Source organism: Pseudomonas sp. TWR2-1-1 (genome assembly GCF_049897045.1).
GTDB lineage: Bacteria > Pseudomonadota > Gammaproteobacteria > Pseudomonadales > Pseudomonadaceae > Aquipseudomonas > Aquipseudomonas versuta.
In genome coordinates, this window is the sequence record NZ_JAFCVM010000002.1 from 172,631 (window position 1) to 230,301 (window position 57,671).

Genomic DNA, 57,671 nt, shown 5'->3' on the forward strand with positions numbered 1-57,671 from the left:
TCACTCGATCAGCGCGCTGGACGATGTGCCGCTGTTTGTCAGCGAGAGCAACAGCGACGACAAGCGCAAATCCATTCGTCACTCGGATTACCTGTCGTTTTGCCATGAACAGCTGATGACCCACAAAGACACGTTATGCATCTTTGGCCACAGCCTGGCAGAGCAGGACCAGCACCTGATTGATGCTTTGCGTCAGGCACCGCTGAAAACGCTGTGCATCTCGATTTACCCGCGCAACGAAGCGTTTATCCGCTTCCAGAAACACCACTACTCGGCACTATTTGCAGACAAGAAGCTGACATTACGCTTCTATAATTCGAAAACTCACCCGCTGGGCTACACCAGGCATTCGGTACCGGTAGAGGTTTAAATCCGCTCTCCTCCCGCAACGGGAAAAGGGCCCGCAATACTTAGTCATCCCGGCTATTGACCACCACCAGCAACTGCGCCTGAACCTGCCCCACCGAACGCAAACGGTGGGGCTTTTGGGCGTTGAAATGCAAGGCATCGCCCTTCTGCAAAATGACCCGCTCAGTCATAAAATCGACCTCTACTGCCCCCTCATGCACGAACAAAAATTCTTCGCCCGTATGCTCCTTGAAGCTGGGATCGGCGAATTCGAAAGGGGGGAACATCATGAACGGCAACAAATTGCGCTCGCTGACCTGATGCGCCAACACTGCATAACCCGGTGACTGTCCGGTGCCCGACAGCAACTGGCGCTGATCACTTCTCACCAGGCTGTAGTTGTCCAGCCGTGCGCTGTCCTCCGAGAACAGCTCCTCGACGTTCACATTCAGCGCCCTGGCCAATTTAAGCGCCGCGGCGATCGACGGCGTATTAAGCCCGCGCTCAACTTTGGACAGGTAACTCTTGGTCATGCCGGATTTTTCGGCCAGCACCTCAAGGGTAACGCCCAATTTTTTTCTGAGTAATTTCAAGCGGATAGACATGTATAGCAATTAATCCATCAAAGGAGCTGCGGGTTTCTCTTGTCAATGACACTTTGTGTCATATAACCTCTTAAGTGTCATATGCGCTGCCCCGCCACTTTCCAGGCTGCGGGGCAGGCAATCCGGCAATCACTGCAAAGGACACCGACATGGCCAAGACATTAGCACTCCCGAAAGAGCAACTGGTCAAACAAGCGCTTGTACAGATGCAAAATACGCTGGCAGATAATACGTGGACTGACAGGCAAAAGCTGGCCCTGACCTGCCGCATCCTCTTTGAAAACGGCCACGACTCAGGTCTGGCCGGGCAAATCACGGCTCGTGGGCCACAACCCGGCACCTATTACACCCAGCAACTGGGCCTGGGATTTGACGAAATAACTGCCGGTAATCTATTGCTGGTCAATGAAGACCTGGAAGTACTCGAAGGCCACGGCATGCCGAACCCGGCCAACCGCTTTCACAGCTGGGTCTACCGCGCCCGCCCGGATGTGAACTGCATCATCCACACTCACCCGACCCACGTAGCCGCACTGTCGATGCTGGAAGTGCCGCTTGAGGTGTCGCACATGGATCTCTGCCCGCTGTACGAAGACTGCGCTTTTCTGGAAGGTTGGCCGGGGGTGCCGGTGGGTAATGAAGAAGGTGAAATCATCACCCGGGCGCTGGGCGCCAAACGCGCGATCCTGCTCTCGCACCACGGCCAGTTGTCGAGCGGGGCCAGCATCGAAGAAGCCTGCGTGATCGCGCAACTGATCGAGCGCGCCGCCAAACTGCAACTGCTGGCGATGGCGGCCGGCACTATCAAACCCGTCGAGCCGGCGCTGGGTCGCGAAGCCCATGACTGGATCAGCCGTCCTAAACGTCACGCTGCCGCATTCAATTACTACGCCCGGCAAAACCTGCGTCGTCATGCCGATTGCCTGAACTGAGCCCACCTACCTGTTCAAACGGAGATACTTTATGTCGACCTCAAACATTCACGGCATCATCGGCTACACCATCACCCCGTTTACCGCCGACGGCGAGCAGATTGACCTGAGCGCACTGGGACGCTCCATCGACCAACTGATCGACAGCGGTGTTCACGCCATTGCCCCGCTGGGCAGCACCGGCGAAGGCGCTTACTTGAGCGACGCCGAATGGGATCAAGTCAGCCAGTTCACCCTGGCCCATGTCGCCAAAAGGGTACCGACCATAGTCAGTGTGTCCGACCTGACCACCGCCAAGGCTGTGCGGCGCGCGCGCCTTGCCGAGCAATATGGCGCCGATGTGGTGATGGTCTTGCCGGCCGCATACTGGAAACTCAGCGAAGCTGAAATCCTCGCTCACTACCGCGCCATTGGCCACAGCATCAGCACTCCGATCATGCTCTACAACAACCCAGCCACCAGCGGTACGGACATGTCGGTCGATCTGATCCTGCGCATTTTCAATGCGGTTGAAAACGTCACCATGGTCAAGGAAAGCACCGGCGACATTCAGCGCATGCATCGCCTGCAACAGCTGGGCGAGGGGCAAATCCCGTTTTATAACGGTTGCAACCCGCTGGCACTGGAAGCGTTCGCGGCCGGGGCCAAAGGTTGGTGTACGGCTGCACCTAACCTGATTCCGGCACTCAATCTGGGGTTGTATGAAGCGGTCCTGGCCAACGACCTGAAAACAGCCCGCGAGCTGTTCTATCGCCAATTGCCACTTCTGCAGTTCATTCTAAAAGGTGGCTTGCCCGCAACTATCAAGGCAGGCCTGCGCCTTACCGGCATTGAGGCTGGGGACCCACGCCTGCCGGTATTTCCACTGTCTGAAAGCGGCGTTTCACAATTGCAGCAAATCTTGAAAACGCTGCGCTGACTCTCCCGGAACGCCCATGCCTGCTGCCGAAAATGACGCTGATGTTTTACCCTCAAAAACCCAGTGACACCTTCGCCAGCAGGCTCAGGCCAATGGGGTCATCAAAACTTTTCTTTGACCAGGGTTGTCGGACCGTTGGTTTTGACGCTGGCGATGCCTTTGTCCCGAGCCGCTTCGGAGCTGTACTGCTCGCTGGTGCCAATGATCTGGTGATTCGCGGCCTTGAGGTTGAAGTACGGTTTGCCGTCTTTGGCGACCTTTTTGTCATAGCGCTCATCATGCGGGCTGTTGACCTGCACCGAGGCTATCCCGCCTTTGGCCGCAGCCAGAGTGGTGTAGTGCTCACTCACCAGAATCGTTTCGGCATTTGCCGCCTTCAAGACAAAACGGAACTGTCCGTTACTGGTTTTGCTCAACTCGTACCAACCTGACATAACCACTCTCCTGATGCAGTAGGTGTTTTTCCCTTCCTCAGTAAAGCGGCCACAGCCTATTTATCCATTTATCCGTCGAAATAAGCCCAGGCATGAATTTCCCGCAAGACAAATAGCAATAATTCTCGATAACATTCGTGAATTATTTGCATCGCTACATCCTTAAGGATCTCCATGTCCCGCTCCAAACCTGATCCGCTGGCCGAATCCTTGCGCGAGTTCTACACGCAGATTCTGCACTTCCTGCGCAAACGTACCGACAACGCCAGCGATGCAGCCGACATGACTCAGGATGTATTCACTCAATGGCTGGGTTATCAGGACCGCGCCAAGGTTGAACAACCAAGGGCATTTTTGTTCCAGATGGCACGCAACCTGTTACGTGATCACTGGCGACGTCAGCAAGTGCGACACGGGCTGCACAGTGAACATATCGAGCGTCAACCCGAGCCCCTGAGCGACGAGAGGGATGATCCAATGGCCGCTGCACAACGCCAGCAACGAATGGAGCAACTCAAGGTCGTGCTCGCAGAACTCTCGCCCAGACGCCGCGAAGCCCTTATGCTGCATCGTTTTGAAGGCTTGAGTCAGGCGCAGATTGCCGAACGCATGGGCATCTCCGTCAGCATGGTGGAAAAGCACATCGCCTTTGCCTTGTTGCACTGCAAGCAACATTTACAACGGGACAGCGGCAAGGAGCAGCCACAATGACCCCCTTTCAAACGATCACCAACGACAGCATCGACGCGCAGGCAGCCACCTGGTTTGCGCGCAACCGCAATCAACCTGACAGACATTGCCGCGAGCAATTCAACGCCTGGAAAGCCATCCCGGCGCATGCCCGCGCGTATGCCGAATTTGAGTCACTCTGGGCCGAACTCGGTGAACTCCAGCCACGGAGCAAACCCGCCCCCCTGCCGGTGCGCCGGCGCTCGGCTTTTGCCCTGGCAACGGCAGCAGCAGTGTTATGCGCCGTGTTTGCACTGAATATCGGGACCCCGGTGGCATTGCACCAGCAACAGGTGGCCACCCAAAGCCAGAACCCGAAAACCCTGACACTGCCCGACGGCAGCAGCCTGACCGTGAATGCCAACACCCGCCTGCGCATCGACTTCAGCCCCCACCAGCGCAATATTTATCTGGATCAGGGCCAGCTCTATATCGAAGTGGCCGCCAATAAAGAACAGCCTTTGGTGGTACATGCCGGCGATGCTCTGATCCGGGTCGTGGGAACCGGTTTTGATGTACGCCGCAGCCAGCGCCAATTAGTGGTGAGCGTCGCCCACGGGCAAGTCGCCTTTATCCCCGACGGCAAGTCGTCTGCCTTGCTGGGCGCCCGGCAGCGCGCCTCTTACGATTACGCCAAAGGCACGCTTGCAGAACAAACCCTCAACCCGGGGGAAGTGGCTGACTGGCGCAGCGGCCATCTGTCCTTTCGCAACCGGGAGCTGGCCAGCCTGGTGGATGAACTGGATTTGTACCGCCCCGGGGTGATTGAACTGGCAGACGGACCGCTTGGCCGCTACAAGGTCTCGGGCAATCTGGATGTCAGCGACCCGCTGGCACTGGTCAAGGCGCTGCCCGCACTGATCCCGGTGAAAAACCACCTGCTGGAAAACGGAAAAATCCGCATCGAACCCCGCTAAAACCACATATGCGAATATTTTTCATTCGCATATGTGGTTTTCTCTTTGTGCTGCGTCTTCCTTCGGTCTGCTAACGCATGTCTTTTTTGGCCTTTGGCCACACCGGGGGATTTCATGTTTCGCGCACCACATCACTTCTCGCACCTGTGCACACGTCCGGGCCTGCTGGCGGCATGCATGGCGATCAGCCTGCACGCCCATGCCGAATCGATCCAGCTACACCTGCCGGCGCAATCGCTGGCCAGTTCCCTGAGTGATGTGGCACAGCAGGCAAAAATCCAGCTGCTGTTTGACGAAGCCCTGCTGCGCAATGTGCAAGCCCCGGCGCTCAGTGGCACCTTCAGCCCGCAGGAGGCCATCAACCAGCTGCTCAACGGCACGGATTTCAGTCTGATCCAGGTGGATCGCACCTATGTTGTGCGCCCCCGTGAACAAGGCACCACCACCAGCAACAGCCTGGAACTGGGCGCGGTCAGCGTGGTGGGCAACGGCAACGAGGTCGACTCCAGCAACGTTGGCAAGTCGACCATGACCCAAACCGAAATCAATCGTTACCAGGCCAATAACATTCCCAGCCTGCTGGCCACCTTGCCGGGCATCAACCTCGGCGGCTCCCTGAAACCTGGCGGCCAGACCATCAACATCTGGGGCATGGGCGAAGCCGAAGACGTGCAGATGACCGTTGATGGCGCGACCAAAAGCGGCTTTGAGCGGTACAAACAAGGCACCATTTTTATCGAACCCGAGCTGATCAAACGCCTGGAAGTCGAGAAAGGCCCCCACGATTTTCGCACCGGCAATGGCGGCTTTGGTGGCGTCGTGCACATGGAAACCAAAGATGCGCCGGACCTGCTGGAAGAAGGCAAAGACGTGGGCGCCATGCTCAAGTACGGCTACAGCAGCAATGACCATCAACAGGTCTACAGCGGTGCCGCGTACGGCCGTACCGAGGATGGCCGCGCCGATGCGCTGGTGTACTACACCAAACGCGACGGGGACGACATGAAGCTGGCCGATAACATGCCCAACCCCGGCAATGTTTACCCGGTAAACCCCTTGCGCCTGCCCAACACGGCCCAGGACCTGGACGCACAACTGCTCAAACTCAACCTGCACCTCACCGACGAGCACAGCGTGGGGATGTCTTACTCGCGCTCGAACAACTATCTGTGGGTGCCTTTCTCGGCGGTCAGTTACCCGGCACCGCCAAGCCAGGCCAACATCGACAAGTACGGTTTTGACATCGCCTCGCGCCGGTACCTGGCCAACCGCTCAACCATCGATACCACCTGGTCGGCCAAATATAACTACGAGCCGGTCGATAACCCGCTGGTGGACCTGGAAGTGAAGTACTCACACTCCAATACCGAGCAGACCGACAAACGCGGCGAACAGGCCTTCGTCCAGCCCACCACCGGCGGGCGCAAGATGGAAACCGGCTATACCGACGACATGCTCCAGATCGAGAACGTCAGCCTGTTTGCCAGCGGTCTGCTGGACCATGTGCTGACCACCGGCGTGCAATTTCGCAAACATCAGCGTGATGTGAACATGTGGATGCCGGGCGCGACCTACGAGGTAGAAAAATACAACTACGGCCACTACCAGCCCAACTTCATGCCTGCAGGCAAGGTCGATACCAACAGCTTCTATATCCAGGACGCCATCACCCTCGCCAACTTCACCCTGACTCCTTCGATACGTTACGACCATGTACGCAATCGCGGTCAGGAAAACGACGCGCCCTACTACAACCATCCGGAACTGGGTCACGACTACAGCGATAAAACCTACACCGGTTGGTCGCCTCGTCTATCGGCTTTCTGGAAAATCACTCCGCAGACCGCCCTGTTTGCCGACTTCAGCAAAACCTGGCGCGCCCCGGTAATTGACGAGCAGTACGAAGTCCAGGGACTGGGCAACCGCACATCCAGCAGCCTGAACCTCAACCCGGAGCGCATCACCGGCTGGCGCGCGGGCAACATCACCACTTTCGACCAGATCTTTGGTGACAACGACCACGCACTGATCCGCACCACCCTGTTCAGCAACAAGATCGACGATGAGATTTTCAAAGCCACTGGCGTCGGCTGTGCCGCCCAAACCGCCGCGGGCAGCATGTCCAAAGATTGCGGATCCGCTCCCATGCCCAATTACCGCAACATTGGCAGCGTGACCATCAAAGGCTTTGAGATTGAAAGCTTCTATGACGCCACCTACCTCTTCGGTTCGCTGTCATACGCATGGATGACAGGCAAGCACCAAGGCGCCTACACCAATCCCTGGGGGCCCGACGTATGGGCGCGGGACGTTCCTGCGCCGAAGTGGGTTGCGGTGCTGGGAACCAAAATTCCGGCCTGGGATGCCCGCGTCGGCTGGAAGGGAGAGTTCGTGCGCAAAACCGACCGTTTACCGAGTGACAAGTATGGCGCCGGCCCACTGACAGCCCTGGGTGACCGCTACTGGGACCAGTACCCCAACGACGGCTACAACGTGCAGGGCCTGTTTGCCAACTGGAAACCGACACAGCCGTACCTCAAAGGCACTGAAGTCAACCTCACAGTGGATAACCTGTTCAACAAGAGCTATCGCCCGATGCTCAGCGGAGAGAACGCCTACAGCCAGGGCCGTAACGCCAAAGTCAGCGTAACGCGGTTCTTCTAAAGCTGGGGATACTCCGACCCGTAGCAGCTGCCGCAGGCTGCGTCCGGTTGCGCAGCAAGCCTGAGTCCGAGGTGTATCAGGTGCGCACCGACCTGACGACGGCTGCGCCGCCGGACGCAGCCTGTCGGCAGCTGCTACAAGAGAGTGGGTCAGCCTTGCTTGCGCCCCACCAGATTCAATTCCGGCGCCTGCACCCGCCGCTGGCTCAGGTAGCGGGTGCAACTCACACGCAGGAACGAGGCGAAGTTGACCACTTCGCCCCGATAATCCATCACTTCTTCGTACAGCTTGGCCACCAACTGGTTGGTGGTCATGCCATCGGCTTGCGCAATTTCGCTGAGGATGTCCCAGAACTGGTTTTCCAGGCGCAAGGTGGTGACCACGCCGCAAATACGCAAGGAACGCGAGCGCGACTCGTACAGAATCGGATCGGCTTTGACATATAGCTCACACATGGTCGCGCCCTCTTCTTACAACGTAATGGTCGTACCCAACAGCCCAAGAAACGCCGCCAGCCAGGCAGGATGTGCCGGCCAGGCAGGAGCCGTCGCCAGGTTGCCTTGCACGTGGGCCTTGGTCACGTCGATATCAATGTAAGTTCCGCCTGCCAATCGCACTTCCGGAGCACAGGCCGGGTAAGCACTGCACTCACGGCCTTCCAGGGTTCCGGCTGCAGCCAGCAATTGCGCGCCATGGCACACAGCCGCAATCGGTTTGCCGGCCTTATCGAATTCACGTACCAGCTCCAGCACCTTTTCGTTCAACCGCAGGTATTCCGGAGCACGGCCACCTGGTACCACCAGTGCGTCATAGTCACCGGCCCTGACCTTGTCGAAATCGAAATTCAGGGCAAACAGATGGCCCGGCTTTTCGCTGTAGGTCTGATCGCCCTCGAAGTCATGAATCGCCGTGCGAACGGTCTGCCCCGAGGTTTTGCCGGGGCACACTGCGTGAACCTGATGACCGACCATCAACAGCGCCTGAAACGGCACCATTGCTTCGTAGTCTTCAACGTAATCGCCAACCAGCATCAGAATTTTTTTCGCCGCCATGGTGGGTGCTCCTCTGGGGTAAACCGTGGGCTGATGAGAGTAGCCAAGGTAACCCCTGAGCGCCCACGCGGGTAATAGCCTGATACTACGTACCCGCTGGATGCTCCTTACACGCTTACTTCAACAAACCGTCCGCCTGCAGCAAGGTTTCCAGGCAGTGTTCCTGAATGTTGTAAAACGCCTTGAGCTCCTGGATTTTCACCAGCAACTGCGCCGGGTCCAGCGGTTCGGCGCGTTTGACCGCAAGGATCATTTTGTTTTTGTTGGTGTGCTCCAGGGAGATGAACTCGAACACTTTGGTTTCATAACCGCAGGCTTCAAGGAACAAGGCACGCAAGCTGTCGGTGACCATTTCGGCCTGCTGGCCAAGATGCAATCCATATTGCAGCATCGGCTTGAGCAGCGCCGGGCTCTGGATCTGCAGGCGGATCTGTTTGTGGCAACACGGTGAGCACATGATGATGGCTGCCCCCGAGCGAATGCCCATATGGATCGCGTAGTCGGTGGCAATGTCACACGCATGCAGCGCGATCATCACGTCGATCGGGTTCGGTGCGAAGCTGCGTACGTCACCATGCTGAAAGGACAGGCCCGGGTGCTCCAGCCGCTGGGCGGCGTTGTTGCACAGCGTGACCATGTCTTCACGCAGCTCAACCCCGGTGACCACGCCTTCAGCCTTGAGGCTGTGACGCAGGTAATCGTGAATGGCAAAGGTCAGGTAGCCCTTGCCCGATCCGAAATCCACCACCTTGACCGGCTGATCGAGCTTGAGCGGCGAGCTGCTCAAGGCATGGGAAAACACCTCGATAAACTTGTTGATCTGCTTCCACTTGCGCGACATCGCCGGAATCAGTTCCTGCTGCTTGTTGGTGACCCCCAGGTCCGCCAAAAACGGGCGCGACAGGTCCACAAAGCGATTTTTTTCACGGTTATGCTCAGCCGACGGCAGTTCACGTTCCTGCTGGCTTTTACCCTTGAACAGCGAGCTTTTGCCTTTTTTGCTGTATTCCAGTTGCACTTCATCGGTGAGGGTCAGCAAGTGCGCATTTTTGAACGCTTGCGGCAACAGCCCGGCGATGTTGGCCACAGCCTCTTCCAGGGGGAAGTTCTTGGTGATATCGCGGGTTTTGTAGCGGTATACAAACGACAGGCAAGGCTGATCCTTGACCGTGACTTGCTTGATGATGATCCGCTGCAACTCGGCCTCGGGCCCGACGTACTTGGCCAGCACCAGCTTGATAAAGGAATTCTGGGCCAGGCCGGTTTCCAGCAAGTTCAAAAATTGCGCACGATGATCCGGCACAGACGGGGCGGTGGTAGCAGTCACTGACATTGAAAAAGGTGCCTCGGGGGATGCAGGAGGGAGAATCAGAAAAGCAATGGCGGCTATTTTAGGCGTGTTCGCCGCCAGGGGCACGGGGTTATTTCAGCCATCGCCGATTACAGCATCACCAGCCGATTGGGCAGTTGATTGCGCGGATGGGTTTTGGGGACATGCCGTTCCAGCAGTTCGGCACAGGCATCAATGCAGGCAATAAAGCCTTCAGCCGTATGACCCAGCGCCACCCGGCGCGTGAAATCACTGACGATGGTGCCCCAGTCACTGTTATCCAGATGTCGCGATATGCCTTCATCCACCAGAATTTCGACATAGCGCTCGGCTTCGCTGACAAAAATCAGCACACCGGTACGGTCTTGGGTGTGGTGCAGCTTTTGTTCGAGAAACTGGCGCCGGGCAAGATTGCTCGCCCGCCAGTGCCGAATGCGCGGCGGGATCAAACGGGTGGTAATGGCCGGCAGGCGAAAGATCAGGCTGAGAAAGACAAAGCAGGCCCATTGCAACATCAGCAAGCCGTAAATCTGCAGGCCGCCGATCAAAAAATGCACCAGCGCGGGCACCACCAGGGCGATCAGGCTGGCCCAGAGCAAGGGGATGTAGCTGTAATCGTCCGCGCGGGGGGCCAGTACAGTGACAATTTCGGCGTCGGTACGTTGTTCGGCGCGGGTCACCGCGTCGGCGACCTGCTGCTGTTGCTGCGGGGTAAGTAAAGCCATGAGTGTCGATGCCCGTTAAATTAAGAGTGAGTTACCAGCCGCCGGAAGCTCCGCCGCCACCAAAACTGCCGCCGCCACCGCGAAAGCCGCCACCGCCGCCACCAAAGCCCCCGCCGCCACTGCCAAACCCGCCGGAGCGCGTGCCACCGCCGCCGCCCGAGTTGCAAATGCCGTAGAACTGGCAGGCAGCCACGACCACCACGAACAACAGAAATAGCAGCAGTACCACGCCGGGGTGCTCGCTCATCAAGTCGTTGCCATCGCCCTGCCCGCTGGCGTAGGCCGGCTCAGGCACGGGATCGCCACCCAGCACTTGCAGGATCGCGGCAACACCGTCGCTGATGCCCTGACTGAAATTTCCGGCTTTAAAGGCCGGGGTAATGATCTGATTAATGATGACTGAGGATTGCGCGTCGGTAAGACGGCCCTCCAGGCCATAGCCGACCTCGATCCGCAGTTTGCGGTCATCACGCGCGACAATCAGCAGGGCGCCGTTGTTTTTATCCTTTTGCCCAATCCCCCAGGCCCGCCCCAACTGGTAGCCGAAATCCTCAATGGGAGTCCCTTGCAAATCCGCCACCGTGACCACCACCACTTGCTCGCCGGTGGCTTTTTCGTGGGCTTCGAGTTTTTGCGCCAGTTGCTGGCGAGTGGCGGGGTCGAGCATGTGAGCATCATCCACCACCCGCCCGCTCAGCGTCGGAAAGGTGAGCGCCTGTGCAGTGGCTATAAATAGCCAGAGCAGCAGGCCCAATCCCAGTTTTGATACGCGCATCAGCACCTCGGCGGTTGCATTCCCCCCACTTTGCAGGTGTAGGAGCGAGCTTGCTCGCGAGCTGTTCGTGAACCAAAAAGCTCGCGAGCAAGCTCGCTCCTACAGAGTGGGGTCAGGCGGTTGTTAGAACTTCACTTCCGGGGCTTTGTCGGCCTCCGGTGCGGTGGCCTCGAAAGTCGGGCGAATCGGCAAGTCGCTGTACATCACGGCATGCCACAAACGACCCGGGAAGGTGCGGATTTCGGTGTTGTAACGTTCAACCGCCTGGATGAAGTCGCGACGGGCCACGCTGATGCGGTTTTCCGTGCCTTCAAGTTGCGACTGCAAGGAGAGGAAGTTTTGATTGGATTTCAAGTCCGGATAGCGCTCGGACACCACCATCAGACGGCTCAAGGCTCCGGTCAGCTGGTTCTGTGCATCCTGGAACTGTTTGAGTTTTTCCGGATTGTTCAGGGTGCTGGCATCCACCTGGATCGACGTTGCCTTGGCCCGCGCCTCAATCACCGCTGTCAGGGTGGCCTGCTCTTGCTTGGCCGCGCCCTTGACCGTTTCCACCAGGTTGGGGATCAAGTCGGAGCGCCGCTGGTATTGATTCTGCACTTGCGACCAGGCCGCCTTGACCTGCTCGTCCAGGGTCGGAATGGTATTGATCCCGCATCCCGCCAGCAGACTGCTCAACGCCAGCAGCGCGATGACTTTCCAGCCCGAGGACCTAACGCTTTGTAATTCCATGCTTGTGACGCTCCGAAATAACCCGATTGAGTTTATTGACCGCATACCTTGTGGAAAAACTCCCTCACCGTGACTGAATATCTCCCGGCAACACTGGATTGCTGGTAGCTAATCAGCTAAAAGACTGCCTGCCATGTGGGAATACTTCCTCTTAAAGATAGGGTAATTTTTAAGTTAAGTAGTCCTTACATCCCCCACAGAACAATATCGCTTCAAAAGCGCGGGCCATCCCTCGCTTTAAGAGAGCGGCCGCGTAGAAGAATGTCATGAGAAATATGTATTTGCTGGGCTTGGCCCTTAGTCTGGCCAGTCACTCGGTTTTAGCCCAGAACCCGCCGGCACCGCTCCCGCCCAAAGATGTATTTGTGGCTGATCTGCTCAAACAAATGACGGTGGATGAAAAGATCGGCCAACTGCGCCTGATCAGTATCGGCCCGGAAATGCCCCGCGAACTGATCCGCAAGGAAATCGCCGCAGGCCGTATCGGCGGCACGTTCAACTCGATCACCCGCGCCGAAAACCGTCCGATGCAAGAGGCTGCTCAACGCAGCCGCCTTAAAATCCCGATGTTTTTTGCCTACGACGTGATTCACGGCCATCGCACCATTTTCCCCATCAGCCTGGCCCTTGCGTCCAGCTGGGACATGGACGCCATCGCCCTGAGCGGCCGGGTTGCCGCCAAGGAAGCCAGTGCCGACGGTATTGACCTGACATTCGCGCCGATGGTCGACATCGCCCGTGACCCGCGCTGGGGGCGTACCTCGGAAGGCTTTGGCGAAGACACCTACCTGGTATCGCGCATTGCCAAAGTCATGGTCCACGCGTATCAGGGCGTTTCACCTGCCCTGCCCGGCAATATCATGGCCAGCGTCAAGCACTTCGCCCTGTATGGCGCAGTGGAAGGCGGCCGGGACTACAACATTGTCGACATGAGCCCGGTGCGCATGTTCCAGGATTACTTGCCACCCTACCGCGCCGCCATTGATGCCGGTGCGGGCGGGGTGATGGTGGCGTTGAATTCAATCAATGGCATCCCGGCCACCGCCAACATGTGGTTGATGCAGGATCTGCTGCGCAAGGACTGGGGCTTCAAAGGGGTCGCCGTCAGCGACCATGGCGCGATTATCGAGCTGATCAGGCACGGCGTTGCCAAGGACGGGCGCGAAGCCGCGAAGCTGGCAATCAAGGCCGGCATCGACATGAGCATGAACGACAAGGTCTATGGCGAAGAATTGCCGGGTTTGCTGAAATCCGGCGAAGTGCCGCAAAGCGATCTGGACAACGCGGTGCGTGAAGTACTCGGGGCCAAATACGACATGGGCCTGTTTGCCGACCCGTACCTGCGTATCGGCAAAACCCAGGATGACCCGGCCGACACCAATGCCGAAAGTCGCCTGCACCGAAATGAAGCGCGCGAAGTGGCACGCAAGAGCCTGGTCCTGCTGAAGAATCAGAGCGAAACCCTGCCGCTGAAAAAACAGGCCCGCATCGCGTTGGTCGGTCCGCTGGCCAAGGCACCGATCGACATCATGGGAAGCTGGGCAGCCAATGGTCAGCCGGCGCAATCTGTCACCGTGTTCGACGGCATGCGCAACGCGCTCGGTCAGCAGGGCACGCTGATTTACGCCCGCGGCGCCAACATCACCGACGACCAGAAAATCGTCGATTACCTGAACTTCCTGAACTTCGACAACCCTGAAGTAACCAACGACCCACGCCCGGCCCGGGAGATGATCGACGAAGCGGTCAAGGCTGCGCAGCAGGCCGATGTCGTGGTGGCGGTGGTGGGTGAATCGCGCGGCATGTCCCACGAATCGTCAAGCCGCACCAGTCTGGACATTCCAGCCAGCCAGCGCGCCCTGATCACTGCCCTCAAGGCCACTGGCAAGCCGTTGGTGCTGGTGCTGATGAATGGCCGTCCGCTGTCGATCGACCTGCAACAGCAACAAGCGGATGCGGTACTGGAAACCTGGTTCAGTGGCACTGAAGGCGGCAATGCCATTGCTGATGTCCTGTTCGGCGACTACAACCCGTCCGGCAAGCTGCCCATCACCTTCCCGCGCTCTGTGGGGCAGATTCCGACCTACTACAGTCACCTGACCATTGGCCGCCCCTTCACCCCGGGCAAGCCGGGTAACTACACCTCGCAGTACTTCGACGAGGCCAACACCCCGCTCTACCCGTTTGGCTATGGCCTGAGCTACACCGACTTCAGCCTGTCGGATGTCAGCCTGTCCGCCAAAACCCTGAAACCGGGCGCATCACTGACTGCCAGCGTGACGCTGAAAAACACCGGCAAGCGCGATGGAGAAACCGTGGTCCAGTTGTACCTGCATGATGTCGCCGCCTCTATGAGCCGTCCGCTCAAGGAGCTGAAGAACTTCCAGAAAATCATGCTCAAGGCCGGAGAACAGAAAATCGTTCAGTTCACCCTCGACGAGAACGACTTGAAGTTCTACAACGCACAATTGAAGTACGCCGCCGAGCCGGGAGAGTTTGAGGTGCTGATCGGCCTTGATTCGCAGAACGTGCAGCAAAACAGCTTCCAATTGTTGTAATTTCCCGCATCTGCCGCAAAGGCCGCCCAAGGCCTTTGCGGTGTCGCAAAACCCCAATATCCGCTTGACCTTTCCTATCTTTGCACTCGCCTGAAAATGCGTTCGGACAGCGCTGTTTTTTATGGTAGGGTTCGCGCCCTTAAAATTCAGTACGGGTCGTTTAATCCGGCAAAAATTGGTGACAAACGGTCTGAAGCCGAGCCCATGGGGCCTACACGGTTTTTTACGCTTTCATACACAAAACCAGCATTGATTCAAGCCAAGATCCTACGTTGCAGAGACTCAGCAAAACGCATATCTTGTATCTATTCCGCCAAACAACCCTACATATAGGGTTTATGGCCAAAAACCCAACACAACTCAAACGAGAATTTCAAGTCCTTTTCTCGCGCCTGTCGGGTTTGAGCAAACACGTTATTAAAGTCCAAACCGCGCATGCGGATGGCAGCCGGTTTCCAGCGTAAAAGCCGGAAAGCGGCCCGGGTGTTGCAGTAAAAATACTGTCACCCATCAGGACCAGGGTTTGAGGCGGCACGCGCAAACCCATGACTTCGGCACGGAAGCGGCTTAACCCCCCCTTTCTGTACGTCCCGAGGTTGTTATGCCCGGTTTGATCGCCGGTTGTAGTGCTTCAGGACGGAACGGTGGGCACCCAAAAGGTGCCCAAACAAACATAGAGAATGTGGAGACACCCCCCATGCAAACCGACACAACTCGCGAGAACTCGCAGGGTTCCGATTCAAATCTGGATCTGTCTGCGACCGCGCCAGGCCAATTGCGCGTGATCAAACGTAACGGGACTGTAGTTCCTTACACTGATGACAAGATCACCGTCGCCATCACCAAAGCGTTTCTCGCAGTTGAGGGTGGCAAAGCTGCCGCCTCGTCCCGCATTCACGACACTGTTGCGCGCCTGACTGAACAAGTCACCGCAACCTTCAAGCGTCGCATGCCATCGGGTGGCACCATCCACATCGAAGAAATCCAGGACCAGGTTGAACTGGCCCTGATGCGCGCCGGCGAGCAAAAAGTGGCTCGCGACTACGTGATCTACCGCGATGCCCGCTCCAAGGAGCGTGCTACCCGCGCCCCGGCCGAAGACGCTGTCCAGGCTCACCCGTCGATTCGTATCACCCGCGCTGACGGCACTTTCGCGCCGCTGGACATGGGCCGCCTGAACACCATCGTCACCGAAGCCTGCGAAGGTCTGGCCGAAGTTGACGGCGACCTGATCCAGCGCGAAACCCTGAAAAACCTCTACGACGGCGTAGCACTGAGCGACGTCAACACCGCCCTGGTGATGACCGCCCGCACCCTGGTAGAGCGTGAGCCGAACTACTCCTTCGTAACCGCTCGCCTGCTGATGGACACCCTGCGTGCCGAAGGCTTGAGCTTCCTCGAAGTGGCAGAAAGCGCGACTCACCACGAGATGGTCGACCTGTACGCCAAAGCCCTGCCGGCCTACATCGCCAAAGGTATCGAGTTCGATTTGCTGAACCCGGTTCTGGCGACCTTTGACCTGGAAAAACTGGGCAAGGCGATCAACCACGAGCGCGATCAGCAGTTCACCTACCTGGGCCTGCAAACCCTGTACGACCGTTACTTCATCCACAAGGATGGCGTGCGTTTCGAACTGCCGCAGATCTTCTTCATGCGCGTGGCCATGGGCCTGGCGATCGAAGAGAAGCAAAAAGAAGACCGTGCCATCGAGTTCTACAACCTGTTGTCGTCCTTCGACTACATGGCTTCGACTCCAACCCTGTTCAACGCCGGTACCCAGCGTCCGCAGCTGTCCAGCTGCTACCTGACCACCGTGCCGGACGACCTGTCGGGCATCTACCACGCGATCCACGACAACGCCATGTTGTCCAAATTCGCCGGTGGCCTGGGCAACGACTGGACCCCGGTACGTGCACTGGGTTCATGGATCAAGGGCACCAACGGCAAATCCCAGGGCGTGGTTCCGTTCCTCAAAGTAGTGAACGACACCGCCGTAGCCGTTAACCAGGGTGGCAAGCGCAAAGGCGCTGTGTGTGCCTACCTGGAAACCTGGCACATGGACATCGAAGAGTTCATCGAGCTGCGCAAGAACACCGGTGATGACCGTCGTCGTACCCACGACATGAACACCGCCAACTGGATCCCTGACCTGTTCATGAAGCGCGTCTTCGATGACGGCCCGTGGACCCTGTTCTCGCCATCCGAAGTCCCGGACCTGCACGACCTGACCGGCAAGGCCTTCGAAGAGCGTTACGAGTACTACGAAGCACTGTCCCAGTACCCGGGCAAGATCAAGCTGTTCAAGACCATCCAGGCCAAAGACCTGTGGCGCAAAATGCTGTCCATGCTGTTTGAAACCGGCCACCCGTGGCTGACCTTCAAAGACCCGTGCAACCTGCGCAGCCCGCAGCAGCACGTAGGCGTGGTCCACAGCTCGAACCTGTGCACCGAGATCACCCTGAACACCAACAAGGACGAGATCGCGGTCTGCAACCTGGGCTCGATCAACCTGCCGAACCACATCAAGGACGGCAAGCTCGATACCGAGAAGCTCAAGCGCACCATCGACGTAGCCGTACGCATGCTCGATAACGTCATCGACATCAACTACTACTCGGTGCCGCAAGCCCGCAACTCGAACTTCAAGCACCGTCCGGTCGGCCTGGGGATCATGGGCTTCCAGGACGCGCTGTACCTGCAGCACATTCCTTACGCCTCGCAAGCGGCCGTGGAATTTGCCGACAAGTCGATGGAAGCGGTCAGCTACTTCGCAATCCAGGCGTCCTGCGACCTGGCTGACGAGCGTGGCGCTTACGAGACCTTCCAGGGTTCGCTGTGGTCCAAAGGCGTACTGCCGCTGGACTCGCAACAGATCCTGATCGAACAGCGCGGCCAGAAGTACATCGACGTTGACCTGAACGAATCCCTGGATTGGGCACCGGTTCGCGCCCGTGTTCAGAAAGGCATCCGTAACTCCAACATCATGGCCATCGCACCGACCGCGACCATCGCCAACATCACCGGCGTATCGCAGTCGATCGAACCGACTTACCAGAACCTGTACGTGAAATCGAACCTCTCGGGCGAATTCACCGTGATCAACCCGTACCTGGTTCGCGACCTCAAGGCCCGCGACCTGTGGGACTCGGTCATGATCAACGACCTGAAGTACTACGACGGTTCCGTGCAGCAGATCGAGCGCATCCCGCAAGAGCTCAAAGAGCTGTATGCCACTGCGTTCGAAGTTGACACCAAGTGGATCGTTGACGCCGCCAGCCGCCGTCAGAAGTGGATCGACCAGGCTCAGTCGCTGAACCTGTACATCGCTGGCGCTTCGGGCAAGAAGCTGGACGTGACCTACCGCATGGCCTGGTACCGTGGTCTGAAAACCACTTACTACCTCCGTGCCCTGGCCGCGACCAGCACCGAGAAGTCCACCGTCAACACCGGCAAGCTCAACGCCGTGTCCAACGGCAACAAGAGCGAAGACGTCGTTGCAGCGCCTGCCGGTCCTGCACCGGTACCAAAGGCTTGCGCCATTGACGAGCCGGATTGCGAAGCTTGCCAATAAGCTGAGCCGTCAGACGGCCTGACCGCCTGACCAAAACCCCCGTTAAACCCTGGCAACAATTGGGTTTAGCGGGGGTTTTGTTTTGTGGGCCCGTATCCCGTGTAGGACCGAGCTTGCTCGCGAGCTTCTCAAAAAGGTCGCACTCACTCGCAAATCAATACGGGCTCGATAAAAAGCTCGCGAGCAAGCTCGCTCCTACAACGCTGGTTGAGGTCCCCCTCAACTATGGAATCTTCCACATGGCTGTAAGCACCCACAATGGTGCGCCAGCGCTACAAAATGAATCACTCTGCACACCACCCCTCGTAAAACCCCTTCAAATATGTTCAACCTGAACATAAACCTCTATGCCCTCTGCCCGCTTTTTTCTGTTTCAGACCCCGGGCCAAAACAGGCCCGCTTATTGCTCTAGCCCCAGGGTGCCACTGACCACGGCCCTACCCATTCGAGGCGGAGAAATACAACATGAGTGCACCCGGCGAATTTCCTTTAAGCGAAGCCCCGCGTTCTGCGCGCAAGGGGCTGCTATCGATTTCCATGGTGTTGTTCAGCTTCACGTTCTTTACCGGCACCATGTTCGCCGGCGGCAAACTGGGCATGGCGTTCAACTTCGTCGACATGCTGTGGATTGCCGCCATCGGTAACAGCCTGCTGGCCCTGTATGCCGCCGCATTGGCGCTGATTGCCGCCCGCAGCGGCCTGAATACGGTATTGATGGGGCGTTTTTGCTTTGGCGAGGTCGGCAGCCGTCTCTCGGACTTTCTGCTCGGTTTTGCCGAACTGGGCTGGTTCGCCTGGGGCACGGCCACCGTGGCCATCGTGCTGGTGAAAATGCTCGGCCTGGCAGAAGGCTTCACATGGCCGCTGATGGTGTTTTTCGGGCTGGGTTTCAGTATCACCGCAATCATCGGCTACAGAGGCCTGGACGTATTGTCACGCGTCTCGGTGCCGCTGATGTTTATCCTGCTGATCGTTTCCATGTACATCGCCACCCGCCATGTCGGCGGCTTCAAGGGCCTGGCTGCAGTAATCCCCCATGAAGCAATGACCTTCTCGGCCGCCATCACCATGGTCTTCGGCACGTTCGCCAGCGGCGCGACTCAAGCCACCAACTGGACCCGGCTGTCGCGCACCGGGCGGATTGCCGTCATCGCCAGCGTCGTCAGTTTCCTGCTGGGTAATGGCCTGATGATCGTGGCGGGCGCATGGTGCGCCATGGTCTATCAGCAGGCCGACATCGTGAGCGTGATGATGCTCCAGGGCTTGTCGTTCGCGGCAGTGATCATGCTGTGCCTGAACCTGTGGACGATTCAGGGCCCGACCATCTACAACGTATCGGCGGCAGCCTGCCACCTGGTGCGCAGCGAACGGCGCCGCACCATGACCCTGATCGCCGCTGCCGTCGGTGTGGTGCTGGCCATTGGCGGCATGTATGAAATGCTGATCCCGTTTCTGGTACTGCTGGGGTCCATCATCCCGCCCATCGGTGGCGTGATCATGGCCGACTTCTGGTACCGCCACCACGGCAAATATCCGGCGCTGGCCAGTGTGAAGCTGGCGCGCTACAACGTGCCGGGCCTGAGCGCATATGCCTTCGGCGCACTGCTGGCCTATTGCTCACCCTGGATTGCACCACTGGTGGGAATTGCCGCCTCTGCCGTGTGCTACATCCTGCTGCTGGAAATCAGCCGCCGCCGCGCCGTGCTGCCGGTCGTGCAGGAGGACATTTGAGCCTCACGGTTGAAGAGATTCTGGGGCTGGCCGGCCTGGAAGAAATGACCCTGCGCGCCGGTGCCTGCAACCTGCAGCGCAATGTGCGCTGGCCCTACGTGGCCGAGAACGAAGGCCTGGCGCAATGGGTCATGGGCGGCGAACTGGTATTCGTCACCGGCATCAACCATCCCCGGGACGAGGCCAACTTGCTGCGCCTGGTGCACGAAGGCGACGCCAGTGGCATTGCCGGGCTGGTGATCCTGACCGGGGATGCCTTTATTCAGCGCATTCCGGATTCGGTCATAGCGCTGTGCGAGGAATATGGCCTGGCGCTGATCGAACAGCCGTACATGCTGAAGATGGTGATTGTCACGCACCTGATCGGCACTGCGCTGGTTCAAATGGCGCAGACCCGGCGCTCGCGCCACGACATTCTGGCGCAGTTGCTCAGCGGCGATTATCCGAGCCTGGCCACCGCCCGCCAGCGCGCGGCGCATTTGAAACTGCCTCTGGACGGCCCGCGACGCCTGGTAGCACTGCGGCTGTCTGCCGTCAGCGAGCTGTTCGACAACCATGCACCGGATGCGGCAGAACGGTTATTGCAACAAACGCGGCAGGCGGTACAGGATCATCTGGATAGCTGGAGCCGGGCCCTGCCCCGCGCGCTGCCGGTTATCGTTCAGGGCGATCTGTTCATCCTGCTCCTGAACGAGCGCGATACCATTCGCGCGGAGCTGGGCTGCCTGTATCGCGACTTGCATGCCATGATCGGTGACATGGCGCTGTTCATGGGGGTGGCGGGCAAGGGAGAAGATTGCGGGCACTACCATCAGGCACTGAACGAGGCACGTCAGGCGCTGGATGTTGCAGAAAATCTGCGCCCGGCCAGCGGTCTCTGTGATTTCAGTGAGCTGGGGGTATTGCGCCTGTTACAGGCCATTGGCGAACGCTCGGTGATCGAGGCATTCGTGCAACAGACCCTGGGCCCCATGATCGAGCCCCGTCGCAAACACCCCCACAGCCTGCTTGAAACCCTGGACGCCCTGCTCCACGAAAACGGCAATGCCCTGCAGGCGGCCCGGCGCTTGAATATTCACCGCAACACCATCAACCAACGGATACAACGCATCGAGCAACACAGCGGACAATCGCTCGATGACCCACTTTTCAGAATGAATGCTTCGGTTGCCCTCCTCGTGTGGCGCATGACCGAAGCCCAACGACAGGACCGACCATGAACATCATCAATGCCACGCTACGTAAAACTCCAGGCCTGTATACGGTCAGCTGCGAAGGCGAGCGCATTAGCGCTATCACCTTGCAGTCCGCCCGTGTGATGGCGCAGGCGGGCGATATCGACGCTCAAGGCCAATTGCTGATCGCGCCCCTGGTTGAACCGCATATCCACCTGGATGCAGCCCTGACTGCGGGCCAGCCCGAGTGGAACCTCAGCGGCACGCTGTTCGAAGGCATCGAGCGCTGGGCGCAACGCAAGGAAACCATCACCCACGAAGACACCAAACAGCGCGCCCACACCACCATCCGCATGCTGGCCGAGCATGGCATTCAGCACGTGCGCACCCATGTCGACGTAACGGACCCGACGCTGGCCGCGCTCAAAGCGATGCTTGAAGTCCGCGAAGAAGCACGCGGGCTGATCGACCTGCAAATTGTGGCGTTCCCCCAGGAAGGTATCGAGTCTTACGCTGGCGGCCGCGAGCTGATGACTCGCGCGGTAGAGATGGGCGCCGATGTGGTCGGTGGCATTCCGCACTTTGAAAACACCCGCGAGCAAGGCGTCAGCTCGATCAAGTTCCTGATGGACCTGGCTGAGCGCACCGGTTGCCTGGTGGATGTGCATTGCGACGAAACCGACGACCCGCACTCGCGCTTTCTTGAAGTGCTGGCCGAAGAGGCCCGGGTCCGCGGCATGGGCAGCCGGGTAACCGCCAGCCATACCACGGCCATGGGTTCCTACGACAATGCCTACTGCTCAAAACTGTTCCGCCTGCTCAAGGCTTCGGGGATCAATTTCGTTTCGTGCCCCACCGAAAGCATCCACCTGCAAGGGCGCTTTGACAGCTTTCCAAAACGCCGCGGAGTGACTCGCGTAGCCGAACTGGATCGCGCCGGGATGAACGTGTGTCTGGGCCAGGATTCAATCAAGGACCCTTGGTATCCACTGGGTAACGGCAACATTTTGCGGGTGCTGGACGCGGGCTTGCACATCTGCCACATGATGGGATTCGAGGACCTGGCACGTTGCCTGGATCTGGTCACCGACAACAGCGCCCGCACCCTCAACCTTGGCGAGGGTTATGGCATTGCCGTCGGCCGGCCGGCGAACCTGGTGGTACTGGACGCCGACAGTGATTACGAAGCCGTACGCCGCCAGGCCAAGGCCCGGGTGTCGATCCGGGCCGGCAAGGTACTGATGACCCGGGTGCCGGAGCGGGTTGAATTCAACAGACCCTGAAGCCATTGTGGGAGCTGGCTTGCCAGCGATACAAACGACGCGGTACAGCTGCAATACCGCACCGCTGCCATCGCCAGCAAGCTGGCTCCCACAATTATCAGGAAGCCGCCTGCTTCAACAACAAAAAAGCCCCGGCATTGGCGTGCCGGAGCGGGTTGAATTCAACAAACCCTGAAGCCATTGTGGGAGCTGGCTTGCCAGCGATACAAACGACGCGGTACACCTGCAATACCGCACCGCTGCCATCGCCAGCAAGCTGGCTCCCACAATTATCAGGAAGCCGCCTGCTTCAACAACAAAAAAGCCCCGGCATTGGCGTGCCGGGGCTTTTTTTATTGTGCGGCCCGCTATCAGGTCATCTGGATAATGGTCTGCATGATGGTGCTTTGGGTCGAGATGGTTTTGGCGTTCGCCTGGTAGTTGCTCTGCGCCTTGATCAGGTCCACCAGTTCACTGGTCAGGTTAACGTTGGAATCTTCCAGCGAGTTGGACTGGATGGAACCCAGGGTACCCACCTTCGGCGCATCGTAACCGGCCAGGCCGGAAGCGAAAGTCTCTTTCCAGGCTGTACCGCCCGCAGGCTGCAGGCCTTGCTCGTTGGTGAAGCTGGCCAGCGAGATCTGGCCAATGGCACGGCTCTGGTTGTTGCTGAAGTTGGCGAACATCACGCCCGAACCATCGATGGTCAGGTTGTTGATCTGGCCGGTCGCGTAGCCGTCCTGGGTTGGCGGGTTGCGCGAGGTGTCGGTGTTGTACTGGGTGGTACTGGCCATGTTGATGCCAAAACCGAGGTCTTTGGCCTTCGCGCCGTTGGACACCCATGCACCATTGACGGTGGCGCCCGGCATCCAGTCCGCGACAGTCAAAGTGCTGCCGATAATGTCAGGTTCGCCGGCAACCGGGTTCGGGGTCGTGACGCTGACCAGGGCACCGGTCGAATCAAAACTCATGGTCGAGGCCACCGGGTCTTTAGCCCCGGTGCCACTGACCGGGCTGCCATCAGGGTTGCGGCCGTCGATCAGGGTGTAGGTCTTCCAGGTGTTGGAACCGGTCTTCACCATGTACTGATCCATCGGGTGCGGGTTGCCCTGGGTATCGTAAACAGTGGTGTTGAATTTTTTGCTGTAGCTGGCGGTCTCGCCAGGGTCGAACTTGTTCGCGACCTGATCAATCGTGTCGGCGTTGGAGTTCAGGTTGATCGTGGACTGCACCGAGCCGGTCGGCTTGGGCGCCAGGTTGGAGGTATCGATGCGCAGGTCGGTCAAGGTGCCGTTGACGATATTGCCGTTTGCATCCACGCCATAGCCCTGCAGGCGCGCCGTGCCGTCAGTGCTGGTCACGTAACCGTCCTTGTCGGACTTGAAAGTACCGGCACGGGTGTAGCTCAAGGCGCCATTGTCACTGAGCACGAAGAAGCCGCTGCCCGAAATGCCCATGTCCAGCAGGTTGCCGGTGTTATTGATCGCCCCCTGACCGAAATTTTGCGAGACCGCCGCCAGGTTGACGCCGCTGCCGACCGTCTTGCTGCCGGTCCCCAGCTTGCTGGCCGAGTAGATGTCCGCGAACTCTGCGCGCGATGCTTTAAAGCCGGTGGTCGCGACGTTGGCAATGTTGTTGCCGGTCACGTCGAGTTGCTTGTTGGCCGCATACAGGCCGCTAAGGCCGATATTGAATGACATGTTTATCTCCTTGAGTCGGCTTAGAGGCCAATGGTCTGGACTTTGGATATTCCAATGCTGCCCAGGCCTGCGAGGTTGAGCATGATTTCGCCCCCGGTCTTGCTCAGGGTCACGCTATTGACCGTGGCTGGCAGGTAAGTGGTAAGCGCGGTGGTGGCAGTGTCGGTTTTGCTGGAGGCGGTAAAGGTGTAGTTGCCCTTGTCCAGCAACAGGCCGTCGCTATCCTTGCCATCCCAGGTGAAGTCCACATTGCCGGCTTTCTGGGTGCCCAGGTCGAGGGTCCTGACCACCTCGCCGTCCGCATCGGTAATGGTGATGGTGGGTTTGGAATCGGCGTCCTGTACCACCACGGAACCGTTAAACGGTTTGCCGCTGGAAGGGTCGACATAGGCTTCGCCGGTTTGCACGATCACCGAACGGCCCACCAGCGACGACGCCTGCAAGGCTTGCGAAGACTGCAGGCCACCGGTGATGGAGTTCACCGAATCGTTGAGCGTGGTGATGCCTTCCAGGCTGCTGAACTGCGCCAGTTGCGCCACGAACGCAGTGTTGTCCTGGGGGTCCAGCGGGTTCTGGTTTTTCAGCTGGGTCACCAGCAATTGCAGGAATGAATCCTTGCCCAGAGAACTGCTGCCGGCAACGGCCTTGGACGCCCCGGCCAGACTGGTGTCGGTGGTCTTGGCCTGAGCAGAGTTGGCGAGTACCTGATTAAGGGTCAGGCCGCTGGTGGAATCGGTCACACTCATTTGCGTCGTCCCTTATCACTGACCGAGGGTCAGGACCTTCTGCATCATGGTTTTGGCGGTGTTCATCATTTCCGCGTTGGTCTGGAACGAACGACTGGCAGAAATCATGTCAGCCATTTCTTCAACCACATTGACGTTGGGGTAGTACACGTAGCCCTTGGCGTCGGCAGAAGGATGGTTAGGTTCATAACGGGCCTGGAGTTCGCTCTGGTCCTCGACCACGCCCAGTACTTGCACACCGTTGCCGGCGCCGTCCTGGTTCTGAAACAGCGAACCGTCGGCGCCGTTTTGCGCGCCCTGAAACATGGTGGCAAACACCGGGTGCCGTGCGCGGTAAGTCTGGTCGATGCTCGACGACACGGTCTCGGCGTTGGCGATGTTACTGGCGACGGTGTTCAGGCGCGTGGTCTGTGCACTCATGCCGCTACCGGCGATATTGAAAACACTGGCTAGAGACATGAATTACTCCCCGCGCAGGGCTGACATCAGCCCTTTGAATTTGCTGTTGAGCAAGGTGAAGCTGGCCTGGAAGTTGACCGCATTTTCTGCGTAGTTCGACTGCTCCAGTTGCGCGTCCACCGTGTTCTGGTCGATCGACGGCTGCATCGGCACACGGTACTGCAGGGACTCGTCGCCGCTGCTCAGGCCTTGGGCTTCGATGTGCCGGCTGTTGGTCTTGTTCAACGCAAACGTGCCGTTCTGGTTTTTGTCACTCTGTGCGGCGAGCACAGAGGCAAAATCCAGATCCCGGGCCTTGTAGTTCGGGGTGTCGGCATTGGCAATGTTGTTCGCCAGCACTTCGGCACGCTGTGCGCGAAAGCCCAGGGCCTGTTCGTGGATACCGAGCGCTTTATCGAAGCTGATGCTCATGTCGGGAAACCTTTGTGGGCTGACCTGAATGTGATTCAGGCTTTTCATGACATGAACTGAGCAAACCCCGTGCCAATTACCCGAGGGCCGTATTTGCGGGGTTTGCAGGGATACGGGGAGCGGCAATGCCATAAAAGCGGCAATGCCTGACCGCCGACTGCCGCTTTTCTGCCGCTGCCTGCCCTGCCTGCCCCTGTAGGAGCGAGCTTGCTCGCGAGCTGTTGCGGCCACTGAAAAGCTCGCGAGCAAGCTCGCTCCTACAGGGAGTTGGCTTGCCAGCAATAGCGGTGAGCCAGAGTGTGCATCTGGTTCTGACACTGCGCCATCGCGAGCAAGCTCGCTCTTACAGGGAAAGATTGGCGGACATAAAAAAGGAGCCGTATGAGGGCTCCTGTTTTGCTTACTTGGCCTGGTAAATAATCCCCGGGCTGCATTGCACCATCCGGTAATGATCCGGCAAGCCATTGAGCGCTTCGGAGGCGCCCAAAAACAGATAACCACCCGGTTTCAAGGTGCTGTGAATGCGCAGCAAGATGTCTTTCTTCACTTCAGCCGAAAAGTAGATCAACACGTTCCGACAGAACACGATGTCGAATTTGCCAAACCCGGCATAGCTGTCCAGCAGGTTGAAGGAGCGGAACTCGACCCGATTTCTGATCGCCGTCTTGAGTACCCAGCGCCCCGGCCCCTTGGGCTCGAAATAGCGTTGCAAACGCTCTTGCGACAGACCGCGGCCAATCGCCAGGTTGTCGTATTCGCCCGTTCTGCAAGTGTTGAGCATCAAACTGGACAGGTCGGTGGCAACAATCTGCACGCCCAGCTTCAACTGGCCAAGGTTGCTGCGCTCGAACTCGTCAATCGCCATCGACAGCGAGTACGGTTCCTGCCCCGAAGAACAGGCCGCCGACCAGATACGCAGGCGCTGGCCGGGGTTGGCCTTGATCTGCTCGGGCAGGACTTTGTTCTTCAGCACCTCAAAGGGATAGGTGTCGCGAAACCACAGGGTTTCATTGGTGGTCATGGCATCGACCACCTGCTCGCGCAGCCCGCTGCGGGGCTGGCTCTGAATACGCTGAATCAGCTCGCCCAAGGATTTGATCCCTTGCTGCTCCATCAGCTTGTTGAGGCGACTGGAGACCAGGTACTGCTTGTTCTCACCCAGCAAAATGCCACAGGCTTTTTCCAGGAAAACCCGGAACTGTTGAAAATCCAAATTAGCCGTCGACAAATGATCAAGCCTCTTAAATCGTTTTGACCGCCAGGGGTGAACCCTGGCTATGGTCTGCTGCGTTGATCCGGTCAACGACCCGGGATGCCAGGTCATCAGGGCGAAACTTGGCCAGAAAGTCATCGGCACCGACTTTCTTGACCATTGCCTGATTGAATACGCCGGACAATGAAGTATGCAGAATGATGTGCAGATTTTTCATGCGTGGATCGTTACGAATTTCGGCGGTCAGGGTATAGCCGTCCATTTCCGGCATCTCGATGTCCGAGATCATCATCAGAAACTCTTCAGACGGGTCTTTACCCTCATCTACCATTTTGCGCAGGTAATCCAGCGCCTGACGGCCGTCGTTCAGTGATACCACCTCGACCCCGACCGTTTGCAGGCAACGGGCAACCTGTTTACGTGCCACCGACGAATCATCAACCGTCAGCACCCGTAAAGACAGCGCTTTGGCTTGAGTCTCGACATCCACGACACCCTGCGAAATGGCTTCCGGTGTAGGCGAAACTTCAGCCAGGACCTTTTCCACATCGATGATCTCGACCAGTTGCTCATCCAACCGCGTCACGGCCGTCAAGTAATGGTCGCGACCGGCACCTTTGGGCGGCGGATGAATGTCTTCCCAATTCATGTTGACGATACGCTCGACCGAGCGCACCAAAAAGCCCTGAGTCTTGGTGTTGTACTCGGTAATGATGACAAACGGGCTGCTTTGGTCCTGCAGCGCCCCCGAACCGGTAGCCATCGCCAGATCGAGAATCGGAATAGTCGCCCCGCGAATGCTCGCCACACCGCATACCACCGGATGGGATTTGGGCATCATTGTCAGTTTTGGGCATTGCAGCACCTCCCTGACTTTGAACACGTTGATCCCGTATAGCTGTGGCCCGTCCAGACGAAACAACAACAGTTCAAGGCGGTTTTGCCCTACCAGTTGAGTGCGCTGGTTAACCGCATCCATCACTCCGGCCATACACAGCTCCTGTTAAAACTTTAAGTTACGACACACATTGCCCGGCAAACGGCACGGGCTTTGCTATTTATCTGCCATGAACGCAAAAACGACAAAATCCTGCCACGTGTCACACAGCTATTTCAGACTGCTTGCGGCCTTGTGCCTGACGATTATCGGCATGCCGTCCTACGCGGAGGAATTCACATCTCCTGATCAGCTTATCGGCGTGACCCAGGGCTTTCTTGAATTCACCGTCGAAGACTACCTTGCCACTGGTCAGATTGAAGGCCGCTATCAAATTCAGGTCAACAATCTTGATCCCCGCCTGCGCCTGGCCAATTGCGACAAGGAATTGACAGCCAGCCTCGAGAGCCCTGCCCAGCCCATGGGGCGCGTGATTGTGCGCGTGCGTTGCGAGGGGCTCTCGCCCTGGACCATCTTTGTTCCGGCCCAGGTCAAACTGTTCCGCGATGTCGTCACCGTGACCCATCCCCTGCAGCGCGGCATGGTTATCGACTACGCCGATGTCGCCCTGCGCGAGCGCGATATCAGCCTGATCAATCAGGGTTACCTGACCGCGACCGAGCTGGCAGTGGGTCAAAAGCTGCTGCGGCCCATGGTCGCTGACCAGGTGCTGACCCTGACCCATCTGGAACAGGCTGCTGCCGTACGCAAAGGCGATCACGTAGTCATCAGCGCCCGTAGCGGCACATTAAGTGTCAAGATGCCCGGCGAAGCCCTGTCAGACGGTGGCCTCAGCGAGCAGATCCGAGTGAAGAACCTCAACTCCAAACGCGTTATCCGGGCCCGGGTTACCGCGCCGGGGCAGGTTGAGGTTGCACTGTAGGAAAATTGGCATCAGTTGGGTGACTTTCCTACACTGTGCCTTGACGCAGGTCAGTACAGACAAGCATCAAGCCGTGATTAATCGCGCCTAAAGTTTTCCCGGGTATGGCCGAAAACATGGCAAGCGTCCAAATATCCAGAGGTTTTCGTCATGGTCATCGACTTCAGTCGACTCAACAGTGCCCCGCCCCTAACCGGCAGCACCCGCAGCAATGCCAACCAGCAAGCAGGCAGCGCCACGCAAGCGGCCCCTGCAGCCAGCCCGGAACAAACCAGTGTCAGCGCCCCAAGCGGTGAATCTGTGCACCTCAGCCAAGAAGCTCAACAGTTGCAGAAAATCGGTGACTCGTTGCGTGACCAACCGGTGGTGGATAAAAACCGGGTCGCCGAACTGAAGCAAGCCATTGCCGATGGCAGTTATAAAGTCGACAGCAATCGTGTCGCCGGCAAACTGCTGAATATAGAAGCTGAGCGCTAGGCCCACGGCCAGTGCCAGGCTTTTGGACGCTTAAAACCCTTGAGCCCGACATGCACGACGAAAATTTGCTGCAACTGATCAACGATGACCTGGCACCGGCCACGCAGCTACTCGGCCTGTTGCAGGACGAGTCCATCGCCCTTAAAGGACGCGACATGCCGGTGCTGGAAAAAATTCTGGCGCGCAAACAGTCGTTGATCATCCTGCTTGAGCAACATGGCCGCCGACGCAGCGAGATACTGGCAAGCCTGGGCTTGCCCACCAACCGCAGCGGCCTTGAAAGTCTTGCCAGCCATTCCAGCGTAGGCGAGCAATTACTGGCGCAAAGCGATGTTCTGAACCAATTGCTGGCGCAGTGTCAGGCCGCCAACCTGGTGAATGGCCAATCAATCCAGACTCAACAGGCGATCACCGCCAATCAATTGCGCATCCTGCATGGCGGCGAAGCACCTTCGCTGTATGACGCGCGCGGCTCAACCTCAATGCTCAACAAGCCCCGCGCTTACAGCCAGGCCTGAGCCGGCACGGTCACGCTATCTAGAGTCGCCACATAATGGCAAAATGCTACCAATTGCGTGTTGCTGTTCTTTTGTCCGGAGACTGCTGAACCGTGTTCGATTCCCAAGATGCTCCGCAGCTACCCAAGGTGCTCACCACACCTCTGGAAGTGGCCTCCAGCCTGCGCCTGCTGCAAGAGAGCCATGACCCGCTGATCATTACCTTCCAAGACCGCAGCCAGCGCTTTCAGAGCTATGTGGTCGAAGTGGATCGCGCAGGCAATTGCATGGCCCTGGACGAAATGATCCCCCGCGACGGCGAACGTTTTCTTCAGGAGGGCGTACCGTTTCGGGTTGAAGGCTTCCATGAGGGCGTAAGAATTGCCTGGGAATGCAGCACCCGTCTGACCATCGACGACACCCATGGCCACCGTTGCTACCGCACGGCCCTGCCGGGCGAAGTGCTGTACCACCAGCGGCGCAACGCCTTTCGCGCGGCGCTCAAACTGGTCAATCTGGTCAATGTGCAAGTGGCCGGCGAAAAGCTCAAGGCACCGCTCCAGGGCAAGTTGCTGGACGTGTCGGCCACTGGTTGCAAGTTGCGCTTTGAAGGTGACATCGGCGAATGCATTCAACTGGGCCAGGTGTATGAGCGCTTCACTGCAGGCCTGCCCTTCGGTTCCATGACCACGCCCGTGGAGTTGCGCTACCTGCACTTTGAGGAACACCTCAATATCACCTTTGCCGGCATGCGCTTTCACAACATCAGCGGTGGTGTGCAGCGCCAGGTCGAACGCTTTGTGTATCAATTGCAGCGTGAAGCGCGCCAGTTTGATAAAGACGACTATTAAAAACCTGTAGGAGCGAGCTTGCTCGCGAGCTTTTTGCTCTCTCGTTGAAGAGCTCGCGAGCAAGCTCGCTCCTACAGTCAAGCTTGCTCCTGCAGTCAGGCTCGCGCCTGCAGGTCAGGGCTCTGGCTTGATTTCAGGCTCTGAATGCTCAGCTTCAGGCTCCGGTGCGATGTTATCCACCATCTGGTCCTGCACCACCTGTTCATCCACCCGCGGGTCAAGCGCTGCCACCAGCGGAGAGCTGGACATGCTGTCAGGCATGGCCACGTGATGCAGAGGTGCATCGTCAACCTGGTGCAGGTTGGTGACCGCATTCGGCCGTATACGCCAAACCAGCAATAACCCCGCCACGCTGAAAAACGCGTAGAGCATATGGCTGCCAAACAGCTTCATCAGCACGCCAGTCACCAGAGGGCCGATACTCGCGCCAATGCCATAGGTCACCAGCAACATGGCGGTCAGCGAAACGCGGCGCTCACCTTCAATGTGGTCGTTGGCAAACGCCACCGCCAGCGGATAGATACAGAACTGCACCAAAGCACTCAAGCAACCTGCTGCGAACAATACTTGCAGCGGCACGGAGGGCAGGATTGCCAGGGGCAATGAAACCACCGCCAGGATGAAAGCAAAGATACGGATCAGTAACGGCCGGTCATAACGGTCCGACAACCAGCCCAACGGCCACTGCACCAGCAGACCGGCGAAAATGCAGCAGCCCATGTACAAGCCGACCAGTTCGGTGGACAGCCCTTGCTGCGAGGCATACAACGGCGCCAGGCCATAGAAGGAACCGACCAGCGAACCGGCGCCAAGCACCGCAATCAATGACTGCGGAACCCGCTTGATAAAAAATTTCGGGTCCATCGGTGCCGGGTGCAACGGCGCCGGGTGAATGCGCCGGGTCATGGCCACAGGCACCAGGCACAAGGCAAAACACAAGGCTACCAGCATCAGCAATTCAGGGCCCAGGGCCGGATGAATCACCAGTATCAACTGGCCGAGCACCAGGCCCAGGTAGGAGGCGATCATGTACAGGCTGAACACCACGCCACGCTGCTTGTCCTCTGCCTGCTCGTTGAGCCAGCTTTCGATGACCATGTACTGGCACATCATGCCCAGGCCGACGATCACCCGCAGCAGCAGCCACATCGGCAGCCAGTCCGTCAGACCGTGGCACAGCACCGCCGCCCCGACGATACCGGCGCACGTGGCATACGCCCGGATATGTCCAACCCGGGCAATCAGCCGGTGGCCGATCTTGCCGCCCAGCACCAGGCCAAAATAGTTGGCGGCCATCAACGCGCCGATCCACAAACCATCGACATCGTCGGCAGCCAGGCGCAGGGCCAGGTAAGTACTCAATAGCCCGGAGCCGATCAACATCATCAGCGAGGCAAAATACAAGGCTCGAAAAGACTTCCAGATTTGATGCATGGCGTTCCGTGCGACTCCTTGTACGGGCCGCCGGCGATCCTTCGATAGCCGGCGTCCACAGTGTCAAACGCTCATGCCAGCGGGCAGTGAAGCGTTTAACGATTAAGCCTGAGCCGCCAATACACGACGTTCCCAGGGGGTGATTTCATCATAGAAGCTGGTCAATTCCAGGGTCTTGGACGCGATGTAACCTTCGATGAACTCCTTACCGAACAGTTCCATCGCCAAGTGACTGCGTTTGAGACGCTCAAGGGCCGCATGCAAGGTACATGGCAGGGACAAAGAATCCGGCACGTCGAATTCACCCTGGATCGCAGCCGTCGGTTCCAGCTCGTTTTCAATCCCGTACAGGCCTGCCGCAAGGCTCGCGGCAATCGCCAGGTACGGGTTGGCGTCAGCCCCCGGCAAGCGGTTTTCGACCCGTCGTGCGACGGGTGAACTGGCCGGAATCCGCAACCCTGCCGCCCGATTGTCGTGGGACCAGCAGGCATTGTTCGGCGATGCATACGGGTGGCACAGGCGCTGGTAGGAATTGACGTTCGGTGCAAACAGCGCCGTAAAGTCAGCCATGCCCGCCTGTTGCCCGCCGATAAAGTGACGGAAGGTGGCTGTCGGCTCCCCCGCCTGATCGCTGAACACGTTGCGGCCGCTGTGCGCCTCCACCACGCTTTGGTGAATGTGCATCGAGCTGCCGGCAGTGTGTGCAAGAGGCTTGGCCATGCACACCACGGTCAGCCCGTGCTTGAGCGCGACTTCTTTAAGCAGGTGCTTGAACAAAAAGGTCTGGTCGGCCAGCAGCAGCGGATCACCATGCAGCAGGTTGATCTCGAACTGGCTGACGCCCATCTCGTGCATGAAGGTGTCACGTGGCAGGCCCAGGGCTGCCATGCATTCATAAACTTCACTGAAGAACGGACGCAGACCGTTATTGGAGCTGATGCTGAACGCCGAAAAGCCGTCCTCGCGACGACCGTCCAGGCCCACAGGCGGACGGAACGGCTGGGTCGGATCCGGGTTGGGAGCAAACACAAAAAACTCGAGCTCGGTGGCCACCACCGGTGCCAGGCCACGAGCGGCGTAACGGGCGATCACCGCCTTCAACTGGCCCCGGGTCGACAGGCGCGAACTTTCACCGCTGAACTCATCGGCATCGCAAATGGCCAGCGCACGAGGCTGCTGGCTCCAGGGCAAGGGGTAGATGTGTGCCGGGTCCGGCACCAGCGCCAGGTCACCGTCATCGCTGCCGTAAAAGCGCGATTCGGGGTAACCGCCCATGATGCATTGCAGCAGCACGCCCCGGGCCATTTGCAGGCGCCGGCCTTCGAGGAACCCCGCGCCAGTCATCACCTTGCCGCGCGGCACGCCGTTCAAATCGGGGGTTACACATTCAATTTCGTCAATGCCGGTCAATCGCTGTGCGAGAGAACGCTGGTCATCGGTCGTCATGACACTTTCCTTGTTGTTTTACGGGCCGCGAACGGCAACCTGTACAAAATACGCACCACCCGTTCGGGATTTCAAGCAGTACGCGTAACAACCACTGCGATCTTGTAGCAGCGCTCGAGTGCAACGAGGCCGCGTCCGGTTGCGCAGCAGCCGCAACTCCTGCCACCCGATTACTTCTGCAGTACAGCAGCAGTCTGGATTACGAGGACTTCGTCCTCGAACGCGGCCTCGTTCCACTCGTCCGCTGCTACGACTTGTTCATTTGGCTCTGTGCAACCGCAACACAAGCCATTAGGGTGACGATTCTATTTTTTCCTCGCAGTGCCCGGCATGCCTAAAGACGACACTCACTTGATCACCGCCCACGATGTTGCTCGCCATGCCGGGGTCTCGCGCTCGGCGGTTTCACGCACGTTCACTCCGGGCGCCAGCGTGTCGCCGCATACCCGCGACAAGGTCATGGCTGCCGCCCAGGCACTGGGTTATCAGGTCAATCTGATCGCCCGCACCATGAACAAGGGTTACAGCAATTTCGTCGGCGTGGTCACCGCAGGCTTTGAAAGCCCGTTCCGGGCCAGCCTGTTGAGCCCGATCACCGTGGCGCTGAACAGACAAGGGCTGATGCCGCTGTTGATGAACGCCGATGACCCGCTGCAACTCGAACAGTCACTGCATGAACTGCTCAGCTATCAGATTGCCGGGGTGATTCTGACTTCGGCATCGCCGCCGCTGTCGGTGGTCCAGCATTACCTGAAACACCAGATCCCGGTGGCCATGATCAACCGCGGACACGAACTGGAGGGCGCCGAAGTCATCGGCAGCGACAACCGCGGCGGCGGTCGCCTGGCAGCCGACACCCTGCTCGCCGGCGGCGCGAAGCGCCTGGCTTTTATCGGTCAGGGCACACACAACTTCAGTAGCCGGGAACGCTGGGAAGGCTTTCGCGACCGGCTCGCCGAAGTCGGCCTCAGCCCAGTGGCGGTGCTGGATGCCGCACCCGGCTATGACGGCGGGCTCAGCGCAGTCCAACAATTGTTCAGCGCCACTGAATGGCCCGATGCACTGTTTTGTGCAACCGACATGCTGGCCATGGGCGCGCTGGACGGGCTGCGCTTCAAGTTGCAGTTGTCCGTTCCCAACGATGTACAAGTCATAGGTTTCGACGATATTCCCCAGGCGGCACACCTGGCCTACAACCTCACCACCCTGCGCCAGAACAGCAATGCACTGGCAGCAAGCGCGGTAGCTGCCATTGTCGCCCGTCGCAAAAATTTTCAGCAACGAAGCGTGCACGGCTCTATTGCGGTGTCCTTGGTCAGTCGCGGCAGCACGATAGAATAATTTGTGTATTTTTCTGTTGAATTGAATTTTTATTTCGTGTTGTATGAGCCATAACAGTGAATCGCCCCCTGCCCGCGTGAAGGCAAAAAGGTCCATTCACTTTTTTTAAACAGTAGATTGCACACGTGTGCAATCCAAGGGAATAAAGCATGTCGGCCAACCTCACTGCTCACCTGGACCTCGCCCAACACCAGCCGTTAGCCCTCGAGCATCGCTACATGCAAGCCCAGCGCATCGCGGTTCAGGCCGCGCAGCTGGGGCTTGAATACTATCGCCAGCGCGAAACCCTGGAAGTCCTTCACAAAGACGGTGTTGGCCAGGACGTCGTCAGCATGGCCGACCGTGAACTGGAAGATTTCATCAAGGGGCAACTGGCCGAACAGTTCCCCGAAGATGGCTTTCTCGGTGAAGAAACCGGGGCCAGTGACTTGCAGGCGCGCTGCATCTGGGTGGTCGACCCGATTGACGGCACCAGCTGTTTCGTCAACGGCTTGCACACCTGGTGCGTGTCCATTGGCTTGCTGGTGGATGGCGTGCCGTACCTGGGCGCTGTGGCCGATGCCAACCACGATGAACTGTTTCATGCCTGCAAAGGCCTGGGCGCCTACGTCAACCAGACGCCGATCACGGTCAACCCGGCTGCCGATCTGACCCTGGGCGTGACCGGGGTCGGCACCTCCCATCGGCGAGGCAAGGAGCACTTTGTGCCGTTCCTCAAACAGCTGCTGGATGAGGGCGGAATGTTCATTCGTAATGGTTCGGGTGCGTTAATGATCGCCTACGTCGCCGCCGGACGCCTGCTCGGCTACTACGAAACCCATATCAACAGCTGGGACTGCCTGGCGGGCCTGGTGCTGGTCAGCGAAGCCGGTGGCCAGTGCAGTGATTTTTTAAAGGACCAGGGCCTGACTGAAGGCAACCCGCTGCTGGTGGCTGCCCCTCAGCTTTACCCGGCTCTGGCCCGCATGATCGGGCCGTCCTTGAACGGGTAAATGCTGTGGCCGCTGGCAGGCCGGCGCCCACACAAGTTTTGAAAGCAGGCCCCAAGAAAAACAAAAACAGGAAATCTTGCGCCATGACATCTCTACTCAATGCCTTCAAGGCAGCACCTGCCCGCGAGGGTGCCCCCAGCCATGACATACAACGGTTCAAGGTATTGCGCTGGCAAACCTTTCTGTCCATGTCACTGAGCTACGCCTTGTTCTACGTATGTCGCCTCTCGTTCAACGTGGTCAAGCCGGCGCTGGTATCGAACAACATCCTGACCCCCACCCAACTGGGCATCATCGGCTCGGCGCTGTTCTTCGCCTATGCGGTCGGCAAACTGGTCAACGGCTTTCTGGCCGACCACTCCAATGTCCGGCGCTTCATGATGCTGGGCCTGCTGCTCAGCGCCATCGTCAACGCCTGCATGGGCATGACCACCAACACGATCATCCTGACCCTGATCTGGGGCCTCAACGGCTGGGCCCAGTCCATGGGCGTCGGGCCGTGCGTGGTCTCGCTGTCGCGCTGGTACACCGACAAGGAACGCGGCACGTTCTATGGCTTCTGGTCGATTGCCCACAGCCTGGGCGAAGCCTTGACCTACGTGGCCGTGGCCGCCGTGGTGGTGACCTGGGGCTGGCAGTTCGGTTACTGGCTCGCCACCCTTATGGGCCTGGTGGGGCTGGCCCTGATTTACTTCTTTATGGCCGACTCGCCACAAAGTTGCGGCTTTGCTCCCGTGCAAGCCCCCGAGCCCCATGACAAGGCCGGGCCAAGCATCCTCGGCAAACAGCTGGAACTGCTGAAAAACCCGGCCCTGTGGCTGCTCGCACTGGCCTCCTGCCTGATGTACATCGGGCGCTATGCGGTGATTTCCTGGGGCGTGTTCTTCCTTGAAAACGCTAAGGCCTACAACACCCTGAGCGCCTCGACACTGATCTCCATTACCGGAGTTTTCGGGATTATCGGTACCGGCCTGAGCGGGTTGATTTCGGACCGTTTCTTCAATGGCAAGCGCAACGCCCTGGCGATGATTTTCGGCTTGATGAACACCGCGTCGCTGGCCGCGTTCCTGTTCGTTCCGGCCGGCCACTATTGGCTGGATGCCACAGCCATGATGTTCTTCGGCCTTTCGATGGGCGCGCTGCTGTGTTTCCTCGGCGGGCTGATGGCCACGGACATTGCCTCCAAAAGCGCTTCGGGCGCCGCGCTGGGCATGATCGGTATCGCCAGCTATGGCGGCGCAGCAGCAGGTGAAATTCTCACCGGCGTGCTGATCGAGCACGGCACCACGGTATTGAGCAATGGCAGCAAGTTGTATCAATTCCAGACCCTGTCGATCTTCTGGGTCAGCGCTTCACTGATTTCGGTACTCATGACCGCCCTGTTTGCCCTGTACATCCAGAAGCGCACGCCACCGCCAATGGGTAAAACAGCAGCGTTCCCTGAGCCGACAAAGATATAAACCAACGGTTGGCTTTGAAATAAACAGTGACATATACCTGCAATATTCATCCCGCATAGTTGGCGACTGGCCAGCAAGGAGTTGTGTGTTTCCCAAGAGCAATACCGCCGTGTCTTGGAACTAACAACAACAATAAATGAGCAAACAAGATGACCTACCCATTGAATGAAGCCCTGAACACCGGTTTTTTTTCACCACAGGTTGCACACGTGTGCAAACCCGGTCGCTACAACGGCCTGATCGCCGCCCTGTGCTTCACCGCGCTGGAAGGCGCGCTCATGCTGATGCCCACTGCGTCCCACGCGCTGGATCTGGACTACCAGCATCAGTACAACGAAAAGGATCGTGACCACACTGACAAGGTGATGATCACCCAGGCCCTGGACAATGGCCTGGCGTTCTCCTTCCAGATGGTCGCCAGCCCCGCGGTCAAGGAAAACGGCCAGCCGGGCCAGCCGTTTGAACACATGACCAAGGACGCCCTGAAAGGCAAGGTCAAGTACTCACACAAACTCACCAAGCGCTTGAAGTTCAAACCCAAGTTCACCTACTCCCAGGGCAAGGATAAAAAGTCCTATAAACCGGCGTTCAAATTCCCCTACGAGTTGAACAAAAGTTTTTCCGTGATCCCCGGTTACTACTACAAAGTCACCACTTTTAAAGATGACGGCAAGGACACCAAAAGAGACAACGTCTGGTCACTGGGCGGCAAGTACCGAACCGACCGGATGTCCATCGGCATCGCGCGCAAAGAGATTTACAGCAACCAGATAGCGTTTGACGGCAAGAAACGTAACTACAGCAACAAGTTCGTCATCGACTACAAAGTGACCCACCGGTTCATTCCGTACTTTGAAGTGGCCGACGTGTACGTCGACAAAGACACCGACGAGCGTCAGGCCCGCTATCGCGTGGGCTTTAAATACAAATTCTGATCGCGCCCTTCCCTTCAAGACCCCTCAGGAGACTGTGAATGAACGTTTCTCTTTCGGCCCTTTTTCGTGTCACGGGCCCGTTGCTGACTGCCGCACTAAGCATCAGCGCCCCCCTGATTGCCCACGCCCAGGACAACGGCCACTACGTACTGGAAAAAGCCGTACAGGTCAGCCGCCACGGCGTGCGCCCGCAGACCGACACACAAAAACTGGTGGACGCCACCCAGCGCCAATGGCCCACCTGGCTGGTGCGTGACGGTGAACTTACCGGCCATGGTTATCTGGCAGCCAGCCTGATGGGCGCCTGGCAAGCCGGGCATTATCGTCAGGCCGGGTTGCTCCCGGCGGGTTGCCCGGACAACACCACGGTGTACACCCTGTCCAGCCCCAAACAACGCACTCGCGCCACGGCCGCCGCGTTGCTCGACGGCATGTTCCCTGGCTGCGGGCAAAAGGCCCTGGCCAGCGCGGAAAAACTCGACCCGCTGTTCCAGACCGACAAGATGGACTTTGCCCGCATCGACCCGGTGATCGCCAAAGGCGAAATCCTCAAGGCCGTGGGCGGCGACCTGCAAGCGGCGAAGGCCCGGCTGCAACCGGACCTGGACCTGCTCAAGGCCGCAGCCTGTGTCGAAGGCAAGCCCTGCCCGTTCTACGAGGCCGAATGGGTGCTGAAACAGAATGATGAGGGACGCCTGAAGATCAAGGGCCTGGACAAGGCGTCATCCCTGGGCGAAACCTTTCGCCTGCAATACAGCGAAGGCAAGCCGTTGTCCGAAGTCGCCTTCGGCCACGCGGCCGATGCCAGACAAGTGATGGCCCTGACCCGCCTGCACCGCGCCAAGTACGACTTCGTCAACGACACCCCGCACATTGCCAGACGCGGTGGCTCGCAGCTGATGAACCAACTGCTGCTGGCACTGGAACAAGGCACCGCGCTGGAAAAATCCGACCCGCTGGGCAATCCGCCCAAAGCCCCGTTGCTGGTAATGGTTGCGCACGACACCAACCTCTCGCACTTGCGCACCCTGCTCGGTTTTCACTGGGCCCTGGGCGAGTACCAGCCCGGCAACATCCCGCCAACCGGCACCCTGGCCTTTGAACGCTATCGCGACGCAAACAGTGGTGAACGCTTCATCCGCACCACCTTCCTGACCCAGTCACCGGATCAGATCCGCAACCTGACTCCGCTGACCGGCAACAACGTGCCGCTGCAGGTGGACTTCGAACAGCCCGGCTGCAAAAAAACCGCGGTTGGCACCCTGTGCCCGCTGGAGAGTTTTGCCAGCACGCTGAGCAAAGCCATTGACCGCACCGCGATGACCACGGCGCGCTATCCATAACGCTGTACACACCCCTGTAGGAGCGAGCTTGCTCGCGAGCTTCTACAGGGCATTTACAGTGCTCAGCCTGTTTGCCGACTAGACTCTGCGCCCATTGTGTCCAGCAAGACCAAAAGGAACCCCCATGAAGACCTCGCTCTACGCCAGCCTGCTACTGGCCGGCATGCTCAGCCCGCCAGCCTTTGCCCAAACCGCGTCCAGTGACGGCTACGTACTGGATAAAGTGGTACAGGTCAGCCGCCACGGGGTACGACCGCCGACCGAGTCCAATGAAAAACTGCTCACCCGCGTGACCCAGCGTCAATGGCCAACGTGGCTGGTGCCGCTGGGCAATCTGACCGGCCACGGCTACGCCGGCGCCGTCGAAATGGGCCGTTATCGCGGCCAGGTCCTGCGCACTGCCGGGCTGATCCCAAAAGGCTGCCCGGACGCCCGCCAACTACTGGTCCATGCCAGCCCCCTGCAACGCACCAAAGCCACGGCCCAGGCCTTGCTCGACGGCATGTTCCCCGGTTGCGGGTTCCAGCCGACCTATGTTGCAGGCGAACAGGACGCCCTGTTCCAGGCCAATGAAATGCCATTTGCCGCCCTTGACCCGGCAAAAGCCAAGGCCCAAATCCTCAAGGCTCTGGGCGGCAGTGTTGAAGCCGCACAAGAGCGCTACAAACCCTTTGAAGAAAAACTCCGGGAAGTCGCCTGCCTGCCTGCCGCCGATTGCCCGTACGGCAAACAGCCCTGGGTACTCGAAGAAAACGCCAAGGGCCGCTTCTCGATCAAGGGCCTGAGCGCCGGTGCCAACATGGGTGAAGTGTTCCGCCTGGAGTACAGCCAGGGCCTGCCACTGGACAAGGTCGCCTTCGGCAATGCCCGCACCCCGGCCGAGGTGTCGAGCCTGATGGTACTGACCAAAGCCAAATACGACTTCCTCAATGACATCCCCTACATCGCCAGCCGTGGCGCGTCCGAGCTGATGAACCAGATTTCCCTGGAGCTCAAGCAAGGCACCACCTTCGCCAGTAAGGATCCACAGGGCACCCCGCCCGATGTACCGCTGATGCTGCTGGTGGCCCACGACACCAACATCTCGTACCTGCGCACCATGCTCGGCTTCGGCTGGAAGCTGGGTGACTATCTGGAAAACAACATCCCGCCGGTAGGCACATTGCAGTTCGAGCGTTACAAGGAAGTCAAAACCGGCGACTACTTTTTGCGCATCGCCTTTGAAGCCCAGTCGATGGATCAGATCCGCAACCTGACCCGGCTAGACGGCACCGAAACACCGCTCAAGGGTGATTTCGCAAGCGCCAAAGACTGCCGCAAAACCAGCGTCGGCCTGTTGTGCCCGCTCAAAGAGGCGCTGGTCAAAGTCGATCAGAACATTGATCCGACCGCGCTCACGCCTTACAGCTTCCAATAACCGGCGGCCTGGCGTAAAAGTCGCTTTCTGCGTTGAACCCGGGATGGGCACAATAGCGGCTCGACTCGCCAGGCATTTCCCGGCGTCTGAATCAGCATTTGAGGGAGCGGTATCGTTTGGAGTTGAGGCAACTGCGCTATTTCGTAAAGATTGTTGAACTGGGCAGTCTTGGACGTGCCGCCCTTGAACTGGACGTCGGGGTTTCGGCCCTGAGCCAGCAAATCTCCAAGCTCGAAAACGAGCTGTCGACCCGCCTGCTGAATCGCACCTCCACCGGCGTCACCCCCACCAGCGCCGGTGTCGCCTTTTTACATCACGCCCAACTGACCCTGCGTCAGGCCGAAAACGCCGTGATGGCTGCCCATCGCGGCCGTATGAGCGGGTACGTCAGCGTCGGCCTGGCCCCCACCACGGCTACCGTGCTCGCGTTGCCCTTGATCAATGCGATGCGTGAGCGCTATCCGGACATTCAGTTGCATCTGGTGGAGATGCTGTCGGGCCATTTGGCCACGCAGCTCAATGCACGACAGATTGACCTGGCCATCCTGTTTCAGCTCGAAGGCGGGAAGCGCTGGAGCATCACCCCCCTGCTCGATGAAAAACTGTTTGTCATCGCCTCACCCGAACTGCCCAATGCTCCTCGCGGTGATGGCGTGCAGATAGCCGACCTGGGCGGCTTGCCGCTGGTGATGCCGAGTTCGCAACACGGGCTGCGTTCAACCTTGATGACGGCATTCGAGCGTTCGGGGATCACCCCCAATATCGTGATGGAAGTCGACGGTCTGGCAATCTTGATGAACGCCGTGCGGGCCGGGCATGCCGCCACGATTCAACCCGGCGCGGCTGCGGCGCTTAAAGGCGAGTCAGGGCTTTCACTGGTGCAAATCACTGACCCCCATGTGGGCCGGCGTAATCTTCTGGCGACCCTGGCCGATGACGAACTGTCCCCGGCGGCGCTGGCCACGCGGCTGGTGATGGTGGAGGTGGCAAAAAAACTGGTGCTGGATCACCAGTGGCCCGGTGCAACCCTGATTGAAACCGCCGACGACTAGCAACCCGAACCGGCCAACCCTTTAGTAGAACTAAACACCCCGCGTCGAATCCTGTCTTTCGGCGCTTTGGGCGCTCACCTACCTTCTCCCTCCTTTGCAAGGCGCAATTGTTCCGGCTGCCTTGCGAACCGAGGAGAAATAATGATCGATGTACTCATCATAGGTGGCGGCAATGCAGCCCTGTGTGCCGCACTGATGGCTCGGGAAGCCGGCGCCAGCGTCATGCTGCTTGAAGCCTCGCCCAAGGTATGGCGAGGCGGCAATTCTCAACACACGCGTAACCTGCGCTGCATGCACGATGCCCCTCAGGACGTGCTGATCGATGCCTATCCCGAAGAGGAATACTGGCAAGACCTGCTGAAGGTCACCGGCGGTATCACCGATGAGAAACTGGCCCGCATCGCCATTCGCGCGTCTTCGACCTGCCGCGACTGGATGCGCTCCCACGGCGTGCATTTTCAACCGCCGCTATCAGGCGCGCTGCATGTGGCGCGGACCAACGCCTTTTTCATGGGCGGCGGTAAAGCCCTGGTCAATGCTTATTTCCGCAGTGCCGAACGCCTGGGCGTCGAGATCCGCTACAACACACAAGTGACCGACATTGAGCTCAAGGACGGCAAATTCATCGCCGCCCACATTGGCGCACATGAGGTCGATGGCCAGGCCGTGGCCGCGCAACGCATTGAAGCCCGGGCCTGCGTACTGGCGGCAGGCGGCTTTGAGTCCAACCGTGAATGGCTGCGCGAAGCCTGGGGGCAGAATGAACGGGGCGAATGGCCTTCGGACAACTTCCTGATCCGTGGCACACGGTTCAACACCGGTATCTTGCTGCGCCGCATGCTGGATCACGGTGCTGACGGGATCGGCGATCCGACCCAGGCGCACATGGTCGCCATTGATGCCCGCGCGCCTCTGTATGACGGCGGTATTTGCACGCGCATCGATTGCGTATCACTGGGTGTGGTCGTCAACCGTGACGGCGAGCGGTTCTACGATGAGGGCGAAGATTTCTGGCCCAAGCGCTATGCCATCTGGGGACGGCTGGTGGCGGGCCAACCGGGTCAGCAGGCGTACTCGATCATCGACCAGCAAGCCATCGGCCGCTTCATGCCGCCGGTGTTCCCCGGTACCCGGGCCAACACCCTGGAGGATCTGGCCCGCCAGCTGCAGCTGCCCCAGGCGGCGTTCGTGAAAACCGTGGAGGACTACAACAAGGCCTGTCACGTCGGCACCTTCGACCACACCGCGCTGGACGATTGCCACACCCGGGGGCTGACCCCGGCCAAAACCCATTGGGCACGGCCGCTGGTGCAACCACCGTTCTATGCCTATCCGCTCAAACCGGGCGTTACCTTCACCTATCTGGGCCTTGCCACCGACGAAACCGCTGCCGTGCATTTCAATGGCAAGCCCAGCCCCAACCTGTTCGTTGCCGGCGAAATGATGGCCGGCAACGTACTGGGCAAGGGCTACACCGCGGGTATCGGCATGGCCATCGGTACCGCGTTCGGGCGTATTGCCGGCGTACAGGCCGCCGCCTCCGTGGGCTATGGCCCTTCCTCCACGATTTCGGAATCTCGACATGCAACTGTTTGATCCCAAGGCCTCCGGCGAATTGATCCCGGTATTGAACCTTGATGAAACCGAAGTCCAGCGCCAGCTGGCGATCTGCAACTCCTGCCGTTACTGCGAGGGCTTCTGCGCGGTGTTTCCGGCCATGACCCGGCGTCTTGAGTTTGCCCAGGCCGATATCCACTACCTGGCCAATCTTTGCCACAACTGTGGTGCGTGCCTGCATGCCTGCCAATACGCAGCCCCCCACGAATTTGCAATCAATGTGCCCAAGGCCATGGCCAAGGTACGCCTCGACACCTACGCCGAATACGCCTGGCCCAAGGCCCTGGGCACTTTGTATCAGCGCAACGGCCTGACCCTGGCCCTGGCCACTGCGGCGGGGCTGGCATTATTTCTGTGCCTCATGCTGATGGTGATGGGCAATCTCTTGACCCCTATGGCCGGGGGCAATTTCTACGGGATTTTCCCGCACAACACACTGGCACTGATGTTCGGGCCGGTGTTCGGCTTTGCAGTGCTTGCCCTGACCCTGGGAGTACGCCGCTTCTGGCGCGATATTTCACCTGCCAGCGCCCCTCTGGGGCTTAAAACCTCAGCGGCCCTGGAAGCGACGTCCAACGTTGCCCGGCTCAAGTATCTGGACGGAGGGCACGGTGAGGGCTGTAACAATAGCGACGACGCGTTCACCCTGTGGCGTCGGCGCTTCCACCACCTGACCTTCTACGGCTTCATGCTGTGCTTCGCAGCTACCGGCGTCGCCACCCTCTATCACTTTGTCCTGCACTGGTCGGCTCCGTATCCGGTGTTCAGCCTGCCCGTGATGCTGGGCATTGTCGGTGGTCTTGGCCTGCTGGTCGGCCCGGCCGGGTTGTTATGGCTGAACCTGCGCCGTCATCCGGATCAGGGCGACGAACAGCAAAAGCCCATGGACCGCGGCTTTATCGCATTGCTGCTGTTGATCAGTGCCAGCGGGCTGGCGTTACTCGCCCTGCGTGACACCAGCGCCCTGGGGCTGGCCCTGGCGATCCACCTCGGCCTGGTCATGGCGTTCTTCCTGACCATGCCGTACAGCAAATTTGCCCACGGCATCTTCCGCAGCGCAGCCCTGCTCAAATACGCCATCGAAAAGCGCCAGCCCAACCCGATTAACGCCGCAAGCGACTGACACGCGAACACTCATTCCAATAACAATATCCAGCAAGACGGTAGCCATGATGAAAACAACAATAGAAACAAGCCGCAAAAAGGGGTCCAAGCTAGGCGCCATTTTGCGGGTCACCAGCGGTAACTTCCTCGAACAGTTCGACTTCTTCCTGTTCGGTTTTTACGCCACCTATATCTCCAGGACCTTCTTTCCTGCGACCAGCGAATTTGCCTCGCTGATGATGACCTTTGCAGTCTTTGGTTCCGGCTTTTTGATGCGCCCGCTGGGCGCCATCATTCTGGGTGCCTACATCGACAAGGTGGGACGCCGTAAAGGGCTGATCGTAACGCTGTCGATCATGGCCGCGGGCACGGTACTGATTGCACTGGTGCCGGGCTATGCCAGCATCGGCATTGCCGCTCCGGTTCTGGTGTTGCTGGGACGGCTGCTGCAAGGGTTTTCTGCGGGTGCAGAAATGGGCGGTGTTTCGGTGTATCTGGCCGAAATCGCCACGCCCGGGCGAACCGGTTTCTACACCAGCTGGCAATCAGCCAGTCAGCAGGTGGCGATCATTCTGGCCGCTGCACTGGGATACTCGATCAATGCATTTATGGAGACGTCCGAGATTGCCGCCTGGGGTTGGCGCATTCCGTTCTTCATCGGCTGCGTGATTATCCCGTTCATCTTTGTCATTCGCCGCTCGCTGGAAGAAACCGAGGCCTTCAAAGCCCGGCGCCACCACCCAAGCGCCAGCGAAGTGTTCCGCTCCATGCGTGAAAACTGGCGGACCGTGCTGGCGGGCGGCCTGCTGGCATCCATGACCACCACCACCTTCTACCTGATCACGGTCTACACCCCGACCTTCGGCAGGACCGTGCTCAACCTGAGCACCACCGACAGTCTGGTGGTGACTCTGTTCGTCGGCCTGAGCAACTTCATCTGGTTACCCATTGGCGGCGCCCTCTCCGACAAAATCGGCCGTCGGCCCCTGCTGCTGGGCATTTCCCTGCTGTGCATGCTCACCGCCTATCCGGCCATGCATTGGCTGGCCGAAGCCGCGAGCTTTGAACGGCTGCTCATCGTGCTGCTGTACTTCTCGTTCTTCTTTGGTCTGTACAACGGCGCAATGGTGGCAGCCCTGACCGAAGTCATGCCGCAAAACGTACGGGTGGTGGGGTTCTCTCTGGCCTTCAGCCTGGCCACGGCGCTGTTCGGCGGCTTCACACCTGCCATCTCGACCATTCTGGTACAGGCTACCGGAGACAAGGCATCCCCTGCGTTCTGGCTGATGTTCGCGGCCTTTTGCGGGTTCTGCGCAACGATGGCGCTGTACCGTCAGCAAAAAGCGCCGGTGCTCAACGTGGCATAAGCAAATAGCCATGCCCCCTGTGTAGAAACGCTCACGTGAGCTACATTGAGCCCGCTTCTAATAACAACACTCCCACAGGGGGAAACTTGAACACTAATCAAAAACTGAGAACCTTCGACCTGATCCGTGAAGCCGTTCTGCCGGAGTATCGCGACCGGGTAGCCGAATACCTGGTCCTGTATGAAGAAGCGCTGCACGACGCAAACGCACGTCCCGACGAGGTGCGTTGCGCCGCCAATCAGCTCAAGGGCTACCTGCGCGGCCTGAACACCACCCGGGTGTTGGGCATGGCTGATCTCGAAGAGCTGGAGCGGCGCATCAGCGAATCATGGCTGCAGTGAGCGCCGCGACTTACTGAGCGCTGCGACTGAAAATCCTGATCACTTCATCCAGATGCTCGGCCATCGCCTGACGCGCGGCGCCCGGATCATGTTGCTCCAGTGCCTGCAGCACCCGCCGGTGTTCGTCTTCCGAACGATGGGGCATGTCACCAGAACCGTAATGACTTTGCAGGCGCTGGAACATGCTGCCGTAACGATGGCCCAGCAGGTGCTGGATCATCAGCGCGTAGGCCGGGTTGTCCGAGGCCTGGGCGATGCGGATATGGAACAGGCGGTCGCCGGGATGGGTGTGCGAACCCTCGCGGTTGTCCTGCACGTTGCGCTCGAACGCTTCGCGGATGCCTGCCAGTTCTTCATCGCTGGCATTCAACGCCGCCAGTGCCGCGGCCTCGGGTTCGATCAGACGGCGCGCCTGGAGCAAGGCGAAGGGCGGGATCTCGGCACTGAAATCCACCTCGATCCCCAGCTCGGGGTCCAGTTCCTTCCATTGATTGCGCGTGACCTGGGCCATCACCGGCTCATTCGATACCGCTTGCACCGGCGGCTCGCAGACCAATACCCCGTTACCGACCCGCACATCCACCAAGCCAATCACTTCCAGAGCAATCATCGCCTCGCGCACAGATGCCCGGCTCACGCCCAGCAACTTGGCCAACTCGCGCTCAGCCGGCAAACGGCTGCCCGGCGGAAATTCACCGCTGTCGATCAAGGCCCGTAGCTGATCGGCGATCTGCCGGTAAAGTCTTTGGTTATCAATAACTTGAAATGGCATTGTGAAATAAGCTCTGGTCTGGACGGCGTTCGACGAGCACTTTTGTGGAAAAAAGACGCTTGTTGATGCTTGGGGTGCATGCTACAAAAGGCTCAATGGCCTGACCATTGAACGGATAACGTAAGGCGATCATAGCAAACCTTATCCCGATACTTGCGTCGTTTTGCCATTTGCTACGCCTACAATGGCCTGACCATTGGGCCAAAATAAAAATAATGAATCGCGACACGGAGCACCTATGGATCTTTCCGGCAAACGCGTGCTGATCACGGCAGCCGCTCAGGGCATTGGCCTGGCCAGTGTCCAGGCGTACCTCGCCGCTGGCGCTGAAGTCTTCGCCGCCGACATCAATGCCGCTGCCCTCGACGCCATCGAAGGGGCACAGCCTCATCTTTTAGACGTTACCGATGCCGCTGCAATCGAGCGCCTGGCCAGCAAACTTGGCCCGCTGGATGTGCTGTTCAACTGCGCCGGCGTGGTGCACAGCGGCAACATTCTGGAGTGCAGCGAAAAAGACTGGAACTTCGCCCTGGACCTCAACGTCACCGCCATGTACCGCATGATCCGCGCCTTCTTGCCGGGCATGCTGAGCAGTGGCGGCGGCTCGATCATCAACATGGCCTCGGTGGCGTCCAGCGTCAAAGGCGTACCCAACCGCTTTGCCTACTGCGCCAGCAAGGGTGCAGTGATTGGCCTGACCCGTTCGGTGGCGGCTGACTTTGTGAGCCAGAACATCCGCTGCAACGCCATCTGCCCCGGCACCGTCGACTCCCCTTCCCTGCGTCAGCGCATCAGCGAACAGGCTCTGCGCGAAGGCCGCAGTGTCGACGAGGTGTACGCCGCCTTCGCTGCACGCCAGCCCATGGGCCGCATCGGCAGCGCCGAAGAAATCGCCCAGCTGGCGCTGTATCTGGGGTCGAGTGCCAGCGGCTTCACCACCGGCACCGCCCAAATCATTGATGGCGGCTGGAGCAACTAGCCCCTTCCACACCTGTAGGAGCGAGCTTGCTCGCGAGCTTTTTTCAAGATCAACAGCTCGCGAGCAAGCTCGCTCCTACAGGGGTTCATCATCAACCAAGGAATTTTTATGAAACTGCTGCGCATCGGTAAAAAAGGCCAGGAACGTCCCGCCCTGCTTGATAACAACGGTCAATTGCGCGACTTGTCCGCAGTGGTCACTGATATCGCAGGCGCTACCCTCAGCCCGCAAAGTATTGCCCGCCTGCAAGAGATCGACCCATCCACCCTGCCGCTGGTAGAAGGCTCGCCACGCATTGGCGCCTGTGTCGGCCAGGTCGGCAAGTTCATTTGCATTGGCCTCAACTACGCCGACCACGCCGCCGAAACCGGCGCCGCCATCCCGGCCGAGCCGGTGGTGTTCAGCAAGTGGACCAGCGCCATCGTCGGCCCCGACGACGATATCGAAATCCCGCGCAACTCCCGTAAAACCGACTGGGAAGTCGAGCTGGGCGTGGTCATCGGCAAAGGCGGGCGCTATATCAGCGAAAGCGACGCCCTGGAGCATGTAGCCGGTTACTGCGTGATTAATGACGTGTCCGAGCGCGAGTTCCAGCTGGAACTGGGCGGCACCTGGGACAAAGGCAAAGGCTGCGACACCTTCGGCCCGCTCGGCCCGTGGCTGGTCACCCGGGATGAAATCGCCGACCCGCATCAGCTCGACCTGTGGCTGGAAGTCGATGGCAAGCGCTACCAGAACGGCAACACGCGGACGATGATTTTCCAGATCCCGAAAATCATCAGCTACCTCAGCCAGTTCATGAGCCTGCAACCCGGCGATGTGATTTCCACCGGCACCCCGCCCGGCGTCGGCCTGGGCATCAAGCCCGAGCCGGTGTACCTGCGCGCCGGTCAGCAGATCCGCCTGGGCATCGCCGGCCTGGGCGAACAAAACCAACGCACCGTGAATGCCGAGTGACAGGGAGCTGCGCCATGACCACCATTACTGCCGTACGCGTTGAAGACATCCGCTTCCCCACTTCGCAATCGCTGGACGGTTCGGATGCGATGAACCCGGACCCGGACTACTCCGCGGCCTATGTGATTCTCGACACCGATACCCCGGGCCTGGAAGGCCACGGCCTGACCTTCACCATCGGCCGCGGCAACGAAATTTGCTGCGCTTCGATCAAGGCCCTGGCCAGCCTGCTGGTGGGGTTGAAGCTGGAGTGGATCGCCGAAGACATGGGGCGTTTCTGGCGCCACGTCACCAGCGACAGCCAACTGCGCTGGATCGGCCCCGACAAGGGCGCGATTCACCTGGCCACCGGGGCGGTGGTCAACGCCGCCTGGGACCTGTGGGCCAAAGCCGAGGGCAAGCCGGTATGGCGCCTGGTGGCGGACATGAGCCCCGAGCAATTGGTGCGCTGCATTGATTTCCGTTACATCACCGACTGCATCACCCCCGCGCAAGCCCTGACCTTGCTGCGCGAACGCGCCCACGGCAAAGCCGAGCGCCTGGCACTGCTCCAAGCCAACGGCTACCCCTGCTACACCACCTCGGCCGGGTGGCTGGGCTATGCCGACGACAAGCTGCGCCGCCTGTGCCAGGAAGCGGTCGATGCCGGTTTCTCCCACGTCAAACTCAAAGTCGGCCACGACCTGCAGGACGACATTCGCCGCGTACGCATTGCACGTGAAGTGCTGGGCCCGGACCGCCAGTTGATGATCGACGCCAACCAGGTCTGGGAAGTCGATACCGCGATCGACTGGGTGCGTGAACTGTCGTTCGCCAACCCGTGGTTTATCGAAGAGCCCACCAGCCCGGACGACGTCGAAGGCCACCGCAAAATCCGCCTGGGCGTGGCCCCGGTCAAAGTGGCCACCGGCGAGATGTGCCAGAACCGCATCGTGTTCAAGCAACTGATCATGCGTGAAGCGATTGATGTGGTGCAGATCGATGCCTGCCGCCTGGGCGGGGTCAACGAAGTACTGGCCGTGATGCTGATGGCCGCCAAGTACAACTTGCCGGTGTGCCCGCACGCCGGCGGGGTTGGCCTGTGCGAATACGTACAGCACCTGTCGATGATCGATTACCTGTGTATGGCCGGTACCCATGAAGGCCGGGTGGTGGAATTTGTCGATCACTTGCACGAGCACTTTGAAGACCCGTGCGTGATTCGCAACGCGGCGTATATGCCGCCACAGGCACCGGGGTTCTCGATCCAGATGAAGGCCGCGTCCCGCGAGCAGTACCGGTATCGGGGCTAAACCAGCGGACGGAGAACAATAATAATGTCGTCCTTACTTCGCCTCGATGCGCACCAGCACTTCTGGCGCTATGACGCTGCGGCCTATCCCTGGATGGGCCACGACATGACCGGTTTGCGCCGGGATTTCCAGCCCGCTGACCTGCGCCCGTTGCTGGACGCAGCCGGGTTCGACGGCTGCATTGCCGTGCAAGCCCGGGCCTGCGAAACAGAGACCGATCAGTTGCTGGCACTGGCTGAACGCTACCCGTGGATTCACGCCGTGGTGGGCTGGGTCGACCTGTGCGCCGCCGACCTTGAACAGTCGCTGGAACGCTGGGCGCAAGCGCCTGCCCTGCGAGGCTTTCGTCATCAGTTGCAAGACGAACCCTCGCCGGCTGACTTCATGCAAAACCCGGCGTTTAGCCGGGGGTTGAACACCTTGCAACGCCAGGGGCTGGTCTATGAAGTGCTGATCAAAGCTGCGGATTTACCCGCTGCAACAGCCTTGTGCCAACAGCACGACCAGCACGCCATGGTGCTCGATCACTTGGGCAAACCCGATGTGCAGGCCAACGATTTAAAAACCTGGGCCCGGCAACTCGCCCCCTTGGCCGCCCTGCCCCATGTCAGTTGCAAGCTGTCGGGGCTGATCACCGAAGCCCATTGGCAGGACTGGCAAAGCGCGCAACTGACCCCCTACCTGGAAACCGCACTGCAACTGTTCGGCCCCGAACGCCTGATGTTCGGCTCGGACTGGCCGGTGTGCCTGCTGGCGAGTAAATACGCCGACACCTGCAGCCTGGTCGACAGCGTATTGCACCGTTTGAGCACGTCGCAGCAAGCCGCGATTCGGGGGGGCAATGCCTGCGCCATCTATGGGATTAAAGGAGTGAAACAATGAATCTGTACCTGCAGGACAAGGTTTTTATCGTCACCGGCGGCGGCTCGGGTATCGGCGCGGCCATCTCTTTGGGTCTGGCTGACGAAGGCGCGATCCCGGTGATTTTCGGCCACAGTCCGCTGTCCGATGAACTGGCGCGGGAACTGGATCAGCGTGGCTCGCAAAGTTTGTTCATTCAGGTCGAACTGCGCGATGAAGACGCCTGCCGCGCCGCCGTGGCCAGCGTGTTACAGCGTTTCGGGCGCATCGACGGGCTGGTCAATAACGCCGGGGTCAACGATAGCGTGGGGCTTGAAGCCGGGCGTTCGGCGTTCGTCGAATCGCTGGAAAAAAACCTGATCCACTACTACCTGATGACCCACCTGTGCGTGGACGCGCTGCGTGCTACCCGCGGTTCCATCGTCAATATCAGTTCCAAAACCGCCCTCACCGGGCAAGGCGGCACCAGCGGCTACACCGCGGCCAAAGGTGCGCAACTGTCACTGACCCGGGAATGGGCCACCTCTTTACTGGCTGACGGCATCCGGGTCAATGCCGTGATCCCGGCCGAAGTCATGACCCCGCTCTACGAGCGCTGGATCAACACCTTTGCCGACTCCGAGGCCAAGCTGGCGAGCATCGTCGAAAAAATCCCCTTCGGCCAGCGCATGACCACCAGCGAAGAAATCGCCGACAGCGTGCTGTTTCTGCTGTCCTCGCGCGCCTCCCACACCACCGGCCAATGGCTGGTGGTGGATGGCGGCTACACCCACCTCGACCGGGCCCTGACATGAACCGCCAGTGCCTGGCCCTGGACCTGATCGACGACCCGGCGCTGATTGCCGAGTACGAACGCTTGCATCAACAGATCTGGCCACAGATCAGCGCACACCTGCGCCAGTACGGGGTGCTCGACATGCAGATCTGGAGGTTGGGTACACGGCTGTTCATGGTCATGGACACCGCGCCTGACTTCAATTCCCTGGCGTTTGAACAGGCCAGCGCCAGCGATGCCCGGGTACAGCAATGGGAAGCGCTGATGTGGCGCTTTCAGCAACGTACGCCATGGACACAACCGACAGAGAAGTGGGCACCCATGACCCGAATCTTCAGCCTCACCTGATGCACACACCCCCTGTAGGAGCGAGCTTGCCTCGCGAGCTTTCAAGATCAAAAGATCGCGAGACAAGCTCGCTCCTACAGGTGATTCGGTGATTCATGCCGGCAGATACATCGCTCTAAAACAATAGACAGAGAGGTGGGCACCAATGACCCGAATCCTCAGCTTCACCTGACCCTGTAGGAGCGAGCTTGCTCGCGAGCTGTTGATCTTGAAGAGCTCGCTCCTACAGGTGATTTGGTGATTCATGCCGGCAGATACACCGCTCTAAAAACAATAAAAAGGAGATGCGCCATGTCACTCAAGCACTCGAACGTCGCAACAGCACCGGTTTCCCGGGGCGTTACGTCCTACCGCTGGGCACTGATTCTGGTGACCTGCCTGTTCTTTCTCTGGGGCCTGTCCTATGGCCTGCTGGACGTGCTGAACAAGCACTTTCAGGAAACCCTGCACGTCAGCAAAGCGCAGTCGGGCTTGCTGCAAAGCGCGTACTTCGGGGCGTATTTTCTGATCGCCCTGCCCGCCGGTTTGCTGATGGATAAATACGGCTACAAGGCGGGCATCCTGCTCGGTCTGTGCCTCTACGCCACCGGCGCGTTGCTGTTCATGCCGGCCGCCGCCGCACAGAGCTTTCAGTTCTTCTTGTTCGCGCTGTTTGTGATTGCCTGTGGCCTGGGCTGCCTGGAAACCGCAGCCAACCCCTATGCCACGGTGCTCGGTTCACCGGCCGGAGCAGAACGACGCCTGAACCTGGCGCAATCGTTCAACGGCCTGGGGCAGTTTTTCGGGCCGCTGATTGGCGGCGCGCTGTTCTTCAGCGGTGCCAACAGTGTCGACACCACCCAGTCGCTGCAAATGACCTACCTAGTGATTGCCGCAATGGTGCTGCTGGTTGCGGTATTGATCGCCCGCACCCCGCTGCCCGACTTGCGTGAACAGGAAGCGCAAGTCCAGCAACACAACGCCAAAACCCTGTGGCAGCACCGCGAGTTTGTCACCGGGGTCATCACCCAGTTCTTTTATGTCGGCGCACAGGTTGGCGTCGGCGCGTTCTTCATCAACTACGTCACCGAACACTGGGCACAGATGAGCAGCCAGCAAGCGGCGTACTTGCTGTCAGTGGCAATGCTCAGCTTCATGTTTGGCCGCTTTTTCAGCACCTGGCTGATGGGCCGGGTCAATGCCCAGCGCCTGTTGCTGATTTACGCATTGATCAACGTGGTGCTCAGTGCTGTGGTTGTGATGGGGTTCGAAGGCATCTCGGTAGTGGCGTTGGTGGCCATATTTTTCTTTATGTCGATCATGTTTCCGACCCTGTTCGCCATGGGCGTGAAAAACCTCGGCGCCCATACCAAGCGCGGCAGTTCATTCATGATCATGGCCATTGTCGGCGGCGCGCTGCTGCCTTACGTGATGGGACTGGTGGCCGATCACTCCTCAACTGCCGTGGCCTATCTGCTACCGATGGGTTGCTTTGTGGTGGTCGCTGCCTATGCCCGGGCGGCCCTGAAAAAGCTGTAACTGCTGGACCTATGTCGCTGCACTCCACAAAAAAAAACAATTGGAGCACTTCATGTCTAACCCCGCGTTGAAACAGGCGCTCAGCAAAATCCGCTGGCGCATCCTGCCCTTTGTCGCCCTGATGTTCGCCATGGCGATCATCGACCGTTCCAACATTGGTTTTGCCAAACATGCCTTCCAGGCGGACACCGGCCTGAGCAACGCCGCGTTTGCGCTGGGCGCGGGTATTTTCTTTATTGGCTATGCCGTGTTTGAAGTGCCCAGCAACCTGATGCTGCACAAGGTCGGCGCGCGTATCTGGCTGAGCCGGATCATGGTCACCTGGGGCCTGGTCTCGGCCGCCATGATGTTTGCCCACGACGAAACCAGCTTCTACATCCTGCGCTTTCTGCTGGGCGTGGCCGAAGCCGGCCTGTCGCCGGGCGTGGTGCTGTATCTGACCTACTGGTTCCCGCAGAACCAGCGCGGTTCGGCCTATGGCATTTACTACTTCGGGGTGCCGGTGTCGTTGATGGTGGGCGGCCCGGTGTCGGGCTGGCTGCTGGAGACCGCCCAGTTCGGCCTCACCGGCTGGCAATGGATGTTTGTCACCGAAGGCCTCGCGGCCTCGATCATCGGCGTGTTTGCGTTCTTTTACCTGACCGACAAACCGCGGGATGCCAAGTGGTTGAGCCGCGATGAAAAGGCAGCCATCGAGCACGAGCTTGAAAAAGAACAACAACTCAAAGCCAATAAAGGCCCGTCTTCGTGGCGCGCCGCGCTGATCAACCCCAAGGTCCTGTACTTCACCCTGATCTACTTCACGATTCAGGTCAGCGTGTATGGCGTGCTGTTTTATCTACCGACCCGGATCGCCGAACTGCTGGGGACCGGCATTGGCCTGAAGGTTGGCCTGCTGACCTCCATCCCGTGGATTGCCACGGTGTGCGTGCTGTATGCCGTGACCCGGCATGCTGACCGTAAAGGCCAGCAAACCCGCTTCGCGGCGATCATGCTGACGCTGGCGGCCGTGGGCATGGTCGGTTCGACCCTGAGCGCCAGCCTGCCACTGGTAATCCTGGCGTTCTGCCTGGCGGCGGCCGGGTTCATCACCGTGCAACCGTTGTTCTGGACCCTGCCGACCCGCTTTCTTGGTGGTGCAGCAGCGGCCAGCGGGATTGCGGTGATCGGCGCCCTGGGCAACCTCGGCGGGTTCCTCGCGCCAACGGTGAAAACCTGGGCCGAACAGCAGTTCAATAACCCCCATGCCGGTATGTACTTTCTGGCGGTAACGGCATTGATTGGTGCCTTGATGCTGATGCGTTCGGCCAGGGCGGGCAAGCAGGCCGACGGCGCGCAGGCGTTGCAGTCACCGGGTTAGAGCAACCCCATAACCCCGTAGGAGCGAGCTTGCTCGCGAGCCCTTGAAGAGCTCGCGAGCAAGCTCGCTCCTATGGGTCGGGTTTACGGTTGCGCTTTCGTCTGCCAGCCGCCTCCCAGGCTCTGGATCAGGGCCACGCTGCCCTGGCTCAGCTGGGCCTGGGTGTCGCGCAGGTTTTGCTCGGTCTGCAACAGAATCAATTGCTGGGTCAGGACGTTGAGCTGACTCACGGTCCCTGCTTTCAACTGGGCTTGCTGGCTGCCGAACAATTGTTGATTGCGCTGATATATCTGCTGGTAGGTGTCTGCCTGTACCTGCAGGTGGTTGATCGCCGACAGGTTGTCTTCGACATTCTGCAAGGCTGACAACACGGTTCCGCGGTAGTTGGCCACGTCCTGGTCATAACTGGCCTGCGCCTGTTGCACTGCCGCTTCCCGCGCACCGCCGTCAAAAATGGTTTCGGCCAGGGCCGGGCCCAGGGTCCAGATGCGGTTGGGCACACTGAACAAGCCGCCCAATGCACTGCCACGAAACCCGGCTTCGGCCGTCAGGTCCAGGGTCGGGAAAAACGCTGCTTGTGCCACGCCGATTTTGGCATTGGCCGCTGCCGCCGTGCGTTCGGCAGAAACCACATCGGGCCTGCGCAGTAGCAGGCTGGAGGGCAGAGTTAACGGCGGACGCGGCACCACAAACGCGTATTGCCCCTTGGGCGCCACACTGAACTGCGAGGGCGCTACCCCCACCAGCACCGCCAGCGCATGTTCGTACTGTTCACGCGAACGCTGGGCGGTTTGCAGGGCGGCTACCACCGTGCTCAGTTGGTCCTGGGCCTGCAGCAACTGGTCATTGGCGGCAGTGCCTTGCTGGTATTGAGCCTGGATCATGTCGAGCAGTTTCTGGTTGATTTGTTGCTGTTGCTGCAACAGGCCGACGTCGATGTCCAGTTGGCGCAGGGCCAGGTAATTGCTGGCGACGCTGGCGCTGATCGACAGGCGCACCCCGGCCAGCAAAGCGTCGGAGGACTGGGCAGCCGCGTTGCTCGACTCGATGCCCCGGCGCACCAGGCCCCACAGGTCCGGCTCCCAGCTGGCGGTCAAGGTGGCGCTGACCGAATTCGCCACTGCGGAAGTGGAGCTGGTGCTGGTACCGGTGCTGCTGCCTGCCGTCCCCCGCGATCCGGACAAGCCCACGCCAAGGGTCGGCCACAAACCGGCGCGGCTGGATGAGACCTGCGCCATGGCCAGTCGATACGCCGCTTCGGCCGCAACTATCGACTGGTTGGCGGTGGCCGAGCGCTGGATCAGGTCATTGAGCAGCGGATCGCGGTACTCCAGCCACCATTGACTGGCCAGCGCGCCTTGCGGGTTGGCCACTGCCCTCTGCCATTGCAGGCCTTCCTTGAAGTCCATGGGCAATTGCATCGCCGGTTTCTGATAGTCCGGGCCCACCATGCAGCCGCCCAACGCAAGGCAAATGGTGGCGGCCAACAGCAGCGGTCTGAGATTCATGGGGTTGTCTCCTTGGGCGCCCGACGCAAACGCTGTGACACACGGTCCAGCCAGAGGTAAATCACCGGGGTGGTGTACAGCGTCAGCACCTGGCTGAACAGCAACCCGCCAATAATCGAAATCCCCAACGGGCGGCGCAATTCCGAGCCATAGCCGCTGCCCAGCACCAGCGGCAAGGCACCGAGAATCGCCGCCAGGGTGGTCATCATGATCGGCCGGAAACGTATCAGGCAGGCGCTGCGAATTGCTTCCTTGGCACTGAACCCCTGCTCTTTGCGTTCGGTAATGGCGAAGTCGATCATCATGATGGCGTTTTTCTTGACGATACCGATCAGCAAAATGACCCCCACCAGTGCAATGATCGACAGCTCTGTGCCGGTCAGCAGCAAGGCAATCAGCGCCCCGACCCCGGCCGAGGGCAAGGTCGAAAGGATGGTCAGCGGGTGAACCAGGTTCTCGTAGAGAATCCCCAGCACCAGATACACCGAAATGATCGCGGCCAGAATCAGCAGCGGCTCACTGGAAACCGACGATTGAAACACCTGCGCCGTACCGGCGAATTGCCCGACCACACTGGCGGGCATTCGCAGCTGCGCCACCGCGTCATCCACGAGTGCGGTGGCCTCCCCGATTGACACCCCCGGCGCCAGGTTGAAAGAAGCGGTCACCGCAGGAAAGGTGCCCTGGTGGCTGATGGAAATCGCGGTACGGGCAATCGACTGCTGAGCCACCGCCGACAAAGGAATCAGGGTCGCGTTGGCAGTGTCTGCCAGGTTGGGCGCGGTGCCGGTTTTGCTCGCGGTCGCGCTGCCCTGGGGC

53 protein-coding genes (2 of these 53 running past the window's edge) are annotated in these 57,671 nt (G+C 59.3%); 34 read left to right on the forward strand and 19 right to left on the reverse strand.

Annotated features, from left to right (window positions below; translation table 11 throughout):
* A protein-coding gene (locus ACP7BO_RS05735) for a DUF4917 family protein (protein WP_397454478.1) crosses the window boundary here: on the forward strand, positions 1-370 show its 3' end. 656 nt of this gene lie to the left of the window's left edge; the window shows 370 of its 1,026 coding nt (coding positions 657-1,026); its start codon lies off the left edge, out of view; it ends in the stop codon at positions 368-370.
* A gap of 40 nt (positions 371-410) precedes the next feature.
* On the opposite strand, the gene ACP7BO_RS05740 is transcribed toward ACP7BO_RS05735, so the two are convergent.
* Positions 411-953 (reverse strand): helix-turn-helix domain-containing protein, encoded by a 543-nt coding sequence (locus tag ACP7BO_RS05740; RefSeq protein ID WP_010655864.1) that lies wholly within the window; start codon positions 951-953, stop codon positions 411-413.
* Between the two features lie 149 nt (positions 954-1,102).
* On the opposite strand from ACP7BO_RS05740, the gene ACP7BO_RS05745 reads away from it, so the two are divergent.
* Positions 1,103-1,885 (forward strand): aldolase, encoded by a 783-nt coding sequence (locus ACP7BO_RS05745; RefSeq protein WP_202210947.1) that lies wholly within the window; start codon positions 1,103-1,105, stop codon positions 1,883-1,885.
* 31 nt (positions 1,886-1,916) lie between these two features.
* Complete coding sequence (locus ACP7BO_RS05750; protein ID WP_426209067.1) at positions 1,917-2,804, forward strand: dihydrodipicolinate synthase family protein; 888 nt, start codon at positions 1,917-1,919, stop codon at positions 2,802-2,804.
* 101 nt (positions 2,805-2,905) lie between these two features.
* On the opposite strand, the gene ACP7BO_RS05755 is transcribed toward ACP7BO_RS05750, so the two are convergent.
* Positions 2,906-3,238, reverse strand: coding sequence for a YegP family protein (locus ACP7BO_RS05755; RefSeq protein WP_426209069.1), 333 nt, complete (start codon positions 3,236-3,238; stop codon positions 2,906-2,908).
* 174 nt (positions 3,239-3,412) lie between these two features.
* Between ACP7BO_RS05755 and ACP7BO_RS05760 the strand changes: the two genes are divergently transcribed.
* From ACP7BO_RS05760 to ACP7BO_RS05770, 3 genes are all read left to right on the forward strand, one after another.
* Complete coding sequence (locus ACP7BO_RS05760) at positions 3,413-3,949, forward strand: RNA polymerase sigma factor (RefSeq protein ID WP_426209071.1); 537 nt, start codon at positions 3,413-3,415, stop codon at positions 3,947-3,949.
* Complete coding sequence (locus ACP7BO_RS05765) at positions 3,946-4,884, forward strand: FecR family protein (protein WP_426209073.1); 939 nt, start codon at positions 3,946-3,948, stop codon at positions 4,882-4,884. The genes ACP7BO_RS05760 and ACP7BO_RS05765 overlap by 4 nt, the downstream gene beginning before the upstream one ends.
* A 114-nt stretch (positions 4,885-4,998) precedes the next feature.
* A complete protein-coding gene (locus tag ACP7BO_RS05770) occupies positions 4,999-7,548 on the forward strand; it encodes a TonB-dependent hemoglobin/transferrin/lactoferrin family receptor (protein ID WP_426209075.1) in 2,550 nt (849 codons plus the stop codon).
* 149 nt (positions 7,549-7,697) lie between these two features.
* Here the strand turns inward: ACP7BO_RS05770 and ACP7BO_RS05775 are convergent, their stop codons facing one another.
* From ACP7BO_RS05775 to ACP7BO_RS05800, 6 genes are all read right to left on the reverse strand, one after another.
* On the reverse strand, positions 7,698-8,003 hold the full coding sequence (locus ACP7BO_RS05775) for a ribbon-helix-helix domain-containing protein (RefSeq protein WP_060694357.1): 306 nt from the start codon (positions 8,001-8,003) through the stop codon (positions 7,698-7,700).
* Between the two features lie 15 nt (positions 8,004-8,018).
* On the reverse strand, positions 8,019-8,600 hold the full coding sequence (locus ACP7BO_RS05780; RefSeq protein ID WP_397454482.1) for a DJ-1/PfpI family protein: 582 nt from the start codon (positions 8,598-8,600) through the stop codon (positions 8,019-8,021).
* Between the two features lie 115 nt (positions 8,601-8,715).
* Positions 8,716-9,933, reverse strand: a complete 1,218-nt coding sequence (locus ACP7BO_RS05785; protein WP_426209077.1) for a class I SAM-dependent methyltransferase — start codon at positions 9,931-9,933, stop codon at positions 8,716-8,718.
* A 107-nt stretch (positions 9,934-10,040) separates the two neighbouring features.
* Positions 10,041-10,655 (reverse strand): TPM domain-containing protein, encoded by a 615-nt coding sequence (locus tag ACP7BO_RS05790; protein WP_060694364.1) that lies wholly within the window; start codon positions 10,653-10,655, stop codon positions 10,041-10,043.
* Between the two features lie 31 nt (positions 10,656-10,686).
* A complete protein-coding gene (locus tag ACP7BO_RS05795; RefSeq protein WP_060696960.1) occupies positions 10,687-11,430 on the reverse strand; it encodes a TPM domain-containing protein in 744 nt (247 codons plus the stop codon).
* Between the two features lie 123 nt (positions 11,431-11,553).
* On the reverse strand, positions 11,554-12,162 hold the full coding sequence (locus ACP7BO_RS05800) for a LemA family protein (RefSeq protein ID WP_426209080.1): 609 nt from the start codon (positions 12,160-12,162) through the stop codon (positions 11,554-11,556).
* A gap of 266 nt (positions 12,163-12,428) precedes the next feature.
* On the opposite strand from ACP7BO_RS05800, the gene bglX reads away from it, so the two are divergent.
* From bglX to codA, 5 genes are all read left to right on the forward strand, one after another.
* Positions 12,429-14,720 carry a beta-glucosidase BglX gene (gene bglX / locus ACP7BO_RS05805; RefSeq protein WP_426209082.1) on the forward strand — a complete coding sequence of 764 codons (2,292 nt, stop codon included), beginning with the start codon at positions 12,429-12,431 and terminating at the stop codon, positions 14,718-14,720.
* 697 nt (positions 14,721-15,417) lie between these two features.
* Positions 15,418-18,291: a ribonucleoside-diphosphate reductase subunit alpha gene (locus tag ACP7BO_RS05810; protein ID WP_397454485.1), complete on the forward strand. Its 2,874-nt coding sequence runs from the start codon at positions 15,418-15,420 to the stop codon at positions 18,289-18,291.
* A gap of 465 nt (positions 18,292-18,756) precedes the next feature.
* A complete protein-coding gene (codB, locus tag ACP7BO_RS05815) occupies positions 18,757-20,022 on the forward strand; it encodes a cytosine permease (RefSeq protein ID WP_073509699.1) in 1,266 nt (421 codons plus the stop codon).
* Positions 20,019-21,242 carry a PucR family transcriptional regulator gene (locus ACP7BO_RS05820; protein ID WP_426209084.1) on the forward strand — a complete coding sequence of 408 codons (1,224 nt, stop codon included), beginning with the start codon at positions 20,019-20,021 and terminating at the stop codon, positions 21,240-21,242. The genes codB and ACP7BO_RS05820 overlap by 4 nt, the downstream gene beginning before the upstream one ends.
* A complete protein-coding gene (gene codA, locus ACP7BO_RS05825) occupies positions 21,239-22,480 on the forward strand; it encodes a cytosine deaminase (protein ID WP_060694378.1) in 1,242 nt (413 codons plus the stop codon). The genes ACP7BO_RS05820 and codA overlap by 4 nt, the downstream gene beginning before the upstream one ends.
* 350 nt (positions 22,481-22,830) lie before the next feature.
* Here the strand turns inward: codA and flgE are convergent, their stop codons facing one another.
* The 6 genes from flgE to ACP7BO_RS05855 form a co-directional block, all read right to left on the reverse strand.
* On the reverse strand, positions 22,831-24,159 hold the full coding sequence (gene flgE, locus ACP7BO_RS05830) for a flagellar hook protein FlgE (RefSeq protein WP_060694381.1): 1,329 nt from the start codon (positions 24,157-24,159) through the stop codon (positions 22,831-22,833).
* Between the two features lie 20 nt (positions 24,160-24,179).
* Positions 24,180-24,905 carry a flagellar hook assembly protein FlgD gene (flgD, locus tag ACP7BO_RS05835; RefSeq protein WP_060694383.1) on the reverse strand — a complete coding sequence of 242 codons (726 nt, stop codon included), beginning with the start codon at positions 24,903-24,905 and terminating at the stop codon, positions 24,180-24,182.
* Between the two features lie 15 nt (positions 24,906-24,920).
* The gene (gene flgC / locus ACP7BO_RS05840) at positions 24,921-25,364 is read right to left on the reverse strand and encodes a flagellar basal body rod protein FlgC (RefSeq protein ID WP_397454488.1); all 444 of its coding nucleotides are present in this window, start codon (positions 25,362-25,364) and stop codon (positions 24,921-24,923) included.
* 3 nt (positions 25,365-25,367) lie between these two features.
* Entirely contained in the window at positions 25,368-25,775 is a 408-nt protein-coding gene (gene flgB, locus ACP7BO_RS05845) for a flagellar basal body rod protein FlgB (protein WP_060694387.1), read from the reverse strand.
* Positions 25,776-26,175: 400 nt separating this feature from the next.
* Positions 26,176-27,003: a protein-glutamate O-methyltransferase CheR gene (cheR, locus tag ACP7BO_RS05850; protein ID WP_060694389.1), complete on the reverse strand. Its 828-nt coding sequence runs from the start codon at positions 27,001-27,003 to the stop codon at positions 26,176-26,178.
* 13 nt (positions 27,004-27,016) lie between these two features.
* Positions 27,017-27,979, reverse strand: coding sequence for a chemotaxis protein CheV (locus ACP7BO_RS05855; protein WP_397454489.1), 963 nt, complete (start codon positions 27,977-27,979; stop codon positions 27,017-27,019).
* 76 nt (positions 27,980-28,055) lie between these two features.
* Between ACP7BO_RS05855 and flgA the strand changes: the two genes are divergently transcribed.
* From flgA to ACP7BO_RS05875, 4 genes are all read left to right on the forward strand, one after another.
* Complete coding sequence (gene flgA, locus ACP7BO_RS05860) at positions 28,056-28,808, forward strand: flagellar basal body P-ring formation chaperone FlgA (protein WP_397454490.1); 753 nt, start codon at positions 28,056-28,058, stop codon at positions 28,806-28,808.
* Positions 28,809-28,958: 150 nt separating this feature from the next.
* Complete coding sequence (gene flgM / locus ACP7BO_RS05865) at positions 28,959-29,285, forward strand: flagellar biosynthesis anti-sigma factor FlgM (protein WP_397454491.1); 327 nt, start codon at positions 28,959-28,961, stop codon at positions 29,283-29,285.
* Positions 29,286-29,335: 50 nt separating this feature from the next.
* Positions 29,336-29,803, forward strand: a complete 468-nt coding sequence (locus ACP7BO_RS05870; RefSeq protein WP_060694395.1) for a flagella synthesis protein FlgN — start codon at positions 29,336-29,338, stop codon at positions 29,801-29,803.
* Positions 29,804-29,895: 92 nt separating this feature from the next.
* The gene (locus tag ACP7BO_RS05875; RefSeq protein ID WP_426209090.1) at positions 29,896-30,633 is read left to right on the forward strand and encodes a flagellar brake protein; all 738 of its coding nucleotides are present in this window, start codon (positions 29,896-29,898) and stop codon (positions 30,631-30,633) included.
* Between the two features lie 114 nt (positions 30,634-30,747).
* Here ACP7BO_RS05875 and ACP7BO_RS05880 read toward each other — a convergent pair whose 3' ends face one another.
* Both ACP7BO_RS05880 and ACP7BO_RS05885 read right to left on the reverse strand, forming a co-directional pair.
* Positions 30,748-32,067 (reverse strand): MFS transporter, encoded by a 1,320-nt coding sequence (locus ACP7BO_RS05880; protein ID WP_060694399.1) that lies wholly within the window; start codon positions 32,065-32,067, stop codon positions 30,748-30,750.
* 102 nt (positions 32,068-32,169) lie between these two features.
* Positions 32,170-33,411, reverse strand: a complete 1,242-nt coding sequence (locus ACP7BO_RS05885; protein ID WP_397457294.1) for a glutamine synthetase family protein — start codon at positions 33,409-33,411, stop codon at positions 32,170-32,172.
* 432 nt (positions 33,412-33,843) lie between these two features.
* On the opposite strand from ACP7BO_RS05885, the gene ACP7BO_RS05890 reads away from it, so the two are divergent.
* From ACP7BO_RS05890 to ACP7BO_RS05940, 11 genes are all read left to right on the forward strand, one after another.
* Positions 33,844-34,854, forward strand: a complete 1,011-nt coding sequence (locus ACP7BO_RS05890; protein WP_426209092.1) for a substrate-binding domain-containing protein — start codon at positions 33,844-33,846, stop codon at positions 34,852-34,854.
* A gap of 149 nt (positions 34,855-35,003) precedes the next feature.
* Positions 35,004-35,846, forward strand: a complete 843-nt coding sequence (locus tag ACP7BO_RS05895) for an inositol monophosphatase family protein (RefSeq protein WP_426209094.1) — start codon at positions 35,004-35,006, stop codon at positions 35,844-35,846.
* A gap of 83 nt (positions 35,847-35,929) precedes the next feature.
* A complete protein-coding gene (locus ACP7BO_RS05900; protein WP_397454496.1) occupies positions 35,930-37,306 on the forward strand; it encodes an MFS transporter in 1,377 nt (458 codons plus the stop codon).
* A gap of 149 nt (positions 37,307-37,455) precedes the next feature.
* Positions 37,456-38,241, forward strand: coding sequence for an oligogalacturonate-specific porin KdgM family protein (locus tag ACP7BO_RS05905; protein WP_397454497.1), 786 nt, complete (start codon positions 37,456-37,458; stop codon positions 38,239-38,241).
* Positions 38,242-38,279: 38 nt separating this feature from the next.
* Positions 38,280-39,584 (forward strand): histidine-type phosphatase, encoded by a 1,305-nt coding sequence (locus ACP7BO_RS05910; RefSeq protein WP_426209096.1) that lies wholly within the window; start codon positions 38,280-38,282, stop codon positions 39,582-39,584.
* A gap of 124 nt (positions 39,585-39,708) precedes the next feature.
* Positions 39,709-41,001, forward strand: coding sequence for a histidine-type phosphatase (locus ACP7BO_RS05915; protein ID WP_426209098.1), 1,293 nt, complete (start codon positions 39,709-39,711; stop codon positions 40,999-41,001).
* Between the two features lie 116 nt (positions 41,002-41,117).
* Positions 41,118-42,053, forward strand: coding sequence for a LysR family transcriptional regulator (locus ACP7BO_RS05920; RefSeq protein WP_426209100.1), 936 nt, complete (start codon positions 41,118-41,120; stop codon positions 42,051-42,053).
* Between the two features lie 141 nt (positions 42,054-42,194).
* A complete protein-coding gene (tcuA, locus tag ACP7BO_RS05925) occupies positions 42,195-43,649 on the forward strand; it encodes an FAD-dependent tricarballylate dehydrogenase TcuA (RefSeq protein WP_397454501.1) in 1,455 nt (484 codons plus the stop codon).
* Positions 43,636-44,793 carry a tricarballylate utilization 4Fe-4S protein TcuB gene (tcuB, locus tag ACP7BO_RS05930; protein WP_060694421.1) on the forward strand — a complete coding sequence of 386 codons (1,158 nt, stop codon included), beginning with the start codon at positions 43,636-43,638 and terminating at the stop codon, positions 44,791-44,793. Before tcuA ends, tcuB begins: the two co-directional genes overlap by 14 nt.
* 46 nt (positions 44,794-44,839) lie before the next feature.
* Positions 44,840-46,141: an MFS transporter gene (locus ACP7BO_RS05935; protein WP_060694424.1), complete on the forward strand. Its 1,302-nt coding sequence runs from the start codon at positions 44,840-44,842 to the stop codon at positions 46,139-46,141.
* Between the two features lie 86 nt (positions 46,142-46,227).
* Complete coding sequence (locus tag ACP7BO_RS05940) at positions 46,228-46,482, forward strand: hypothetical protein (RefSeq protein ID WP_397454503.1); 255 nt, start codon at positions 46,228-46,230, stop codon at positions 46,480-46,482.
* Between the two features lie 10 nt (positions 46,483-46,492).
* On the opposite strand, the gene ACP7BO_RS05945 is transcribed toward ACP7BO_RS05940, so the two are convergent.
* A complete protein-coding gene (locus ACP7BO_RS05945) occupies positions 46,493-47,254 on the reverse strand; it encodes a FadR/GntR family transcriptional regulator (RefSeq protein WP_397454504.1) in 762 nt (253 codons plus the stop codon).
* Between the two features lie 238 nt (positions 47,255-47,492).
* Here ACP7BO_RS05945 and ACP7BO_RS05950 point away from each other — a divergent pair, with 238 nt between their 5' ends.
* The 8 genes from ACP7BO_RS05950 to ACP7BO_RS05985 all read left to right on the forward strand — a co-directional run bounded on the left by ACP7BO_RS05950 (position 47,493) and on the right by ACP7BO_RS05985 (position 55,344).
* Positions 47,493-48,233, forward strand: coding sequence for an SDR family oxidoreductase (locus ACP7BO_RS05950; RefSeq protein ID WP_426209104.1), 741 nt, complete (start codon positions 47,493-47,495; stop codon positions 48,231-48,233).
* A 108-nt stretch (positions 48,234-48,341) separates the two neighbouring features.
* Complete coding sequence (locus ACP7BO_RS05955) at positions 48,342-49,190, forward strand: fumarylacetoacetate hydrolase family protein (RefSeq protein WP_397454506.1); 849 nt, start codon at positions 48,342-48,344, stop codon at positions 49,188-49,190.
* Positions 49,191-49,204: 14 nt separating this feature from the next.
* Positions 49,205-50,482, forward strand: a complete 1,278-nt coding sequence (locus tag ACP7BO_RS05960; protein ID WP_426209106.1) for an L-fuconate dehydratase — start codon at positions 49,205-49,207, stop codon at positions 50,480-50,482.
* A gap of 24 nt (positions 50,483-50,506) precedes the next feature.
* On the forward strand, positions 50,507-51,364 hold the full coding sequence (locus tag ACP7BO_RS05965; protein ID WP_426209108.1) for an amidohydrolase family protein: 858 nt from the start codon (positions 50,507-50,509) through the stop codon (positions 51,362-51,364).
* Positions 51,361-52,137: an SDR family oxidoreductase gene (locus tag ACP7BO_RS05970; RefSeq protein WP_426209110.1), complete on the forward strand. Its 777-nt coding sequence runs from the start codon at positions 51,361-51,363 to the stop codon at positions 52,135-52,137. The genes ACP7BO_RS05965 and ACP7BO_RS05970 overlap by 4 nt, the downstream gene beginning before the upstream one ends.
* Positions 52,134-52,466: an L-rhamnose mutarotase gene (locus ACP7BO_RS05975; RefSeq protein WP_397454510.1), complete on the forward strand. Its 333-nt coding sequence runs from the start codon at positions 52,134-52,136 to the stop codon at positions 52,464-52,466. Before ACP7BO_RS05970 ends, ACP7BO_RS05975 begins: the two co-directional genes overlap by 4 nt.
* A gap of 291 nt (positions 52,467-52,757) precedes the next feature.
* Complete coding sequence (locus ACP7BO_RS05980; protein ID WP_426209112.1) at positions 52,758-53,984, forward strand: sugar MFS transporter; 1,227 nt, start codon at positions 52,758-52,760, stop codon at positions 53,982-53,984.
* Between the two features lie 52 nt (positions 53,985-54,036).
* Positions 54,037-55,344: an MFS transporter gene (locus tag ACP7BO_RS05985; protein ID WP_426209114.1), complete on the forward strand. Its 1,308-nt coding sequence runs from the start codon at positions 54,037-54,039 to the stop codon at positions 55,342-55,344.
* Between the two features lie 83 nt (positions 55,345-55,427).
* On the opposite strand, the gene ACP7BO_RS05990 is transcribed toward ACP7BO_RS05985, so the two are convergent.
* A complete protein-coding gene (locus ACP7BO_RS05990) occupies positions 55,428-56,852 on the reverse strand; it encodes an efflux transporter outer membrane subunit (RefSeq protein WP_161718065.1) in 1,425 nt (474 codons plus the stop codon).
* A protein-coding gene (locus ACP7BO_RS05995) for an efflux RND transporter permease subunit (RefSeq protein ID WP_426209116.1) crosses the window boundary here: on the reverse strand, positions 56,849-57,671 show its end. 2,306 nt of this gene lie beyond the right edge of the window; 823 of the gene's 3,129 nt are visible here — the last part of the coding sequence; its start codon lies off the right edge, out of view; its stop codon occupies positions 56,849-56,851. The genes ACP7BO_RS05990 and ACP7BO_RS05995 overlap by 4 nt, the downstream gene beginning before the upstream one ends.

Bases quoted from the DNA above. Each gene is read 5' to 3' on its own strand.
- ACP7BO_RS05905 (WP_397454497.1), top strand. From the start codon at position 37,456: ATGACCTACCCATTGAATGAAGCCCTGAACACCGGTTTTTTTTCACCA.
- ACP7BO_RS05740 (WP_010655864.1), bottom strand. From the start codon at position 953: ATGTCTATCCGCTTGAAATTACTCAGAAAAAAATTGGGCGTTACCCTT.
- ACP7BO_RS05870 (WP_060694395.1), top strand. From the start codon at position 29,336: ATGCACGACGAAAATTTGCTGCAACTGATCAACGATGACCTGGCACCG.
- flgC (WP_397454488.1), bottom strand. From the start codon at position 25,364: ATGTCTCTAGCCAGTGTTTTCAATATCGCCGGTAGCGGCATGAGTGCA.
- flgM (WP_397454491.1), top strand. From the start codon at position 28,959: ATGGTCATCGACTTCAGTCGACTCAACAGTGCCCCGCCCCTAACCGGC.
- tcuB (WP_060694421.1), top strand. From the start codon at position 43,636: ATGCAACTGTTTGATCCCAAGGCCTCCGGCGAATTGATCCCGGTATTG.
- ACP7BO_RS05775 (WP_060694357.1), bottom strand. From the start codon at position 8,003: ATGTGTGAGCTATATGTCAAAGCCGATCCGATTCTGTACGAGTCGCGC.
- ACP7BO_RS05900 (WP_397454496.1), top strand. From the start codon at position 35,930: ATGACATCTCTACTCAATGCCTTCAAGGCAGCACCTGCCCGCGAGGGT.
- ACP7BO_RS05790 (WP_060694364.1), bottom strand. From the start codon at position 10,655: ATGGCTTTACTTACCCCGCAGCAACAGCAGCAGGTCGCCGACGCGGTG.
- ACP7BO_RS05795 (WP_060696960.1), bottom strand. From the start codon at position 11,430: ATGCGCGTATCAAAACTGGGATTGGGCCTGCTGCTCTGGCTATTTATA.
- ACP7BO_RS05935 (WP_060694424.1), top strand. From the start codon at position 44,840: ATGATGAAAACAACAATAGAAACAAGCCGCAAAAAGGGGTCCAAGCTA.
- ACP7BO_RS05970 (WP_426209110.1), top strand. From the start codon at position 51,361: ATGAATCTGTACCTGCAGGACAAGGTTTTTATCGTCACCGGCGGCGGC.
- codB (WP_073509699.1), top strand. From the start codon at position 18,757: ATGAGTGCACCCGGCGAATTTCCTTTAAGCGAAGCCCCGCGTTCTGCG.
- flgD (WP_060694383.1), bottom strand. From the start codon at position 24,905: ATGAGTGTGACCGATTCCACCAGCGGCCTGACCCTTAATCAGGTACTC.
- flgA (WP_397454490.1), top strand. From the start codon at position 28,056: ATGAACGCAAAAACGACAAAATCCTGCCACGTGTCACACAGCTATTTC.
- ACP7BO_RS05960 (WP_426209106.1), top strand. From the start codon at position 49,205: ATGACCACCATTACTGCCGTACGCGTTGAAGACATCCGCTTCCCCACT.
- ACP7BO_RS05765 (WP_426209073.1), top strand. From the start codon at position 3,946: ATGACCCCCTTTCAAACGATCACCAACGACAGCATCGACGCGCAGGCA.
- ACP7BO_RS05950 (WP_426209104.1), top strand. From the start codon at position 47,493: ATGGATCTTTCCGGCAAACGCGTGCTGATCACGGCAGCCGCTCAGGGC.
- ACP7BO_RS05780 (WP_397454482.1), bottom strand. From the start codon at position 8,600: ATGGCGGCGAAAAAAATTCTGATGCTGGTTGGCGATTACGTTGAAGAC.
- ACP7BO_RS05985 (WP_426209114.1), top strand. From the start codon at position 54,037: ATGTCTAACCCCGCGTTGAAACAGGCGCTCAGCAAAATCCGCTGGCGC.
- ACP7BO_RS05980 (WP_426209112.1), top strand. From the start codon at position 52,758: ATGTCACTCAAGCACTCGAACGTCGCAACAGCACCGGTTTCCCGGGGC.
- ACP7BO_RS05885 (WP_397457294.1), bottom strand. From the start codon at position 33,411: ATGACTGGCGCGGGGTTCCTCGAAGGCCGGCGCCTGCAAATGGCCCGG.
- bglX (WP_426209082.1), top strand. From the start codon at position 12,429: ATGAGAAATATGTATTTGCTGGGCTTGGCCCTTAGTCTGGCCAGTCAC.
- ACP7BO_RS05890 (WP_426209092.1), top strand. From the start codon at position 33,844: ATGCCTAAAGACGACACTCACTTGATCACCGCCCACGATGTTGCTCGC.
- flgB (WP_060694387.1), bottom strand. From the start codon at position 25,775: ATGAGCATCAGCTTCGATAAAGCGCTCGGTATCCACGAACAGGCCCTG.
- ACP7BO_RS05755 (WP_426209069.1), bottom strand. From the start codon at position 3,238: ATGTCAGGTTGGTACGAGTTGAGCAAAACCAGTAACGGACAGTTCCGT.
- ACP7BO_RS05965 (WP_426209108.1), top strand. From the start codon at position 50,507: ATGTCGTCCTTACTTCGCCTCGATGCGCACCAGCACTTCTGGCGCTAT.
- ACP7BO_RS05880 (WP_060694399.1), bottom strand. From the start codon at position 32,067: ATGCATCAAATCTGGAAGTCTTTTCGAGCCTTGTATTTTGCCTCGCTG.
- ACP7BO_RS05750 (WP_426209067.1), top strand. From the start codon at position 1,917: ATGTCGACCTCAAACATTCACGGCATCATCGGCTACACCATCACCCCG.
- ACP7BO_RS05770 (WP_426209075.1), top strand. From the start codon at position 4,999: ATGTTTCGCGCACCACATCACTTCTCGCACCTGTGCACACGTCCGGGC.
- ACP7BO_RS05990 (WP_161718065.1), bottom strand. From the start codon at position 56,852: ATGAATCTCAGACCGCTGCTGTTGGCCGCCACCATTTGCCTTGCGTTG.
- ACP7BO_RS05945 (WP_397454504.1), bottom strand. From the start codon at position 47,254: ATGCCATTTCAAGTTATTGATAACCAAAGACTTTACCGGCAGATCGCC.
- tcuA (WP_397454501.1), top strand. From the start codon at position 42,195: ATGATCGATGTACTCATCATAGGTGGCGGCAATGCAGCCCTGTGTGCC.
- ACP7BO_RS05785 (WP_426209077.1), bottom strand. From the start codon at position 9,933: ATGTCAGTGACTGCTACCACCGCCCCGTCTGTGCCGGATCATCGTGCG.
- ACP7BO_RS05855 (WP_397454489.1), bottom strand. From the start codon at position 27,979: ATGGCCGGAGTGATGGATGCGGTTAACCAGCGCACTCAACTGGTAGGG.
- ACP7BO_RS05975 (WP_397454510.1), top strand. From the start codon at position 52,134: ATGAACCGCCAGTGCCTGGCCCTGGACCTGATCGACGACCCGGCGCTG.
- ACP7BO_RS05915 (WP_426209098.1), top strand. From the start codon at position 39,709: ATGAAGACCTCGCTCTACGCCAGCCTGCTACTGGCCGGCATGCTCAGC.
- ACP7BO_RS05910 (WP_426209096.1), top strand. From the start codon at position 38,280: ATGAACGTTTCTCTTTCGGCCCTTTTTCGTGTCACGGGCCCGTTGCTG.
- ACP7BO_RS05895 (WP_426209094.1), top strand. From the start codon at position 35,004: ATGTCGGCCAACCTCACTGCTCACCTGGACCTCGCCCAACACCAGCCG.
- codA (WP_060694378.1), top strand. From the start codon at position 21,239: ATGAACATCATCAATGCCACGCTACGTAAAACTCCAGGCCTGTATACG.
- ACP7BO_RS05745 (WP_202210947.1), top strand. From the start codon at position 1,103: ATGGCCAAGACATTAGCACTCCCGAAAGAGCAACTGGTCAAACAAGCG.
- ACP7BO_RS05800 (WP_426209080.1), bottom strand. From the start codon at position 12,162: ATGGAATTACAAAGCGTTAGGTCCTCGGGCTGGAAAGTCATCGCGCTG.
- ACP7BO_RS05810 (WP_397454485.1), top strand. From the start codon at position 15,418: ATGCAAACCGACACAACTCGCGAGAACTCGCAGGGTTCCGATTCAAAT.
- flgE (WP_060694381.1), bottom strand. From the start codon at position 24,159: ATGTCATTCAATATCGGCCTTAGCGGCCTGTATGCGGCCAACAAGCAA.
- ACP7BO_RS05955 (WP_397454506.1), top strand. From the start codon at position 48,342: ATGAAACTGCTGCGCATCGGTAAAAAAGGCCAGGAACGTCCCGCCCTG.
- ACP7BO_RS05760 (WP_426209071.1), top strand. From the start codon at position 3,413: ATGTCCCGCTCCAAACCTGATCCGCTGGCCGAATCCTTGCGCGAGTTC.